General features: G+C 70.2%; 49 protein-coding genes and 3 pseudogenes (1 of these 52 only partly in view). 22 read left to right on the forward strand and 30 right to left on the reverse strand.

All coding sequences use genetic code 11. The annotated features are described in order from the left end of the window. Positions 1-1,099 (forward strand): transposase (locus ADL01_RS16305; protein ID WP_053742722.1); only part of this gene is annotated, 1,099 nt, incomplete at its 5' end. Between the two features lie 403 nt (positions 1,100-1,502). On the opposite strand, the gene ADL01_RS16310 is transcribed toward ADL01_RS16305, so the two are convergent. The 4 genes from ADL01_RS16310 to ADL01_RS16325 all read right to left on the reverse strand — a co-directional run bounded on the left by ADL01_RS16310 (position 1,503) and on the right by ADL01_RS16325 (position 4,926). Continuing rightward, complete coding sequence (locus ADL01_RS16310; RefSeq protein WP_234354660.1) at positions 1,503-2,045, reverse strand: TetR/AcrR family transcriptional regulator; 543 nt, start codon at positions 2,043-2,045, stop codon at positions 1,503-1,505. A gap of 455 nt (positions 2,046-2,500) precedes the next feature. Beyond that, complete coding sequence (locus tag ADL01_RS16315; protein WP_053742723.1) at positions 2,501-3,268, reverse strand: SDR family NAD(P)-dependent oxidoreductase; 768 nt, start codon at positions 3,266-3,268, stop codon at positions 2,501-2,503. 168 nt (positions 3,269-3,436) lie between these two features. Continuing rightward, positions 3,437-4,306: an NAD(P)H-binding protein gene (locus tag ADL01_RS16320; RefSeq protein ID WP_053742724.1), complete on the reverse strand. Its 870-nt coding sequence runs from the start codon at positions 4,304-4,306 to the stop codon at positions 3,437-3,439. Beyond that, positions 4,303-4,926: a ScbR family autoregulator-binding transcription factor gene (locus ADL01_RS16325; RefSeq protein WP_053742725.1), complete on the reverse strand. Its 624-nt coding sequence runs from the start codon at positions 4,924-4,926 to the stop codon at positions 4,303-4,305. The genes ADL01_RS16320 and ADL01_RS16325 overlap by 4 nt, the downstream gene beginning before the upstream one ends. A 91-nt stretch (positions 4,927-5,017) precedes the next feature. On the opposite strand from ADL01_RS16325, the gene ADL01_RS16330 reads away from it, so the two are divergent. Next, the gene (locus ADL01_RS16330; RefSeq protein ID WP_053742726.1) at positions 5,018-6,028 is read left to right on the forward strand and encodes a ScbA/BarX family gamma-butyrolactone biosynthesis protein; all 1,011 of its coding nucleotides are present in this window, start codon (positions 5,018-5,020) and stop codon (positions 6,026-6,028) included. 144 nt (positions 6,029-6,172) lie between these two features. Here the strand turns inward: ADL01_RS16330 and ADL01_RS16335 are convergent. Beyond that, positions 6,173-6,502: pseudogene (locus ADL01_RS16335) on the reverse strand (transposase); the annotation flags it as partial. A 29-nt stretch (positions 6,503-6,531) separates the two neighbouring features. Between ADL01_RS16335 and ADL01_RS16340 the strand changes: the two are divergent. Further along, positions 6,532-6,807 carry a DUF2290 domain-containing protein gene (locus ADL01_RS16340; protein WP_053742728.1) on the forward strand — a complete coding sequence of 92 codons (276 nt, stop codon included), beginning with the start codon at positions 6,532-6,534 and terminating at the stop codon, positions 6,805-6,807. 474 nt (positions 6,808-7,281) lie between these two features. Here ADL01_RS16340 and ADL01_RS16345 read toward each other — a convergent pair whose 3' ends face one another. Together ADL01_RS16345 and ADL01_RS16350 are read right to left on the reverse strand one after the other, a co-directional pair. Further along, positions 7,282-7,704: a hypothetical protein gene (locus ADL01_RS16345; protein WP_053742729.1), complete on the reverse strand. Its 423-nt coding sequence runs from the start codon at positions 7,702-7,704 to the stop codon at positions 7,282-7,284. Beyond that, a pseudogene (locus ADL01_RS16350) lies at positions 7,701-8,530 on the reverse strand (IS5 family transposase). Before ADL01_RS16350 ends, ADL01_RS16345 begins: the two are co-directional and overlap by 4 nt. Here ADL01_RS16350 and ADL01_RS16355 point away from each other — a divergent pair. Then, a pseudogene (locus ADL01_RS16355) lies at positions 8,482-11,367 on the forward strand (beta-N-acetylglucosaminidase domain-containing protein); the annotation flags it as partial. The pseudogenes ADL01_RS16350 and ADL01_RS16355 sit on opposite strands and share 49 nt — an antisense overlap. A 220-nt stretch (positions 11,368-11,587) precedes the next feature. On the opposite strand, the gene ADL01_RS16360 reads toward ADL01_RS16355, so the two are convergent. The 4 genes from ADL01_RS16360 to ADL01_RS16375 form a co-directional block, all read right to left on the reverse strand. Next, positions 11,588-11,875, reverse strand: coding sequence for an SCO5918 family protein (locus tag ADL01_RS16360; protein ID WP_053742730.1), 288 nt, complete (start codon positions 11,873-11,875; stop codon positions 11,588-11,590). Between the two features lie 99 nt (positions 11,876-11,974). Beyond that, positions 11,975-13,570 carry a DEAD/DEAH box helicase gene (locus tag ADL01_RS16365; RefSeq protein WP_078960562.1) on the reverse strand — a complete coding sequence of 532 codons (1,596 nt, stop codon included), beginning with the start codon at positions 13,568-13,570 and terminating at the stop codon, positions 11,975-11,977. Between the two features lie 273 nt (positions 13,571-13,843). Beyond that, positions 13,844-14,047 (reverse strand): cold-shock protein, encoded by a 204-nt coding sequence (locus ADL01_RS16370; RefSeq protein WP_006373337.1) that lies wholly within the window; start codon positions 14,045-14,047, stop codon positions 13,844-13,846. A 433-nt stretch (positions 14,048-14,480) separates the two neighbouring features. Then, positions 14,481-14,678 carry a hypothetical protein gene (locus tag ADL01_RS16375; RefSeq protein ID WP_053742731.1) on the reverse strand — a complete coding sequence of 66 codons (198 nt, stop codon included), beginning with the start codon at positions 14,676-14,678 and terminating at the stop codon, positions 14,481-14,483. Positions 14,679-14,868: 190 nt separating this feature from the next. Between ADL01_RS16375 and ADL01_RS16380 the strand changes: the two genes are divergently transcribed. Next, positions 14,869-15,603 carry a DUF4142 domain-containing protein gene (locus tag ADL01_RS16380; RefSeq protein ID WP_234354661.1) on the forward strand — a complete coding sequence of 245 codons (735 nt, stop codon included), beginning with the start codon at positions 14,869-14,871 and terminating at the stop codon, positions 15,601-15,603. Between the two features lie 7 nt (positions 15,604-15,610). Here ADL01_RS16380 and ADL01_RS16385 read toward each other — a convergent pair whose 3' ends face one another. Beyond that, complete coding sequence (locus tag ADL01_RS16385) at positions 15,611-17,299, reverse strand: glycoside hydrolase family 13 protein (RefSeq protein ID WP_053742732.1); 1,689 nt, start codon at positions 17,297-17,299, stop codon at positions 15,611-15,613. 338 nt (positions 17,300-17,637) lie between these two features. Between ADL01_RS16385 and ADL01_RS16390 the strand changes: the two genes are divergently transcribed. Then, positions 17,638-18,588: an LAETG motif-containing sortase-dependent surface protein gene (locus tag ADL01_RS16390; RefSeq protein WP_053742733.1), complete on the forward strand. Its 951-nt coding sequence runs from the start codon at positions 17,638-17,640 to the stop codon at positions 18,586-18,588. 120 nt (positions 18,589-18,708) lie between these two features. Here the strand turns inward: ADL01_RS16390 and ADL01_RS16395 are convergent, their stop codons facing one another. Next, positions 18,709-19,728, reverse strand: a complete 1,020-nt coding sequence (locus ADL01_RS16395; protein WP_420719721.1) for a nucleoside hydrolase — start codon at positions 19,726-19,728, stop codon at positions 18,709-18,711. Between the two features lie 166 nt (positions 19,729-19,894). Between ADL01_RS16395 and ADL01_RS16400 the strand changes: the two genes are divergently transcribed. Both ADL01_RS16400 and ADL01_RS16405 read left to right on the forward strand, forming a co-directional pair. Next, the gene (locus ADL01_RS16400; RefSeq protein ID WP_063783530.1) at positions 19,895-20,896 is read left to right on the forward strand and encodes a hypothetical protein; all 1,002 of its coding nucleotides are present in this window, start codon (positions 19,895-19,897) and stop codon (positions 20,894-20,896) included. Positions 20,897-21,080: 184 nt separating this feature from the next. Further along, positions 21,081-21,719 (forward strand): hypothetical protein, encoded by a 639-nt coding sequence (locus ADL01_RS16405; protein WP_053742780.1) that lies wholly within the window; start codon positions 21,081-21,083, stop codon positions 21,717-21,719. 72 nt (positions 21,720-21,791) lie between these two features. Here ADL01_RS16405 and ADL01_RS16410 read toward each other — a convergent pair whose 3' ends face one another. The 5 genes from ADL01_RS16410 to ADL01_RS16430 form a co-directional block, all read right to left on the reverse strand. Further along, on the reverse strand, positions 21,792-23,843 hold the full coding sequence (locus ADL01_RS16410) for a TerD family protein (protein ID WP_053742734.1): 2,052 nt from the start codon (positions 23,841-23,843) through the stop codon (positions 21,792-21,794). Between the two features lie 226 nt (positions 23,844-24,069). Continuing rightward, entirely contained in the window at positions 24,070-25,527 is a 1,458-nt protein-coding gene (locus tag ADL01_RS16415; RefSeq protein WP_053742735.1) for a glycosyltransferase family 39 protein, read from the reverse strand. 78 nt (positions 25,528-25,605) lie between these two features. Continuing rightward, positions 25,606-26,265 (reverse strand): hypothetical protein, encoded by a 660-nt coding sequence (locus ADL01_RS16420; RefSeq protein WP_053742736.1) that lies wholly within the window; start codon positions 26,263-26,265, stop codon positions 25,606-25,608. After that, positions 26,262-26,867: an RNA polymerase sigma factor gene (locus ADL01_RS16425; protein WP_234354662.1), complete on the reverse strand. Its 606-nt coding sequence runs from the start codon at positions 26,865-26,867 to the stop codon at positions 26,262-26,264. Before ADL01_RS16425 ends, ADL01_RS16420 begins: the two co-directional genes overlap by 4 nt. A gap of 55 nt (positions 26,868-26,922) precedes the next feature. Further along, entirely contained in the window at positions 26,923-28,266 is a 1,344-nt protein-coding gene (locus tag ADL01_RS16430; RefSeq protein ID WP_053742738.1) for a helix-turn-helix domain-containing protein, read from the reverse strand. Between the two features lie 108 nt (positions 28,267-28,374). On the opposite strand from ADL01_RS16430, the gene ADL01_RS45355 reads away from it, so the two are divergent. Then, positions 28,375-28,527: a hypothetical protein gene (locus tag ADL01_RS45355; RefSeq protein ID WP_199834840.1), complete on the forward strand. Its 153-nt coding sequence runs from the start codon at positions 28,375-28,377 to the stop codon at positions 28,525-28,527. A 43-nt stretch (positions 28,528-28,570) separates the two neighbouring features. Here the strand turns inward: ADL01_RS45355 and ADL01_RS16435 are convergent, their stop codons facing one another. Both ADL01_RS16435 and ADL01_RS16440 read right to left on the reverse strand, forming a co-directional pair. Further along, positions 28,571-29,131, reverse strand: coding sequence for a Uma2 family endonuclease (locus tag ADL01_RS16435; protein WP_053742781.1), 561 nt, complete (start codon positions 29,129-29,131; stop codon positions 28,571-28,573). Positions 29,132-29,355: 224 nt separating this feature from the next. Continuing rightward, a complete protein-coding gene (locus tag ADL01_RS16440) occupies positions 29,356-30,855 on the reverse strand; it encodes an NCS1 family nucleobase:cation symporter-1 (RefSeq protein ID WP_053742739.1) in 1,500 nt (499 codons plus the stop codon). A 382-nt stretch (positions 30,856-31,237) separates the two neighbouring features. Here ADL01_RS16440 and ADL01_RS16445 point away from each other — a divergent pair, with 382 nt between their 5' ends. Beyond that, positions 31,238-32,515 (forward strand): glycosyltransferase, encoded by a 1,278-nt coding sequence (locus ADL01_RS16445; RefSeq protein ID WP_078960564.1) that lies wholly within the window; start codon positions 31,238-31,240, stop codon positions 32,513-32,515. Positions 32,516-32,519: 4 nt separating this feature from the next. Beyond that, a complete protein-coding gene (helR, locus tag ADL01_RS16450) occupies positions 32,520-34,751 on the forward strand; it encodes an RNA polymerase recycling motor ATPase HelR (RefSeq protein WP_053742741.1) in 2,232 nt (743 codons plus the stop codon). Here helR and ADL01_RS16455 read toward each other — a convergent pair. Together ADL01_RS16455 and ADL01_RS16460 are read right to left on the reverse strand one after the other, a co-directional pair. Further along, on the reverse strand, positions 34,748-35,014 hold the full coding sequence (locus ADL01_RS16455) for a DUF397 domain-containing protein (protein ID WP_053742742.1): 267 nt from the start codon (positions 35,012-35,014) through the stop codon (positions 34,748-34,750). The genes helR and ADL01_RS16455 overlap by 4 nt on opposite strands. Then, complete coding sequence (locus ADL01_RS16460) at positions 34,974-35,822, reverse strand: helix-turn-helix domain-containing protein (RefSeq protein ID WP_053742743.1); 849 nt, start codon at positions 35,820-35,822, stop codon at positions 34,974-34,976. The genes ADL01_RS16455 and ADL01_RS16460 overlap by 41 nt, the downstream gene beginning before the upstream one ends. A 143-nt stretch (positions 35,823-35,965) precedes the next feature. Between ADL01_RS16460 and ADL01_RS16465 the strand changes: the two genes are divergently transcribed. Beyond that, complete coding sequence (locus ADL01_RS16465; RefSeq protein ID WP_063783531.1) at positions 35,966-36,424, forward strand: ATP-binding protein; 459 nt, start codon at positions 35,966-35,968, stop codon at positions 36,422-36,424. On the opposite strand, the gene ADL01_RS16470 is transcribed toward ADL01_RS16465, so the two are convergent. Together ADL01_RS16470 and ADL01_RS16475 are read right to left on the reverse strand one after the other, a co-directional pair. Continuing rightward, a complete protein-coding gene (locus ADL01_RS16470) occupies positions 36,421-36,741 on the reverse strand; it encodes a transcriptional regulator (RefSeq protein ID WP_053742744.1) in 321 nt (106 codons plus the stop codon). The genes ADL01_RS16465 and ADL01_RS16470 overlap by 4 nt on opposite strands. Further along, positions 36,738-37,229 (reverse strand): hypothetical protein, encoded by a 492-nt coding sequence (locus tag ADL01_RS16475; protein ID WP_053742745.1) that lies wholly within the window; start codon positions 37,227-37,229, stop codon positions 36,738-36,740. Before ADL01_RS16475 ends, ADL01_RS16470 begins: the two co-directional genes overlap by 4 nt. 243 nt (positions 37,230-37,472) lie before the next feature. Here ADL01_RS16475 and ADL01_RS16480 point away from each other — a divergent pair, with 243 nt between their 5' ends. Both ADL01_RS16480 and ADL01_RS16485 read left to right on the forward strand, forming a co-directional pair. After that, positions 37,473-38,321, forward strand: a complete 849-nt coding sequence (locus ADL01_RS16480) for an NPP1 family protein (protein ID WP_234354663.1) — start codon at positions 37,473-37,475, stop codon at positions 38,319-38,321. 297 nt (positions 38,322-38,618) lie between these two features. Beyond that, a complete protein-coding gene (locus tag ADL01_RS16485) occupies positions 38,619-39,881 on the forward strand; it encodes an amidohydrolase (protein ID WP_053742746.1) in 1,263 nt (420 codons plus the stop codon). Here the strand turns inward: ADL01_RS16485 and ADL01_RS16490 are convergent. Then, positions 39,878-41,503, reverse strand: a complete 1,626-nt coding sequence (locus ADL01_RS16490; RefSeq protein ID WP_053742747.1) for a hypothetical protein — start codon at positions 41,501-41,503, stop codon at positions 39,878-39,880. The genes ADL01_RS16485 and ADL01_RS16490 overlap by 4 nt on opposite strands. A gap of 97 nt (positions 41,504-41,600) precedes the next feature. Beyond that, a complete protein-coding gene (locus ADL01_RS16495; protein ID WP_053742783.1) occupies positions 41,601-42,767 on the reverse strand; it encodes a PP2C family protein-serine/threonine phosphatase in 1,167 nt (388 codons plus the stop codon). Between the two features lie 156 nt (positions 42,768-42,923). Between ADL01_RS16495 and ADL01_RS16500 the strand changes: the two genes are divergently transcribed. After that, entirely contained in the window at positions 42,924-43,355 is a 432-nt protein-coding gene (locus ADL01_RS16500) for a hypothetical protein (protein ID WP_053742748.1), read from the forward strand. A 32-nt stretch (positions 43,356-43,387) separates the two neighbouring features. Here ADL01_RS16500 and ADL01_RS16505 read toward each other — a convergent pair whose 3' ends face one another. Then, entirely contained in the window at positions 43,388-43,834 is a 447-nt protein-coding gene (locus ADL01_RS16505) for an SH3 domain-containing protein (RefSeq protein ID WP_053742749.1), read from the reverse strand. 164 nt (positions 43,835-43,998) lie between these two features. On the opposite strand from ADL01_RS16505, the gene ADL01_RS16510 reads away from it, so the two are divergent. Then, the gene (locus ADL01_RS16510) at positions 43,999-44,946 is read left to right on the forward strand and encodes a hypothetical protein (protein WP_053742750.1); all 948 of its coding nucleotides are present in this window, start codon (positions 43,999-44,001) and stop codon (positions 44,944-44,946) included. On the opposite strand, the gene ADL01_RS16515 is transcribed toward ADL01_RS16510, so the two are convergent. Then, a complete protein-coding gene (locus tag ADL01_RS16515) occupies positions 44,852-46,255 on the reverse strand; it encodes a PLP-dependent aminotransferase family protein (RefSeq protein WP_053742751.1) in 1,404 nt (467 codons plus the stop codon). The genes ADL01_RS16510 and ADL01_RS16515 overlap by 95 nt on opposite strands. A gap of 87 nt (positions 46,256-46,342) precedes the next feature. On the opposite strand from ADL01_RS16515, the gene ADL01_RS16520 reads away from it, so the two are divergent. Next, the gene (locus ADL01_RS16520; protein WP_053742752.1) at positions 46,343-47,116 is read left to right on the forward strand and encodes an alpha/beta fold hydrolase; all 774 of its coding nucleotides are present in this window, start codon (positions 46,343-46,345) and stop codon (positions 47,114-47,116) included. A gap of 24 nt (positions 47,117-47,140) precedes the next feature. Then, a complete protein-coding gene (locus ADL01_RS16525; RefSeq protein ID WP_053742753.1) occupies positions 47,141-49,093 on the forward strand; it encodes an FUSC family protein in 1,953 nt (650 codons plus the stop codon). A 72-nt stretch (positions 49,094-49,165) separates the two neighbouring features. On the opposite strand, the gene snpA is transcribed toward ADL01_RS16525, so the two are convergent. Then, entirely contained in the window at positions 49,166-49,837 is a 672-nt protein-coding gene (gene snpA / locus ADL01_RS16530) for a snapalysin (RefSeq protein ID WP_053742754.1), read from the reverse strand. 199 nt (positions 49,838-50,036) lie between these two features. On the opposite strand from snpA, the gene ADL01_RS16535 reads away from it, so the two are divergent. Next, positions 50,037-50,978 (forward strand): LysR family transcriptional regulator, encoded by a 942-nt coding sequence (locus ADL01_RS16535; protein WP_053742755.1) that lies wholly within the window; start codon positions 50,037-50,039, stop codon positions 50,976-50,978. A 51-nt stretch (positions 50,979-51,029) separates the two neighbouring features. On the opposite strand, the gene ADL01_RS16540 is transcribed toward ADL01_RS16535, so the two are convergent. Beyond that, positions 51,030-53,111 carry a PhoX family protein gene (locus tag ADL01_RS16540; protein WP_053742756.1) on the reverse strand — a complete coding sequence of 694 codons (2,082 nt, stop codon included), beginning with the start codon at positions 53,109-53,111 and terminating at the stop codon, positions 51,030-51,032. A 333-nt stretch (positions 53,112-53,444) separates the two neighbouring features. Here ADL01_RS16540 and ADL01_RS16545 point away from each other — a divergent pair, with 333 nt between their 5' ends. From ADL01_RS16545 to ADL01_RS16555, 3 genes are all read left to right on the forward strand, one after another. Beyond that, a complete protein-coding gene (locus ADL01_RS16545) occupies positions 53,445-55,169 on the forward strand; it encodes a VWA domain-containing protein (RefSeq protein WP_053742757.1) in 1,725 nt (574 codons plus the stop codon). Positions 55,170-55,344: 175 nt separating this feature from the next. Next, positions 55,345-57,060, forward strand: coding sequence for a methionine--tRNA ligase (gene metG / locus ADL01_RS16550; protein ID WP_053742758.1), 1,716 nt, complete (start codon positions 55,345-55,347; stop codon positions 57,058-57,060). Between the two features lie 122 nt (positions 57,061-57,182). Continuing rightward, positions 57,183-57,351, forward strand: the start of a protein-coding gene (locus tag ADL01_RS16555) for a PH domain-containing protein (protein ID WP_053742759.1). The gene runs 197 nt beyond the window's last position; 169 of the gene's 366 nt are visible here — the first part of the coding sequence; it begins with the start codon at positions 57,183-57,185; the stop codon falls past the right edge of the window.

The raw sequence follows: 57,351 nt of genomic DNA on the forward strand, positions 1-57,351 counted from the left end.
GCTCCAACCGTTCGTCGAGACCGTCTTCGACAGTCTGGCCCGAGCGGACCAGCGCACATGGGCGGAGCTGTACATCAAGGCACTGCTGCAGACACCGGGCAAGAAGTCGTTACGCAGGCTGGCGGAATCCGTCAGCGACTCCCCAACGGCCTCGCAGGCTATGCACCAGTTCGTGAACGCCAGTCCTTGGGACTGGCTGGCGGTACGTCAGGGTCTGCTTCGCTGGGTGGCACAGACCAGCCCGGCAGTGACGGCCTGGACGCTGGCACCGGCCTTCATTCCCAAGCGCGGTGAGCACTCCGCCGGAGTTCACCGCAGGTTCGACCCTGTCCTGGGCCGGCTGTCGAACTGTCAGCTCGGCCTGGTTGTGCTGGCCACCGGCGAGCACGGGCCGCTGCCAGCCGACTGGAACTTGTACATCCCTCAGGGGTGGGCGACGGGCTCCTTGCTGCGGTCCAAAGTGCGCGTGCCGGACGAGGTCTGCGGGCCCTTGTGGTCACAGGCCACCGACCTTCTGCGGCGAGCTTGCTCGTGGTCTCCTGGCAGGCATGCCCCTGTCACGGCTGACCTGTCCTGGCTGCCGGACCGCGAGGCTTTCCTCGCCCAACTAGCGCACAGTGAGCAGCCCTTCATGGTGCAAGTCCCTGACACCATGCGCGTCAAGCATGCGGCCTCCCAGTCGGCCAACTCGCCGGCGCTCACCGTTCGGCAGATACTCACGGGCCGTGGGACCGTGGCCGCAGAGGAACGGCAGCGCGTCTTCACACTCCCGGTGACCCTTCCCAGTTCCTCGATGGGAGTCGTCCGGCTGCGTTTGCTCGCTCAGCGTCGGCCGAACGGCTCAGCACGGACCTGGCTGACGAATCTGGTCGACCGGCCGCTGCCCGACCTGCTTCCGCTGATGCGGCAGCCGCGCCTGGCTGAGACCGTGGTCAACACCCTGAGCGGCGACTTCGGGCTGCAGGACTTCGAGGGGCGATCGTTCCCCGGCTGGCATCACCACGCAACACTGGTCTCCGCCGCGTTCACCTACTCCCGGGTCCGCAGCTGCTCATCCGCAGGCGAAGCCAGCGACTGGCTGGGCAGGCGAGTTCCGTGAACGCCTGTTGCCCAGCGACGCGGCCGTCCAGTTCCACGTGTGGGTGCTGTCGCTGAGTCTTTCTGCTGCTTTAGACCTTGGTTGTGCCCTGCACGAGGGGTCCAGGCGCTTCCGGAGTCCGAGGATGATCTGTACCCGGCGAGTCGCCGTGATCCAGGAGCGGCACGTCGGCGCGGGCGCTGATGCGGACGTTCGGCGTCGACTACGGGCCGAGTAAGGGGCCTTGGCCTCGGCCCTGCCGGAGCCATGTAAGGAGACGGGGCCACGGCCCGCGGGGGCGTGGGTACGCCGTGTTCCTGCCGTCCCATCCGAGGGCTTTCGCATTACGCATTCAGCGGCGCCCGGGCGAGATCTGCGCCAGCCGACAGCTTTACTCTCAGCGGCGCATATCCACGATGCGTGCTCAGCGCGTGTCCGCGGCGAGACCGCCGAGCACTGCGTGCCAGACCTCAGCGAAGTCGGAAGCCATTGAAACGCCCTCGGCTTCGGCGCTTCGGGCCTCGGTCGCGGCTCCCTCCACCAAGTACATGATGAGACGCGCAGCGGTGGCCGGCCGTACGTCTGCGACCAGGTCACCGGTGGCAGAGGCTCTCTCCAGCAGGTGCAGGACGTCCCCGCGGAAGGCTCCGAACCAGCCGCAGTCGACGTACCCCTCCTCGACCAGGCGCGCAGCAGCCCGGGTGAGTACGTTGTTCTGCAGTGCCGTCGCCACCTGAAGCACGAGGACGGAAAGGCCGTAAAGGGGCCGGCCAGTGCCGGAGTATGCCGTGCTGACGCGTTGCAGTTCGCCGACACCCTCGTCCACCACGGCGGATGCCAGTGCCGCCTTGCAGCCGAAATGGAAGGTGAGGGCCCCGAGCGTGACGCCTGCTTCGGCACAGACGGGGTTGAGCGTCGTACCGTCGTACCCGTGCCGGTCGAAGTGGCGTGCTGCTGCCAGGACCAAGTTCGCGCGGGTCCTTGCAGCTCGTTCGCTGTTCTTCATGCGGGGGCCTCGGTCATCGCAGCGACAGCTGAGGGCACGGGCCACCCCGCGCCTGGACTTCGACGGCGCTCCCCCCAGGCTTGTCGACCTGTCATGCCAGACGGTGCAACCATGGCACGGGCTGGCGGTACGCCGCGTCGGAGAAACCACTGCGGCAGCGAGAAGACCATCGCACCAGAGCGGAACTGGGCAGGACCTTCCCAGCCTCGTGACCGGATTCGGTTGCCGCTTGCCATGACGAGACCCGTCATGTCCCTCACGTACCGTCCTCAGCTTTGGCTGCCCGTGGCCACGGGCGACGCGGTCCCGCGGCGGCAGCTCGACGGGCGGTCTGACCCTATGGTGAGCACCGGCCAACGAGCACGAGAACAGGGAGAGTCCGCAACGTTCTCGGCAAGTCTGCTGGTGCAGCGCGGCTACCGGGCGGTCCATCCTCCGTCGGCCGGGATGACGGCACCTGTGGTGAACGACGAGCGATCCGAGCAGAGCCAGGCAGCCGTCTGCGCGATCTCAACGGGGTCCGCCAGGCGCTGTTGGATGGCACGCTCGGTGAAAGGCTTGAAGAGTGAGGGCGTGTCGGAGAGCACCTGGTCCATCAGCTCGGTCCGGGTGCTGCCGACGGCAAGTGCGTTGACGCGGATGTGCTGCTTCGCATACTCGTCGGCTGCGGCCCGGCTCAAGCCGATGACAGCGTGTTTGGCGGCTATGTACGGGGCCGAGCTACCTGTCGCGCGGACTCCGGCGACGCTCGAGGTGTTCACGATGGAGCCGCCGCCATGTTCGAGCATCACGGCGATCTGTGCCCGCATCGCGTTCCACACGCCTCGGGCGTTGACGTCCATGATGCGGTCGTATTCTTCATCCTCCATGAGGTGCATCGGGGTTCCGGTTGAGGTCCACCCCGCGTTGTTGAAGGCGGCATCGACGCTGCCGAATGTCTCCAGTGCCGTCCGTACGGCCGCGTGCATGTCCTCGGCGCGGGTCACGTCGGCCACCACGGCAGCGGCTTGCCCACCTGCTGCGCCGATCTTGGCTACCAAGTCGAGCAACCGGTCCTTACGGCGGGCGGTCAGGATCACGCGAGCCTCCTCTTGAGCGAAGAGCTCTGCCGCCGCAGCACCGATGCCGCTGCTGGCTCCGGTGATGATGACCGTTTTGCCGTGCAACAGGCCCCGTGCAGACATGGGTCTCCTTAACGTCGACATCGCACCGTGCCTTCGGTGCAGCTGACCGAAGATCGTCGCCCCGAGGAGATGCAGCATGCAAGCCGGGCCATGGCTGGTTTTCGACCTGCTGACCTTTGGCCTACGAGTTGTTGTGCTCGGCTTACGTGCCTGCGACACCGATCGGTCTCACTCGAAGGAGTCCCTATGGCTGGCTGCCCACTGGGCGAAGGTGGTCGCGGGTCTTCCGGTGAGTCGCTCGACCATGTCCGTGGTCTGCGCCTTGGCCCCGGCAAGCTGCCGCTCGGCGCTTGCGATGAGAGCGTCAGCCATCGCCGGCGAGTACCGGCGCGAGTAGCTCGCGTGCGCTTCCTCAGCAGACAGCTCTTGGCACACGACGGGGCGCCTGAGCAGTTCGGCCAAGGCTGCTGACTGTTCGTGGGCCGAGAGTGCCTGGGGGCCCGTGAGTTGAAAGGACTGGAAGTAGTGCTGGGTATCGCCCAGGACGTGGGCAGATGCCTCCGCGACGTCCTCAGGAGCGATGCATGCGTTGCGGCTATGAGGGTGCAGCGCGTACGCGTTACCGTCGCTGCGGATGCTCGGCGCCCAGGCCAGGGCATGTGACATGAACGAGCGTGGCTGGATCATGGTCCACGGAATACCGCTTGTCTTGATGCGGTCCTCGTTGCTGCGCTGCCACTCGGTGATGAGGTCGTGCGCTGCGGTGTCGTGCACCGCCGCCGCAGAGAGTTTGACGATGTGCCCCACCGAGGCCTCGACTGCTGCCCGCACAATATTGCGGTCGTGTTCGGGGCGTTCGGGGTCGTTCGTCACGACGAAAAGGGCGTCAGCGCCGCGAAATGAGTCGATGAGGCTCTCGACTGTGTCGTAGTCGCAGGCGACGTGCCTGACGCCGGGGCGCTGCACGGCGGGGTAAGGCGTGCGGCTGATTAGGGTGATGCGGTGGTGAGCCGCAAGATGCCGGGCCACCAGCGGGGCGATCTGCCCAGTGGCGCCAGTGAGGACGATGTGCCGGCATGCAGATGCGGTCACGGTCATGAAACAGGGACACGCGTGGGGCCGACCTGGATGTCGCCCACCACCGACGCGGAAGCAACGCGGGGCAACAGCAGGTCCCACATGTCGCAGACGCGTTCCATGAGGTCGGCACGCTTGGTGGCGAGATTCGAGTAGACCTGCATGCCGGTACAGGCGCCGACGACGAAGCGGGCCAACCGGTCGGGGTCGACCTCCTCACGGAGTTCACCGTCGGACCGGGCCACGTCGAGGTGACTGCGCATGAGCGCCCGCCATTCCTCGAAGGAGGAGGCGTCGTTCATGCCGTGGCTGCCCTGTTCGACGGCGAGACGGACTCCTGCGCGCAGGATGGGGTCGCGTTTCATGCGGTCCGCCCACACCAAAGTGATGTCCACCAGGCGCTGCAATCCGGTCGATTCAAGGTGGGGTTCTATCGTCGCCGGCTGCGCGTTCATCAAAGCTTCGGCAAGGCCTTGCTTCGAGCCGAAGTGGAAGTAGAGCGCGCCGAGGGTGAGCCCTGCCCGTTCCACGATCTGGGACACTGCCGCGTTCTCGTAACCGGCCTCGTCGAAGATCTCGGCCGCGGCCAGCAGGACCCTCTGTCGCGTACGGATGGCCCGCTCTGCCTTGACAGTTGGCACTCGCAATCACTCCTCGACAGACATAGATAGCGTACTTTATGTTAGCTGCACCGCTGGCAAGCGGGCGTCCATTCAGGGGGAAAGCGCTGACATGCCCAACTCGCACGGTTACGGACACGACGGACCGCAGCTCGCCGGAAAGGTTCCTCAGGAGCTCGTCCACAAGCATGCACTCAATGAGGTGCTCCTCACCGGCTGGAGCACCCGCGGCAGCAATCGGCACACCGTTTACGCCCGGTGGCCCCGCTTCCACACCTTCTACCGGGCCAACAACCGACGCTTCGACTCCTTACTCTTCGTCGAAACGGTGCGCCAGACGTTTCCGTTACTGTCTCACGTCGCCTACGGCGTACCCTTCGGCAGCCATCTGGTCTGGGATGACTTCAGCTTTGAGGTCGAGCCGCAGGCCATGCTGATTCCGCAAGCCCAGGCCGACGTCGTCCTGGAGACCATGTGCTCCGACGTCCGAACCAGAAAGGGCTGCCTGGTCTCGATGACCATGCACGCGGCCGTCCGCCTGGGCGGACGCCACATCGGGAACGCCCGCACCCGGTTCACCAACCACTCCCCCGCCGTCTACCGGCGGTTACGTGGCGAGCACGACCTCACCGAAAAGCACCGCAGGGCCACGCAGCTCCTGCCTGCCCTGCCGCCCGCCACAGTCGGACACTGCCTGGCCGAGAACGTGGTCCTTGCCGGTACCGAACGCGCGGGCCGGTGGCGGTTGCGCGTCGACTTGGACCATCCCGTCCTGTTCGACCACCCTGTCGATCACGTTCCCGGCATGCTTCTCCTGGAAGCCATCCGCCAAGCGGCCCACGCCACTTACCCGGCCACTAACAGCATGGTGACGGGGATGTCCGTGTCGTTCGAAAAATGGGTGGAACTGGACACCACTGCCTGGATTGCGGTCGAACCCCTGCGCCGCAACGCGCTGAAAGCTGTCATAGAACAAGAACACAGGACCTGTCTGAACGGTGAAGTCACCATCAAGACCCTGCCGGTCCAGACGGCAGGATTGTCACGAGAGCTCCAACCGCCCGAGCCTTCAGACGGGCACAATACGCTCCGTCCACCGCCGGTTTCGCCACTTCACAGATGATGTCCGCTACCTCGCGGCGGCCCTGGCCTGGCAGGTCGGGGAAGGGACTGATCGTTCCGAAGGTGGTGGTCACCACGGTCCCGGGCGCCAGCTAACGAGTCACGCGGGTCTGTGTAGTGAACGGTGGAACTCGGTCGGTTTTCTTCAGCGTCGTCCGGCGGTGAGCCGGCCGTCGAAGGTGATGTCGAAGGCTTGGAGTGCGGCCTTCCAGCGCATGGTCCAGCGTTTGCGTCCGGTGCCGGTCGGGTCCAGGCTCATGACGGCCAGGTAGACGCACTTGAGGGCGGCCTGGTCGGTGGGGAAGTGCCCTCGGGTCCGGACGGCCTTGCGGATCCGCGCGTTGATGCTCTCGATCGCGTTGGTGGTGCAGACGATCCTCCGGATCTCCACGTCGAACCGGAGGAATGGCACGAACTCCGCCCAGGCCGCCTCCCAGCGCCGGACGATCGCCGGATACCTCCCGCCCCAGGCGTCAGTGGGCTCCCCTCACCGTACAGACCCGCATGGTGCTGCACTCGGCCGTACGCTTCGACTACGATCCCGCGGCCGCCGCCCCGGGGCACCCCGCCTCGCATCTGACCATCAACTCGGCGCACTGCCGGATCGCCTGCGCTGCTCCCCTCCACGTGGGACGATTCGCCGACTTCGTCTTCAGACACTTCTACGCAGACCTATGGGCAGCCCACCACGGTTACTTCACCGGAGGGGCCACCCGCCACGTAGGCGAGCGCACACTCACAGACGACGACCGCGCAAGCCTCCACCTGATGTGGATCTAAACTCTGAGCAGCCCTGAGATGCAGCCATCCCCGGCGTGAACACCGGAGCACCCTGCAAGAGTCCCCGGCAAACAAATCCATCCATGCGTGGACGCGTCGACTGCCAGAAGGGACAGAGCAGAGGTGCGCGGTGCCGGGATGCACGTGCAGGCAGACCAGCTCCAGCTGTCGAGCCGCAAGCGGTGTGCCGGGCCACCAGGTCCGCTGGGACGGTGCGTCGTGACTGCACTGACCGGCTCGCGGCATCGCACCCTGCGCAGCGTTTCATTCCAGGGCTTCGGCCTCGATAACGTCGTAGAGATGACTTCCGTGGGCCCAGCGTTTCAGTTCCGGACGGCCCAGCAGGACGATTCCGTGCCGGGCGGCGAAGTCGGCTGCGGGCTGGGTGAATCCGCTCAGAGGGCGGTTCGTGACGTGATGCCCGTTTTGGCTTTCGGGTGGGGCTGTCGGGCTGGTCGTGGCCTGACCAGGCGGCTACGACTGCGGCTTGGTGAACAAGCCCTGCTCGGGCTCGATCAGGATTCCGCGTTCGGCCAGCCGCTTGAGCTTGAGCCGGACGTTGTTGACGTTGTTGGGTGCGATCTCCAGGTCCATTGCCTCGCAGACCGCCCGCGCCCGCAGCGGGGCGTCGGCTGCGGCGAACACCGCCATGATCTGCTGGTAGGCCGGATGGTCCGGCAGCTTCACGGGCGGCGGTGTCGGCGAGGCCGGCTCGGGCAGCGCCAGCAGCGTCTTGCGGGTGATGCGCACCTCTTCGGCGACTCGGCCGAACTCCTCCAGTTGCGCGGTGAGTTCCGTGATGCGCGCTCGCGTCGCTTCGGCCTGCGTGGCGATCTCACGCTCTTGCTCCTCCAGGCGGGCGAGGACCGCCCCCAGGGTGAGCTCGTCGTTGTTCATGCACCGCGCCAGGTGGGGGTTGAGGTCGCGGTCAGCATCCTGGCCATCCGGTCGCTTATGGCCCAGTACACCCTCGACTCGGCCGAGGCGGGCCGGTGCTCGTAGTCCCGTACCAGTCTGCGGTGCAGCATTATGATCCCGTTCACCTGCTCCACCGCCCACCTCTTGGGTTGCGGCACGAACCCGCTGGTCGTCGGGTTGCGCTCGACGACTTCGACATCGATGCCGACCTTCTTGCCGTGGTCCACGACGGCGGTCTTGAACCCCTGGTCCACCAGGGCCTTCTCGACCGTGTCGGTGTCGGCGGCGACCTTGTCCAGCAGGGCGATACCGGCAGAGTTGTCGTGCGCGGACGCGGCCAGCACCACCACCGCGATCACCAGACCGAGAACATCAACTGCCAGGCCGCGCTTGCGGCCCGGGACTTTTTTTGCCGCGTCCCTTCCGGTGGTGTCGGCGGGCACCCCGGCGGCCACGTGCAGGCTCTGGGTGTCGAGCACCACCAGGCTCGGGTCGGCCTTGCGCCCCCGGCTCTCGCGGACCTGCCAGCGCAGCAGGTCGTGGATGGTCTGGTCGGTGCCGTCGTCACGCCACTTGTAGAAGTAGTACTTCACCGCGCCGGCCGGGGGCAGATCGTGGGGGAGGTAGTCCCACTGGCAGCCGGTCCGGGACTGGTAGAGCAGCGCGTGACGATCTCCCGCATCTCGTAGGCGCCCTGATGGCCGCTGACCGAGGGATGCCGGGCCTTCCAGGAGGCGATGACGGGCTCGATCAGGGCCCACCGCTCGTCGGACAAGTCGCTCTTGTAGGGCTGGCGGTCGCTCACGAAGAACACTCCAGCACGCCAGGACTCCCCCATCAGCTCAGATGGGGCCGTGCCACACGTTCCGGGGACAACAAAAGCGACATCACGTCACGTACCGCCCTCTCAGACGCCTGCACGCCGCACCCCCCACCCAACTCCCCTCCGGCGGTTACACGTTGGCCACCGGCAAGGGCACGATCGCCCTGTCCGGCGTCGACCCCACGGGCACCTTCTACGCGGCCCAGACCCTCCGCCAGCTCATCGCCCCCCACCACTCGATCCCCGCCGCAACCGTCCGGGACTGGCCCACGACCCCCCTGCGCGGAGTGATCGAGGGCTTCTACGGCGCCCCCTGGACCCAGCAGAACCGCCTCTCACAACTCGACTTCTACGGCCGCACCAAACAGAACGTGTACGTCTACTCCCCCAAGGACGACCCCTATCTGCGCGCGAACTGGCGCGACGAGTACCCGCCCGCCCAGCTGGCGAAGCTGAGGGAACTGGTCGACCGGGCCGCCGCGAACCACGTCCGCTTCACCTACGCCCTCTCCCCTGGACTGTCGGTCTGCTACTCCTCACCCGCCGACGTCCACGCCCTGGTCACCAAGTTCGAGTCGCTGTACGCGATCGGCGTCCGCTCGTTCGCCGTACCGCTGGACGACATCAGCTACACCGCGTGGAACTGCCCCGCCGACAAGGAGAAGTTCGGCACCGGAGGCGGCGCGGCCGGCGCGGCGCAGTCGACGCTCCTCAACGCCGTGGTCAAGGACTTCGTCGACACCCACGCGGACGTGACCCCGCTGGAGATGGTCCCGACCGAGTACTCCGACCTCGCCGACTCCCCGTACAAGACAGCGCTGCGGGAGCAACTGAACTCCTCGGTCGTCGTCGAATGGACGGGCGTCGGCGTCATCGCGCCCACGATCAGCACCGAACAGGCCCGCCAGGCAAAGGAGTTGTTCGGGCACCCGATCCTCATCTGGGACAACTACCCGGTGAACGACTACACCACCAGCCGCCTTCTACTCGGCCCGTACACCGGCCGCGAGGCAGGCGTGGCCACCCAGGTCACGGGCATCACGGCGAACCCGGTGATCCAGGCGGAGGCCAGCAAACTCGCCCTCTTCACCTCGGCGTCCTACGCCTGGAACCCAAGGGCGTACGCCCCCCGAGCAGCCTTCCTGGCCTCGATAAAGGACTTCGCACCCGCAGCCACCACCGCACTGCGCGTCTTCGCGGAGAACAACTACTCCTCCCTCCTCAACGCCACCGAGTCCCCGACCCTCACCCCCCTCCTCAAGGCGTTCACGACGGCGTACGAGAGCGGCGAAGGCCTGGCCAAGGCGGCCCACGCCCTCACCGCCTACTTCGCCGCGATGGCGGCAGCCCCGGCGGACCTCCGCGCGAACCTCACCAACTCCGGTTTCCTGAGCGAGACTTCGGCCTGGCTCGACAAGCTGGGCGCGTACGGAGAAGCGGGCAGAACCGCCGTACAGCTGATGCTCGCGCAGAAGAACGGCGACACGGAAGCCGTCTCCACCCTCTACACCCGCCTCCAGTCGCAGCGCAGGCAACTCGACGCGGTCCCGCAGCAGATCGCCCCCGGCGTCATGGACCGCTTCCTGTTCGACGCGACCCTGCGCGCCGCCCCCGACCCCGGCCCGGACGCCTCCTTCACCCCGACGTCCCTGTCCCTGCGCCCCGGCGCAAGCGCCACAGCAACTCTCACGATCGCAGACACCCGCTCCACGACCACCAGAACAACGACCTGGAGTATCAAGGCGGTTGAAGGCCTGACCGTCACCCCGTCCTCAGGCACGGCCACCGTCCCGGCGGGCGGCACGGCCACCGCGACGGTCAAGTTCACAGCGTCACCCGGAGCAGGGACGGGCGTAAGGTCGATAACCGTCACCGGGGACGACCTGATCAGCCGCTCAATCCCCGTTCAAATAGCGGGAGTTGGTGGCAGCACACGCTCCCTCACGGCCAACTTCAGTGGCGCGTCGGTGAGTTCGGTGGACGTGGCCTCCGGGACGTCGACGGAGATCCCTGTCGGCGACAACCCCGGGGAGGTCGTGGTCAGCGCGGACGGCCGTACCGCGTACGCGGCGAACCAGGGTTCGGACACCGTGAGCGTCATCGACGTGGTCTCGGCGAAGGTGACGGCGACCGTGCGGGTCGGCGACGTACCGGCGGGCCTCGCGCTCACCCCCGACGGCCGGACCCTCTGGGTCGCGGACTACTCGGACGACGCGGTCCAGCCCATCGACCTCGCGACCGGCACGGCGGGCGCGAAAATCGCGGTGGGCGACGGCCCGGAGAACATGGCGATCACCCCGGACGGCACCACCTTGTACGTGGCGAACATCCACGACAGCACGGTGAGCCCGGTGGACGTGGCGACAGGCAGGGCGGGTAAGCCGATCGCGGTCGGGCCGAACCCGTTCAACGTGGTCGCGGCGCCCGACGGCAAGACGGTGTACGTGTCCAACTCCGGCGGCTCGACGGTCACTCCCATCGAAACGGCCACGAACGAGACCCGCCCGACCTTCCTGGTCACCGGCCAGGCGTACGGCCTCGCCGTCTCCCCCGACGGCCGCACCCTCTGGGTCAGCGCGAGCAACGGCGACAAGATCACCCCGCTCGACACGGTGACCGGCGCCCCCGGCCCCCCGGTAACCGTAGGCCGCTCAGCCTTCGACGTAACCCTCAACTGGAACGGCACCACGGCCTACGCCACAACAGCAGACGCGGCCACCCTGGTCCCGGTGACAACATCAACAGGAAAGACAGGCACACCCCTCAAAACAGGCGCATACCCACTGGCCGCGACGGTGACAGGAGTACCGGTCACCTAGACACAGGCGGTTCACCCGCGCCCTATCAGGGGCGCGGGGAACTGCGCGACAAGCCCCCACACACCCGCAGACGGCATCGGGCCCTCGAAGGGGCGCGGGGAACTGCGCGAACACCCCGACGAGCCCGCAGACGACAACGGACCCTTCAAGGGGCGCGGGGAACTGCGCAAAACCCCCCACGCACCCGCACCCAAGAACACACCGCCCCCGAAACGGAGTGCTACTGCATCTCGGCCCAGGGGTCGATAACCGCCGGCCGAGCCGGCGCAGGCGCCGCAGCCGGCCGACACGTGAACCCCAACCGAGTCAGCGCAGCGATCATCTCCTTCTCGGTGAAGTCCCGCCGGTCAAGGCGGGTAATAACCGCCCCCACCTGCTTGACGGGGTAGTCCACGCCACCGATACCGACGGCCGCACTGGTGATGGGCTCGGGAGCGACCCCGTCCATCTTGTGCGTGACCTCGCTCATGATCAGGTCGAACGGGAATCGGGCGATCACACAACGCATGGTGCCTCCGCAGGTCAGAGAAGGGTCGGGTGCCGACCGGCCTGAAACCAACCGGCTCGGGTGGAACGGGGATGAGTGACGCTGGGGCCGAAGCCGGGCTCAGCCGGCTTGCCGCGCGTCGGAACCCGGGCGCCTGTTCCGGGGCGCCCGGCGCCGACGGCCGCGTGGCTCGCCGGTGGAGTCCTGTTCCGTACGGGGGGCCGGGTTCCCGCCCGACACCCGCGGCGGCTTGGCACCGCCACCGGTCGGACGCGACGCCTTCTTGGCGGTGCCCTTGCCGGCGCCGCCGCCCGCTCCCGCCGCACGGGCCTTGCTCGCGGCGCCGCCACCCGACGTACGGGCCGTGGCCGCACCGCCCTCCGCGGACCCGCGACGGGAGCGCGAACCGGAAGCGGGAGTGGAAGCGGAACCGGAAGCGGAACCTGATCCCGAGCCGGACCGGGACCGCGAGGACCTGGACCGGCCACGGGAGCCGTCGGCCTTCGGGGCGGCCGGCGGAGTCGGGGCCGGCACCGGGATGACCACCGGTATGCCCGAAGGGGTACGGGCACCGGTGATGCGGGTCAGTTCGGCGGCGCCGGGGGCGACCTTGGCCGTGTTCGGGTCGATGCCCGCCGCACGGGTCAGGCTGCGCATCTCCCGGCGCTGCTCGGGCAGAACCAGGGTGACCACGCTGCCGGAGGCCCCGGCCCGCGCCGTACGGCCGCCGCGGTGGAGGTAGTCCTTGGCGCCGCCGGGCGGGTCCACGTTGACGACCAGGTCGAGGTCGTCGATGTGGATGCCACGGGCGGCGACGTCGGACGCGACCAGCACGGTGACCTCGCCGGTCTTGAACTGGGCGAGTGTGCGCGTGCGTTGGGGCTGGGAACGGCCGCCGTGCAGGGCTGCCGCGCGGACGCCACTCTTCAGCAGGTGCTTGGTGAGACGGTCGACGCTGCGCCGGGTGTCCATGAACATGAGCACGCGCCCGTCACGGGCGGCGATCTCGGTGGCGACCGTCTTCTTGTCGACGTCGTCGACGTAGAGCACGTGGTGCTCCATCGTCGTGACGGCGCCGGCGTGCGGGTCGGTCTGGTGCACCACGGGCTCGTGCAGGTAGCGGCGGGCGAGCCGGCCGACGTCCGCGTCGAGCGTGGCGGAGAACAGCATGCGCTGGCCCCTGCGCGGCACCTGGTCGAGCAGGTAGGTGACCTGCGGCAGGAAGCCCATGTCGACCATCTGGTCGGCCTCGTCGAGGACGGTGACGGTGACACGGTCGAGGCGGCAGTCGCGGCGGTCGACGAGGTCGCGGAGCCGGCCGGGCGTCGCGATGACGACCTCGGTGCCTGCGCTCAGCGCACGGGCCTGACGCGAGATGGGCAGACCGCCGACGATCGTGGTCATGCGCAGGTTCATGGCGCCGGCGTGCGGGGTGAGCGCGTCCACGACCTGCTGGGCGAGCTCACGGGTCGGTACGAGGACGAGGGCCAGCGGGCGTCCCGCTTCGGCGCGCTGTCCGGCAAGGCGGGCGAGCATGGCCAGCCCGAAGGCCAGGGTCTTGCCCGAGCCGGTCTGGCCGCGGCCCATGACGTCGTGGCCCGCGAGGGTGTCCGGCAGCGTGGCCGCCTGGATCGGGAAGGGGACGGTGATGCCCTCGGCGGTGAGGGAGGCCAGCAGCGAGGGCGGCAGGCCCAGGTCGGCGAACGACCGGTTCATGCAGAACCTTCCTCAATGCGGCACGTCGACACACTTCACGGCCGGCGCTCAGCGTCCGCCGCGACAGCGGCAGCACACAGGGGCCGTGGGGACGAGCCGAAAGGAAACGAGCAGTGGAGGGGGATGACCCCAAGAATCAGGGACGGCGACCGGCGTCCGGTACTGAACCGTCCCGAAAAAAACTGTGAGCCGGAGCCCACACCCCTAGGTGCGGGCCCCGGCCACAATCACGTGTTGTGTCGACCCACTAGTGGATCGCCAGATTCACGCGGATCAGGCGGGGAGGATGTTCTCCGCCTGCGGGCCCTTCTGACCCTGCGTGACGTCGAACGTCACCTTCTGGCCCTCGTGGAGCTCACGGAAGCCCTGGGTGGCGATGTTCGAGTAGTGGGCGAAGACGTCGGCGCCGCCGCCGTCCTGCTCGATGAAGCCGAAGCCCTTTTCCGCGTTGAACCACTTCACGGTACCGGTGGCCATGTCAAATCTCCTTGGGGCATGCTCGGGGGCCCGCACCGTGCGGACCCCGCGTCGCCGCAATGATTGCCCCGCCGGAACTAACACCGGAAATCTTTGGGAACCACAACTGCAACTGAAAACCACGCTAGCACAGAACCCGCCGCTGGGGACGTGCGGCAATGTCACACGTCCCGTGGGAATAGTCTCCGCAGCTCACCGGGGTCGCCCGGCACCGGGACGCCGTCGCGGGCGACCGACGTGGCGACGGCCGCCAGGCCCCCGACCGCAGCCCTCATCCTCACCCTTATGCCGTAGGTGCACATGGCCGTCCCCGAGGAATTCGGGCGGCACGGCGGGCAAGGACGCGGCCGAGTTCGCACCCGCTCCCGTGCGCCACTCACCGCGAGGCAAGTTGCCGTCCTGGCACAGGAGTTCGAGCCTCCGGCGACGGTCGTCACTCACCGTCGTCCGAGGAGTTCCGCCCGCCCGAGTTCCGGCTCGAACGGGACGAACTGCGCACCGCCTCGCCCGCCGCCAGCGTCAGCCGGGCCACCCCGCGCACCCAGCGGGGTCCGCCCCGCGATGCCCACACGACACAGACGCAGCCTCCGACGACCAGCACGAGAATGCCGACCAGGGCGAGTATCCCCACGCGCTTCCCCCTCTTCCCCTTGCTTCTTCCTCTTCGGCCGCCGCAGCCGGGACCAGCCCTCGTGCTGACGGACCGCCGACGTCGTGTTCATGGCACACCCTTTGCAGACGCCTTACGGAGACGAAAGGTTCCGGACACCCCCCGTGTCCGTATCCCTCCTCGACGACTTCCCGTCGCATCAGGAGGCAACGTGCGTTTCTCCCGGAGATCGACCGGCACCCTCTTCGTGGGTGGCGCGCTGAGCCTGACGGTGGCCGCGCTCGCCTACCCCGCCATGCTCGGTGTCCAGAACGTGTCCAGTTCGCCCACCCGGATCGTCGCGCAGACCTCCACCGGACCGTTGACGGAGGCCGACCGCGACTTCGTGGTGAAGGTGCGGGCGGCCGGGCTCTGGGAGTACCCGGTCGGGCAGATGGCGCTCGCGAAGGGGACCTCGCAGGCCGTCATCACCGCCGGGCAGCATCTGGTCGCCGGGCACGCGGCGCTGGACGCGACGGTGCGGCGGATCGCTCCGCAGCTCGGGGTCACCATTCCCAACCTGCCCAGTCCGCAACAGCAGGGGTTCATCTCCACGCTGACCGCCGACAGCAGGGGGACGCAGTTCGACAGCGACTTCGCGAACATCCTGCGCATCACGCACGGGTCGATCTTCAACACCGTCGCCAAGATCCGGTCGACCACCAAGAACACGCTGGTCCGCGCCCTCGCCGACCAGGCCAACGTCACCGTCCTGGACCACATCACGGTCATGGAGAAGACCGGGCTCGTCAATTTCGACACCGCGCTCTTCCAGCAGACCTCCCCGCCGAAGCTGCCCGCCTCCGACGTCACCCCGCCTGTCCCCGTGCCGGGCGCCCCGACCGTCGTCCTCACCCCGCCGCCGGACACCGGCGACACTCCGTCGCCCAGTCCCACGGCGGGGTGAGTGGCTCCTACGGCCTGTCGTGGTTTCCGAGCCAGGCCGTGGTGTCGGGACCCAGGCGTCCGTCCGGCTCCAGCGGTGCGCTGGTCAACAGGACGTCCCCGGGCGGCAGTTCGACGGGGGTGGCCGACAGGTTCGTCACGCAGCGCCAGCCGTCGGCGCGCGTGAGGTCGAGGACGCCGGGGGCGGATTCCGGCGCCCAGGTCAGCTCCTCGCCGTCCAGCAGGCGGCGGCGCAGGGCCAGGGCCGTGCGGTAGAGCTCCAGGGTCGAGCCCTCGGCCCCGTCCTGTGCCTCGACGGCGTACGACGCGAAGCTCGTCGGCTGCGGCAGCCAGGCCCCGCCCGCGCCGAAACCGTACGACGGGCCGGTCGTCGTCCACGGCAGCGGCACCCGGCAGCCGTCGCGGCCCTTGCTGGTGTGGGCCGTCTGTTCCCAGATCGGGTCCTGAAGGGCCGAGACGGGCAGGTCGGCCACCTCGGGGAGGCCCAGTTCCTCGCCCTGGTAGACGTACGACGAACCCGGCAGCGCCAGCATCAGGAGCGTCGCCGCCCGGGCCCGGCGCAGGCCCGCCGCCTCGTCGAGCGGTGGGGCGGTGCCGTCCGACAGGAGCCAGGCGTTCAGGTCGGTGCCCGGGGGAAGCGCCAGGCGGGAGGCGTGGCGTACGACGTCGTGGTTGGACAGGACCCAGGTCGCCGAGGCGCCCGCCGAGCGGGCCGTCGCGAGGGAGTCCGTGATGACCTGGCGCAGCCCCTCCGCGTCCCAGCCGGCTTGCAGGTACTCGAAGTTGAAGGCCTGGCCGAGTTCGTCGGGACGGGCGTACAGCGCGCGGCGGGCGCCCGGGACCCAGGCCTCGGCGACCGCCATGCGGGGCGGGGTGTAGGCGTCGAGGATCTTGCGCCAGTCGCGGTAGATCTCGTGGACCTCGTCGCGGTCGAAGAAGGGGTGGGTGCCCGGCGGGAGGGCGGTGAGGCCCTGCTCACCGCTGAGTTCCGGGGCGCCGAGGTCGCGCAGCGGCACGTCGAGGTCCTTCGCCAGGGCGTGGGCGACGTCGATGCGGAAGCCGTCGACTCCCCGGTCGGACCAGAAGCGGAGCGTGGTGCGGAAGTCGGCGCGGACCTCCTCGTTGGCCCAGTTGAGGTCCGGCTGTTCGGCGGTGAAGAGGTGCAGGTACCACTGGCCGTCGGACGCCTGGTCCGCCGCCACCCGTCGCCACGCGCTGCCGCCGAACACCGACTGCCAGTCCGTGGGCGGCAGTTCACCGTGCGCGCCCCGGCCGTCGCGGAAGACGTAACGGTCGCGGGCCGGGGAGCCGGGCGCCGAGCGCAGGGCCTCCTCGAACCACACGTGCCGGCGCGAGGTGTGGTTGGGGACGATGTCGACCATGACCTTGAGGGCGAGGCGGTGGGCCTCGGCGACCATGGCGTCGAAGTCGTCGAGGGTGCCCAGGCGGGGGTCGACGTCACGGTAGTCGGCGACGTCGTAGCCGCCGTCGGCGAGTTCGGAGGGATAGAAGGGGGAGAGCCAGAGGGCGTCCACGCCCAGGGTGCTCAGATGTGTCAGGCGCTGGGTGATGCCCTTCAGGTCGCCCAGTCCGTCGCCGTCGGCGTCGGCGAAACTGCGCGGGTACACCTGGTAGAAGACCGCCTGACGCCACCAGTCGGGGTCCTGGGAGGAAAGGTCGAGAGTCGGTTCGGGCACTCGCTGTCTCCTGGCTGTCGTGGTTGCACGGGTCGCTGCTGTTTCACAGTTCGCTGTTGTTCCACGGAGTGCTCTGTCCACTTCGCCGGGAAAGCGAACGTAAGCGCCCCCGGAACACACCCTTCCCTGTGTGGGGGAAATGCGACGATGCGCGAATGCCCTTTGCGTTTCCCCAGGTTGACACCCCGGGCCGCACGATTCACGATGTCCCCACGCCGTGGCGCATATGACTGAATGGGCCCAGCGTTCCTTAGACAACACTCCCCCGGCCGGCCTGGCAGCAACGCGCTGCCCTCCCGCCGTGCCCGGGTTCTCGCACACGCGAAGATGGGATCCGCATGTCCATAGCGAGACGTGTCACCGCGCTGCACCTCCTGGGGACGGGCGCCGCCGCGCTCGCGCTCTGCGCGGCCTCCGCCTCGGGGGCCTGGGCCACCGGGCCCGGCGGTGACGGCTGGGGCTCCGCGACCGGCGGCTACAAGCCCGGCGCCGGCGCGGGCACGAAGACCGAGACCGACCGCTGCCAGTTCTCCCTCGACGGACAGAACTTCTTCGACTCGGTCCGCGTCGACGACCAGAACCTCAAGCCCACCGACGGCGGCAAGGTCCACGTCAAGGTCCGCACCGCCGGTGACGCCAGCACCTGCACCGCCTCCCTGGCCTCCTACCTCGCCCACGGCGCCACCTTCGCCACCTCGGGCGTCCAGGTCTTCGTCGACTTCGACACCGTCACGGTCATGCAGGGTCAGACCGACTCGCTCGACATCGCGGTGCCGGACGCGGGCTGCTACGCGCAGGTCGACCTGTACCGCGGCAAGGTCAAGTTCGACGGTGACATGGACGCCAAGGACGGCTTCGAGCACGGTGACGTGCCCAAGGGCCCGGACCGTCCGGTCATCAAGGACAAGCTGATCGCCGCCTGGAACGGCGGTACGAAGGACTGCGCGACCACGCCTCCGCCCGTCGAGGAGACCCCGGGCACCCCGACCCCGACGCCGCCTCCGCCGGCCGAGGAGACCCCGGGTACGCCGACTCCGTCCGTGCCCGTGTCGGAGACGACCCCGCCCGTCACGGAGACGCCGGGCACCCCGACGCCCAGCGAGTCGACCCCGGAGTCCACGCCGCCGGCCACGCCGACCACCCCGGACAGCACCCAGCCCCCGCTGGCCGAGACCGGCGGCGGCAGCTCCACCGGCCCGATCGCGGGCGGTGCCGCTGCGCTGCTGATCGGCGGCGCGGCGATCGTGGTGGCGACGAAGCGACGCAAGACCGCTCGCGCCGGCTCGTGATCACCCGTACCCGTACCTGCACCTGCCCGTAGACAGGCAGACACACCAGGTAGGCATACGTCCGCCCCGGTACCGCTCCTCGTGAGCGATACCGGGGCGGATGTCATTTCCGCCGGTGCCTTATCGCGTCTCGACCGTCCCGAGGTACAGCTTCACGTACCGCTCCACGTCGACGTCGAGCGCCACGTCCACCAGCGGCTTCGCCCGCGCGCCGTGGTGGATCTCGGACTCGCCGGGGCGCGGTCGGCGGTCGACGACCGTCTGGCCCCGGGCCGGGCCGGGGGCGAGGGAGACCTCGACGGGCAGCGCGCTGGTGGTCAGCCCCGCCGGGTCGGCGACCACGCAGACGGCGCCCGCGTCGCCGAGGCCGCCCGTGGGGGTGGGGTCCCCGGTGACGGCCGGGTCGCGGTGGGCGAGGAGCTGACCGGCGAGACGCGCACCGGGTTCCGCGCTCTCCCGCAGCCTTTGTACGTCCGCCGCCGGCATGACGACGCGCCGGAAGACGTCCAGGCCGTACATCGTGATCGGCACCCCGGCGGTGAGCAGGACCGCGGCGGCCTCCGGGTCGTGCCACACGTTGAACTCGGCGACGGGCGTGGCGTTGCCGACGTCCACCGCGCCGCCCATGAAGACGATCCGCTCGATGTTGCGGGTCACCTCGGGGTACGTACGTAGGAGCAGGGCGATGTTGGTGAGCGGTGCCATCGGTATGAGGGTGACCGGGCGGGGCGAGCCGAGTATCTCGCGGCGCAGCAGGGTCACGGCGTCCACGTCGACGGGCGTCCGGGTGGTGGGCGCGGGCAGGCCGAGGTCGCCCATGCCGTCTCGTCCGTGCACATGGGTGGCGGGCCGCGCGGGCTCGAGCAGCGGCCGCTCGGCACCGCGCGCGACGGGCAGATCGGGGGCGCCGGCCTGGTCGAGGACGGTGAGGGTGTTGCGTACGACCTGGTCGACGTCCGTGTTCCCGGCGACACAGGTGACCGCACGGAGGTCGAGTCCCGGGTGGCGTACGGCGAACAGCAGGGCCAGGGCGTCGTCGACACCGGTGTCGCAGTCGATGATCACGGGGATGGGGTCAGATGAACTCCCTTGAACGTCAAGGGAGTTGGGCTGGGCGTGGGCGGGTTCCGCGGTCGTCACGGTGAGGTCTCCTTTCCCAGGCCGCACAGACTCCCACGCCCCCCGCATCACCCTCACCACCGGCCCCGCTCACCCGGACGGGCCCCGCCCGCTGGTGGGTTCGCGCGGGCGATGGTGCGGTCGGAGGAGAGATCTGACGTACCGGCACCTCTGGAGGATCCCCTTGATGACCCGTCGGCCCTCTCCCCGCGCGGTACGGCTGCTCGCCTCGGCCCTCGGGGCGGTCACCCTGCTGACCACGGCCGCGTGCGTGCGCGACGGGGACGGCGGCAGCGGGAACAGCTCGCAGCGCCGGCCGGCCGAATCCGCCGCCTCCCCCACCTCACCGGCCTCGACCGCCGCCCAGCAGACCTCCACCGCCCCGACCGCCCTCACGGACACCCAGGCCAGGGACGCCCTCCTCACCCCCACCGACCTCGGGGCGCCGTGGGCCCCCACCAAGGGCTCGGCGCTCTGGCGGGACGCGCTGCTCAAGGGGACGGCGGACAAGGCGGACTGCGGACGCCTCCTCGACTCCGTGTACACGGAGGAGCTGCTGGGCGAGCCGTCCGGCGCCCATGCCGTCGTCGGCTTCGACGACTCCGCCGAGGGTGACCAGCTCCACTACCAGGTCAACGCCGCCCATCGCGCCGACGTGGACAAGAGGCTCGGCTGGCTGAGGACGATGCCGCAGAAATGCGGCCGGTTCACGGCGGTGGGGACGGGCGGCGCCCGGCAGGAGGTGCGGGTCACGGAGGTCCGGCTGCCGGAGGCGGGGGACGCCAGACAGGGGCTGCGGCTGTCGACGCGGGGCAAGCTGGAAGGGGCCCGCGCGACGCTCACCCTGGACCTCGCCGCCGTACGGGTCGGCGACGACGCGATCGTCCTCACCAACGGCGGCCTGAGAGAGCCCCACACGGAGTACACGGTCCAGGCGGTCCAGGTGGGCGCCGAACGCCTGAAGCAGACCCGGAACGCTCTCCCGGCGCCGCCACAGACCCCCGTGAGCGGCGAGAGCCAGAGCCAGAGCCCCACGGAGAGTCCGAATCCGAGTACGAGTCCGACACCGGGCCAGAGCCCGAGCCCGACGCGGGGACCGGTCCGGCCTCAGCCGCCGCAGCCGCCGCAGCAGGAAGCGGAAGGGGATGACTGGGAGCAGGACTCGGGCCAGGACGAGGACCTGTACTGACCTGGAACACATGGGGGGGTGTACCTGACACCACCCCCACATCGGCCACTCAGGCCCAGGGACGAAAAGCGCGGCGCCCGGCACGATCCCTTACATGAACAACATGAGCAAGACGCCGAAGACCACGCACACCACCGCCCCGGACAACACCACCGACTCCGCCGAGTCCCCCCGCCCGACCGGCCTGAGCGAGGCGACCGCCCGTCGGCTGACCGGCGTCGCGGGTATCGCCACCGCCCTCGCCCTGATCGTCGAAGTGCCCCTGTACTTCGTCTACTCGGGCCCACCCCCGGACGCGAACGTCCTGGCCCGCCTCCTGATCGGGATCCTCGCGCTCGCCTCCCTGATCGTCTTCGTGACGAGTTTCCGCGAGCTGGTGAAGCGGGTGAACCCGGCCTACGAGTGGGCGGCCTCCCTGGCCTACTCGACGGGCCTCGTCTACGCGACGATCATCCTGGTCTCCATGGGCCTGGAGGCCGGCGCGGTGATCGCCACCGACCACTCGATCGACCCGACGATCGACGTGAACGGCACGTACATCCTCTACGGCTCGATCAGCCGCCTCCTGCTCGCCCTCTTCCTGACGGCGACCGCCTACACGATCGCCCGCACGAACCTCCTCCCCCGCTGGACGACCCGCTCGGCATACGTCCTGGCGGGCATCAACCTGGCCTTCGTACCGTCCCTGTTCTTCGGCAACACCCCGGCCGACTTCTACGCGGCGAACGGCTGGGGCACGACAGCCTCGATGGGCGCGATCCTCAGCTACTGGCTCCTGGCCCTGGGCATCTCGACGTACCGCAGCGGCACGACGAAGCGCTGAGCGACCTCAAGTGCCCCACCCCGTACGAACATTGCGGCGCCCGCCGGTGGAGGTGGGGCGCCGCGGTGCGTGTCAGCCCGTGGCGGCCGTCTCCCTCGTACGGGACGGCGACGTACGGCGGTCCAGGTGGGCAACCACATGGGCGTGGAAGCGGTCAACGGACTCGTCGACGCTGCGGATGAAGCCGGACTCAGCGTTGCCGCGGGTGTTGCCCATGCCGCGGAAGAGGGACAGGCGGAAGCCGGTGATGGGCGTGCCGTCCTTGGGCAGCAGGTCGGCCGGCTCCGGGCGGAGTCGTTCCAGGGTGCCGCGCGGACCTGGCGCCTGGCCGACGAGCAGTGCCTCGACGTGCAAGTCGGCTGGGGCGTCGGCGAGTTGGCGGACCAGCCGCTTGGCCCAGGTGAGCGGGTAGCCCTGTTCGGGAGCGGGGATCTCGATGGACGTACGCAGCTTGCCGGTGCGCAGGTCGGCGCAGAGGGCGAGGATGCCGGGCGTGCCGTCGATGCGGAGTTCGGCCTCCAGCCGGCCGTCCGCGCACAGTTGATCGGCCAGGGCGGCGCGACGAGTGCGCGGATCGCTGCCGCGTTTCGCGCGCTGCACGGGCAGCACCTTCTGGCCGAGTTCGCCACCCAGCCGCAGGCACACCTGCCGGACCAGACGCTCCCAGCTCTCGACGACGTCGACCGCACGCGAGTCGCCCTGGCACAGGGTCTCGTCGTCGATGCCGTTGCGTACGGGGACCCACGCGGGGCCCATGTTCTGGAAGCCGTGGCAGCCGGAGTTCTCGTGCTGGAGGTAGTGCAGGAGTTCCTGGAGCAGCCAGGCGTGGGCCGCGTTGCCGACGCCCTCGTGGCGGATCAGCATCTGGGCTTGGTGGGCGACCTCCGCCCACGAGAGATGCCAGAGGGCGACCTTGTGCTTGCGTCGGCCGTCCGCCTTGACCTCGACCAGCGGGCTGCCGTCGAGTTCGACGTCGTTGGACAGGGTGATGACGGCCTCGTAACCGCGCCGGGCGGCGATGTCCGCATACGCCTGTACCTGGTCCTGCTTGAGGGAGTTGCCGTTCGTCTTGGTCTCGACGAGTGCCGTCCACAACTTGCCGGCCCGTTCGACGCGGATCACTCCGTCGGGGCGGCGCGGGGAGTCGCCATTGGGCAGCGTGACCTCCGTGAACGTTTCCATCCGGCCGGACGGAGCGCCGAACCCCGCCGTCAACCTCCTTCCGAACTCCGGAACTTGGGTCATCACGGACAGCAGCACAGAGGTAGCCCGGGTCTCGCGCTCACGGTCGCTCTTGAGGGCGGACGCGGGGAAGAGCCGCGCCACTCGCCAGGCATCGTTCTCGGCGAGGGACTTTTTGGCCACCTTGGGCAGCGTGACCTTCTTCTTCGCGGTACGGGGCCGGGGCGGCACAGTCTTCGCCTCCGGCTGATCCGGCGGCACGGAGGGCACGAGTGGCGTGCACGGCACGGGCGCTAGAAGGCGCTCGCTCGTCGCCTGTGCCGGGATGGCGGGCAGGGACTCGGACCACGTCTCCGGCGCCGGTACAGCATGCCCTTCCGGCTTCTCCACCGCCTCCCTCTCCGCGTCGTCGTCGATGTCGACGCCGAAGTCCGTTGCGAGGCCCGCGAGTCCGGACTCGTACCCCTGGCCGATCGCCCGGAACTTCCAGTCCCCGCCCCGCCGGTAGAGCTCGCCGAAGAGCAGCGCTCCCACCTCGCCGGGGTTCTCGACGGAGAAACGCAGCAGGCTCTCGCCGGCGCCGTCGGCGAGGGTCAGGCACAGGTCGTGCAGGTCGGAGAAGCGGGCGCCCTCGTAGCGGCTCGCCGCCACGACGATCCGCTCGGCGTCGGCCGGGATGGCCGTCAGGTCGAAGGTGATGCGGTCCTCGTTGCCGTCGGCTGTCGGCGCCTTGCCCAGTAGCTGCACGCTGCCGTCGGCAGCGACCGGGTTGTTGTAGAAGTAGAAGTCACCGTCGCTGCGCACCTTGCCGTCGGCGGTCAGCAGCAGGACGGACACATCGGCGTCGCCCTCCCCCGTCGGACTGCTCCAGCTCAGTCTCACCATCACCGAGCCCACGTCTTCACTCAGCGCCGCCAGGCTGACATTGGCGCCCTTGACCATCTCGTGCACGAGCCCCCCCCAGACGCACGTTAGTGACATGTGATGCGCACCACACACCCTGCGCATCAAGGGAACCCTAGCGTCGAACAGCAATCGATGGTCCCAAATCGTGCACAGTCCACCGACATCGCGACTTGAGGACAAAGGTGCAGGAGGGCTGACGGTCAGGCGAGCGGACAGGCAGACGGGCAGACGGCCGAGAGGGCGGCCTGTCAGCGAGCTGACATCAGTGAACTGACACCAGCCGCTCGTACACCGTCACCCGCCGGCCGCGGGTCTGTTCGTCGGCCACCGGGGTGAAGTACTTCTTCAGGACGGACATCTTCGTTCTGTCCCGGGCGGTCGTCGGTGGTTTCGCCACCTGGGGTGTGTCCGTCACCAGGAGGATTCGTTGCCGGGTGAGCATCGCGGCGCGTATCCGGCTCGGGGGCGCCTCCACGCCCTTCAGGGTTCCGGACTCCTGCGGGCTGCGGGTCAGGGCGATGTCGCGCAGGCCGGCGAAGGCGCTGGGGGAGAGGGATTCGGTGTCCCGGCGGTCCGCCGGGACGAAGAGCACCGCGCTGCCGGTCTTCTTCAGCCGCCGTACTTCCGACGTGATCGCCACGACGTCGTCCACCCTGCTTTCCGGGGACCGCTTGGCCAGTGACTGGGGCAGCAGTGCCGCCGTCGCCACGGCGATCACCGTGGGGAGGATCCACATCGGCGCTCGCGGCAATCGGGGCGCGGCGGCCCGTGTCGCCGCGCCGACCACCGTACCGATGAGCAGCGCCAGGCCGAGCAGGCTGTAGAGGATGTACCGGTCCAGGAACAGCGGCCGGACCAGGGAGACGCCCAGGAGGCCGAGCTGCGGCACCGCGAGCAGCGGGAACGCGACGGCCGCCACCGACAGTCGGCCCGGCCGGGGGCGGTCCAGCAGGGCGCCGACGCCGCCGATCAGCAGCAGGATCGCCGGGCCGATCACCATGTGCCAGGTCAACGGCGGTATCCATGCCACCTGTTGGGCCTGCTCTCGGCTGAAGAGGGCGAGGGGTAGCACCCCCGCTGTGGCGGCCGTGGAGGACGCGGCCCAGCGGATCCACACCCGGCGCCCGGCACGCGTCCGGACGAGGGTCGCCAGGTGCGCCAGAAGAACCATCAGCGAGAGCCAGTTGAGCAGTCCGCACATCAGGACGGTGCCGCCGTAGGCGACCCAGTACGCCCTCCGGTCCCGTCCGTGGAGGAGGTGTACGAGCAGCCAGGTGGAGATCCCGGCGCCGGCCGCGACCAGAGCGTACGGGCGCCCTTCCTGAAGGTGGAACTGCACGGCCGGGAGCAGCCCGAACGCCATCCCGGCCGCCAGGCCGACCCACTTGTCGGCCAGCCGGTGGCCGATGGCCGTCACGCAGGCCGCCGCCACCGCCATGGCCATCACCGAGGGCAGCCGGAGGGTGGTGGTGCCCGCCCCGAAACACTCGAACAGGGCGTGCATCAGCAGGTAGTAGCCGCCGTGCACGACGTCCACGTTCCCCAGCAGATGCCAGATCTCGGCCGGGGAACGTTCGGCGGCCTGCCAGGTCGCGGCCTCGTCCCGCCACACGCTGTCCTGCCGCGACAGCCCCCACAGGCCGAGGCCGAGCGTCCACATCACCGGGATCAGCCAGATGGGACAACGACGGCTGTGCGGCAGGCCGGTTGAGGATGTCATGATCATGAAAATACGCAGACGCGGCTCGCACGCGCGAACGAATAACTCGGCGCAACCGCATCACCGCGACCGACCAGCTCAGAACGCCTCGCGGAACAGGGCCCTCGCCTCGTCCGTGGCCTCCGTGGTGCCCCCGCACATCGGGACGGCGCCGTTGTCGGCGGTCACCAGGTAGTGGGCGCCGATCTCGAAGTCCGGCGCCTCCGAGTAGGCCTCGTCGCTGGTGAGGCTGACCTCGGCGGGGCGGTCGGCGGGGTCGGTGGTGGCGCGGTACCAGTGGTCGACCTTGAGATCCACCCGGTCGGCCTGCTTGGCGGTCACCGTGGCCTCGAAGGCGAGTTGGTGGCGGCGCAGGAGGTCGGGGGTGGGTGCCACGCACTTCGCCGCCGCCGCACCGCTGTCCGGGAGAGCCAGGGTCAGGGGTCCCGTGTGGGGGTGGGGGTGAGGAGCGGCCGTGGCTGCGGGAGGGGCGGCCTTCTCCGCCGTACCGTCTCCGCCCCGCGTGACGCCCCAGGTGATGGCGCCGCCCGCTGCCAGCAGCAGCAATGCGGTGAACGCCAGTGCCGGTACGAAGCGGGGGCGCGGCGCCGTGTCCTTGGCGGCGGTCGTCGGTGCTGTGGCTGTCGTCGGTGTGTTCATCGTGGCCTCCATGAGACGGGGGACGTCAGGTCGCGGAGCCTGAGAGGTCAGTGCCGGGTCCGTGGCCTTGAGACGGGCCAGCAACTCGTCGTCGTTCACCGACTGCTCCCTCCGTTTCCGATACCGGTTCCTTGTCCTTCGTCCGTCTCATGTCCGGGGCGCGCCCCGGTCTTTCGCTCCAGTCGCGCCGCCAGCTTCTTCTTCGCCCGGTGCAGCCGGATGCTCACGGCGTTCGCGCTCAGGCCGGTCACCTCGGCGATCCGGCTCGGGGTGAGTTCCTCGTACGCCCACAGCTGGACGATCTCCCGGTCCAGCGCGCGGAGTTGGGCGAGCGCCGCGTGCAGGGCGGTGTGATCGGCGTCCCCCGTCTCCGGCGCCGCGCCCGCCGCCGTCCACGTCAGGCGTTCCAGCAGGGAGCGTCTGCGCCGGTCCGCGCGGCGGGCGTTGGCGAGGCAGCCCCGGGCCACGCCGTAGCACCAGGGCAGCACGGCGTCGGGGTCGGGCTCGGGGATGCGCTCCGGGTCCAGCCCGGGTACGTCCCCGATGCGGCGCCACAGCACCAGCAGCGTCTCCGAGAGGATGTCGTCGACCTGGTCGGGGTCCGCGCGCCGCAGCAGATAGCGGTGCAGGGGCACCGTCACGACGCGCGCCAGCGCCTCGAAGCGGGCCCGCTGATCCCGGGCGGCCCTCTTTTCCGTCATGGATTCCACGACCTGCCTTGTCCGGCACCGGGGGAATCCTTTCACCGACGCCCAGTCAGAGAGGCGGCTGTGCGGGCGCCGGGCCGAGCGTCGTGGTTCCGGGGGCCGTACGATGCCCCAGCCCCGTCCGGTAGGCGTCGAGCGCGGCCTCCACCCGGCCCGTCCGGCGCAGCAGATCGCCGAGCAGCCGGCACAGGTCGGCGAGGTCACCGGCGGCGCCCGCGCGCTCCAGGACGCTGAGGGCGCGTACGTAGTGCTCCTCGGCCTTGTCCGTGTCGCGGGCGTCCTCCGCGATGATGCCGAGCAGTCGGTGGGCGGCGGCCGAGTGCACCGCGCCGCGTTCCGACGACAGGTCCCCGAGTACGTCGTGCAGCAGCGCCGCCGCCTCGTCGGACTTGCCGCGTCGGTGCAGTACGTCGGCCAGCTCGACCGTGACCTGACTGCTGTAGAGCGCGGCGCGCTTGGCGGACAGCATGGCCTGCGCCTGACGCAACTCGGCTTCCGCGAGGGCGAGTTCGTTCTGCTGGGCGTGGAGGTACCCGCGCATCCAGTGGCAGTTGGCCAGCTCGGTACGGATCTGCAGCTGCCGGTACAGCTCGGCGGCCTTCGCCAGCGAGGCGTCGGCCTCCGCGTACCGTCCCTCGGCGAGCATCGTCCGGGCCACCTGGCGGTGCATCCGGGCGACCAGCGCGGGATCCCGTACCTGCGGGGCGAGCGCGAGGGCGAGTTCGGCCGCCTGGGCCGCCCGCGCGTGGGCGCCCATGTCCATGTAGGGGGCGATGGAACTGGCGTAGAGGGGGAGGAGAGCGTCGGGATCGTGCAGCCCGCTGCGGTTGAGCTCGTCGATCGTGGACTCGAGAAGGTATACGGAGTAACGGAGTTCACCGGCGAGATAGTGCGCGACGGCCCGTCCGCGCAGGGCGGGCACCCGACCGGTCAGCGGCTCGTCGGCGAGACACCGTTCGGCGAGTTCGAAGTACTCCTGGGCGGCCGCGAGATCCCCGGTCTCCACCCCGCACTCCCCGAGCCCGAGCAGCGCGGTCGCCTCTTCCGCGACCAGCCCGAGCCGCGCGGCCTCCTCCCTCAACTCGCCGTACTGCTTGGCCGCCGCCTCGGTCTCGCCGGTGGCGAGGGTGCGCTGGGCGTCGGTGAGACGCAGCCGGAGGCCGGTGGCGAGGTGGGCGGGCCGCCCGGTCACCAACTCCTCGTATGCCACCCCGAGTTGATCGGCGATGTGCCGCAGCGCCTCGTCGGAGGCGCGCACGCGCCCCGCCTCCAGGGTGGAGACGTACGCGGGGGTGTAGGCGGGCTCCGCCAACTGCCGCTGGGTCAGCCCCTGCTCGATTCGCAGCCGTTGCACCCTGCGCCCGATGACTTCCGGGTCGTCGCGCTCCACCATCGCCCAACTCCCCTGCGCCTACTTGCCGTTGAGGCCCGTCTACCCCTACGTTAAGCCACGAGTTAAGCGTGCTTAATACGTCGCTGTCGCTGTTGTTGCGAGGTTGCCGTGCTCTCACACTTCAGAGCGGTCTGCGCGGCGGTCATCGCCGCCGCCACCCTCATCATCGCGGCGAACACGGGCCCGGCGCGGGCGGCGGAGCCGCACCGGGCCGGGCCCGTGCACGAAGCGGGGTGGGCGACCCTGGGCCGACCGGGGTAGGGAAGCGTCCGTTCCATCCAGCTCATCAGGACGGCTCCGGCACTCAGAACTCAGCCGTGTCCAGCTCGAATCCCAGGGGCGCGGGCAACGGCACGCTCAGGCCCAGTTTGTGCTTCAGGCTCTTGGCGTAGTCGTCGCCCGACGGCTCGGAGTACACCAGCACCTCGCCCTCCTCCCGGTCGATCAGCAGGTAGACGGGGATGTCAGCGCGGGCGTAGCCGAGGATCTTCTTGTCACGGTCGCGCGCGGCGGTCGAGGTCGAGGTGACCTCGGCGACCAGAAGCACGGAGGCCGTGTCGTGCCACTCCTCCTCGTCGTCGAAGCTGCCCTTGGGGGCGACGACCAGGTCGGGGATGACATGGCCGGTGTCGGATGCCCCGGGAACGTTCAGGCCGATACCCGTGTAATTGCGCAAGGTACGGTCGGTACGGCGCACGGTCACTTGATCCGCGACTTCGGACACGATTTCCTCGTGCTCCCCATTCGCCGGTGGCACCACGTAGATCTCCCCTTCGACCAGCTCTACACGCCAGCCCTCAGGGGCAGCCGCACTGAACAGCTCGAAGGCCTGCTCGACGCTTGCGCCGCCCAGGTACTCCCGCATACGCCTCCCGTAGCGCTCGCCATCGGGATCGTCAGGATCGTCGTACGGACCGTGAATGGCCTCGCCCTGGTAACCCGGCATGATGATCGGCTCCGCCGTCGCCATGTCAGACCTCCTTCGCTCAGCGCGACAGTCCCAGGGTAGACCGGCGGCCCGAATACGGAATCCCGAACCATTCACTCGAACGAGCGTGCTGTTACGTTTCCGCGCCGGGCCACCCGCCGTCAGACCGCAGGCTCCCCGGACCCCACCAGCCGGCTCTTCCCGCCGCTCACGCCGAAGTAGATCGCCCCGGCGACCAGCACCCCGATGAACCAGGAGTACGGGCCGAGGGCCGCCCCGTAGCCCGCCGGGCCGTACGTCGGCAGGATGCTCGAGAAGATCGCGCCCACTGCCGCCGCCGCGAAGGCGCGTATGTTCCAGCCGCCCTGGAAGCGGAACTCGCCGTCCTCCTTGTAGAGGTCGGGGACGTTCAGCTGGGCCTTGCGCAGGAGGTAGTAGTCGACGACGACCACGCCGAAGATCGGGCCCATCGTCGAGCCGATGGCGTTGACGAAGCTCGGGGCGTTGTCCCAGGGGTGCAGGGGGTAGAGGAGGAGGGCGATCACGGCGGCGATCAGGCCGCCGCGCTTGAACGTGATGTGCTTCGGGGCCACGTTGGCGAAGTCGAAGGCCGGGCTGACGAAGTTGGCGACGACGTTGATGCCCAGGGTCGCGACCGCGAACGTCAGGGCTGCCAGCAGGACGAGGAACGCGCTGTCGAACTTCGCTGAGATCGCCGCCGGTTCGAGGATGACCTCGCCGTACACCTTGCTCGCGGAGGCCGTGGTCATCGCCGCGACCAGCGAGAACAGGATCAGGTTGACCGGCAGGCCCCAGACGTTGCCCTTCTTCAGGGTCTTCTCGTCCGGGGCGAAGCGGGCGAAGTCACCGAAGTTCAGGAACAGCGCGGCGAAGTACGTCACCCAGGTGGCCGCGATGGCCGCTATCGCGGCGAACGAACCCGGCGTCACGTCCAGGCCGGTCGCGTTCTTCGCCAGCGCCGCCAGGTCCTTGGCCGGCATGTCCACGGAGAAGGACAGCGTGCCCGCCTTCACCGACAGGGCCACCGCCAGCACCAGCATCATCAGCCAGACCGCCGGTCCGGCGAAGTCCTGGAACCGGCGGACCGTCTCCATTCCCTTGCTGATGATCAGCAGTTGGGCCGCCCAGACGGCGAGGTAGCAGATGACTTCCAGGCCGCTGTGGTCGAAGAGGTGGGTCGTCTCGTGCAGCTTCTTCGGGCCGTCGTAGCGGATCAGGAAGGCCACGATCGCGCCCGCCGCCGCGCTGGTCTGCGCGCCGTACCAGAACGTGGCGACCACGGCCCTGACCAGCGCCGGTACGTTCGCGCCGAAGGTACCGAAGGAGGCACGGGCGAGGACCGGGTAGGGGACGCCCGTGCGCACGCCGGCCTTGCCGATCAGCGTCATCAGGTAGTAGATGATCAGCGATCCGACGCCGATACCGATCAGGAACTTGAAGGTGTTCCCGGCGACCAGGAACAGGCTGGCGGCGAGGAAGTAGCCGTACAGGCTGTGTACGTCCGAGGTCCACACGTTGAAGATGCTGAACGCGCCCCACTTGCGCTCGGTGGCCGGGGCGAGGTCCTCGTTGTAGAGGCGGGGGGAGTAGCCCTCCGTGCCCGCGGCCTCCGTGACTCTGTCCGTGTCCGTGTCCGTCATCGCGTTCTCTTCCTGCGCGGGTCGCCATGGTGGCGCCGGATGGCCTAAAGAGAACGGCCAGGATGTTTCCCCCAAATGCCGCGCACGTAACCGGCTTGTCAATGGAACTTTTCTTCCACTGAGCGAAACGGGACCGTACCGTTCACCCGCCTAAGTACAGCCGAAAGGGGTTATGTCAGCAGAGGGGCGCGCAGGGCTGAGGTTCGCCGTCCGGGCGCGCGACAAAAACAGAGGCAAGAGCCGGGGAAAGAACAAAGGCAAGGAGTCGCGACTCCTTGCCTTCTTCAAGGTATAGCGCACCGGGGGGCTTGCGGCAAGGCCCCCGTTGTGCCGCAGAATCTCCGGCCTGAGCCGGAATCTGCGGAAACGGGGAGCCTTCGAAGTGCGTGTTCTGCTGTCGACCTATGGGTCGCGCGGGGATGTCCAGCCCATGGCCGCTCTCGCGGTCGCGTTGCGGGAGTTGGGTGCCCAGGTGCGGGTGTGCGCGCCGTCGGACGAGGAGTTCGCGAAGCTGCTGGCCGAGGTCGGCGTGGAGTTCGCGCCGGCCGCCGAGCCGGTGCGCACGCTGGTCACCGGGACGGCTCCGCTGACGCCGGAGGGCCTGCCCCGGCGTGCCGCCGCGTTGACCGTCGCGCAGTACGAGGCGGTCGTGGCGGCGGCCGAGGGATGCGACGCGGTGGTGGCGACCGGACTCGTCCCGGCGGTGGCCGCGGCCCGGTCGGCGGCCGAGAAGCTGGGCGTCCCGTTCCTCTACGTGGCCTGTTTCCCGACCATGCTGCCGTCGCCCCACCACAGGCCGCACGCGCTGCCGGGCCGCCCGTTCCCGCCGGACGAGACCGACAACCGCGTGCTGTGGGACCTGACCCGCGAGAGCTTCGACATCCTGTACGGGCCGGGGATCAACGCCCACCGGACGTCGATCGGCCAGCCGGTCGTGGACGACGCCCTCCGCCACGTCTTCACCGACCGGCCGTTGCTGGCGGCCGACCCGGTTCTGGGACCGTGGCCGACGTCCCCTTCCGATCCTTCCGACGCGGCGGACCTGACCGTCGTACAGACCGGGGCGTGGCTCCTGCCCGACGAACGGCCGCTGCCCGCCGACCTGTTGGCGTTCCTGGACGCCGGTGAACCGCCGGTGTACGTGGGCTTCGGCAGCATGCCCATGCGGGAGTCGGCGGACATCGCCCGGGTGGCCGTCGAGGCGGTGCGCGCGCAGGGCCGGCGCGTCCTCGTCGGACGGGGCTGGGCCGACCTCTCCCTGATCGACGACCAGGAGGACTGCCTCGCCGTCGGAGACGTCAACCACCAGGCACTGTTCCCCCGGGTCGCCGCCGTCGTGCATCACGGCGGCGCGGGTACGACGACGACCGCCGCGCGGGCCGGGGCGCCCCAGGTGGTCGTACCGCAGATCGTGGACCAGCCCTACTGGGCCGCCCGGGTGGCCGAGTCGGGCATCGGCGCGGCGCACGACGGCCCGACGCCGACGTTCGCGTCCCTGTCCGCCGCGCTCGGGATCGCCCTGGCCCCCGGGACCCGCGAACGAGCCGCCTCCGTCGCCGCCACGATCCGCACCGACGGCGCGACGGTCGCCGCGAAGCTGCTGCTCGACACGGCCGGCCGAAAGACCGCTACCGACAGCCCCATCTCAGTTCGGAGCTGATGCAGTGCACTCCCAGACCTCCACCACGACCTCGTCCGTCACCACCAGCGCGTTCGCCCTTCCCGAGCGTCTCTCCGCCAAGGCCGACCCGCGGCTGATCGCCCGCGACGAGCGGCACTTCGCCGCCATCGCGGAGTGTCTGGAACAGTCGATCGCCGAACTGTCCGCCCGTCTCGACACCGTACGCAGGGCCCCCGGCGGCATCGGCCGCGAGGCGATGGACCGGGACACCGAGATCCACCAACTCACCGCCCGGCTGCGTGCCCTGCGCCGCTTCGGCCTGGACCTGTGTCTCGGCCACATGGTCAGCGCGGACGACCCCGAACAGTCCGTGTACGTCGGACGGCTCGGCCTCACCGACAGCACGGGCCGGCGGCTGCTGCTCGACTGGCGTTCCCCGGCCGCCGAGCCGTTCTTCGGCGCCACCCACGGCAACCCGATGGGCCTGACGAGCAGGCGGCGGTACCGCTGGACCGACGGCCGGATCAGCGACTACTGGGACGAGGTGTTCGCCTCGGACGGCTTCGACGGGCACGCCGCGGCCCTCGACGACCAGTCCGCCTTCATCGCCAGCCTGGGCAGCGACCGCTCCCCCCGGATGCGCGACGTCCTCGGCACCATCCAGGCCGACCAGGACGCCATCATCCGCGCCGGATCACGCGGCGCGCTCGTCGTCGACGGCGGACCGGGCACCGGCAAGACGGTCGTCGCCCTGCACCGCTCCGCCTATCTCCTCTACGCCGACCCTCTCCTCAGTCACCGTCGTGGCGGCATCCTGTTCGTCGGCCCGCACCGGCCCTACCTGGCGTACGTCGCCGATGTCCTGCCCAGTCTCGGCGAGGAGGGCGTGCAGACCTGCACCCTGCGGGACCTCGTCGACGAGGGGGCGTCGGCGGCGGTCGAGTCCGACCCGGAGGTGGCCCGGCTGAAGTCGTCGGCGGAGCTGGTGCGATCGATCGAGAAGGCCGTCCGCTTCTACGAGGAGCCGCCCACCCAGCGGCTGACGGTCTCGACGCCCTGGTCCGACGTCCGACTGACCGCCGCCGACTGGGCCGTGGCCTTCGAGGCGGCGCCCGGTGTGCCGCACAACGAGGCCCGCGACCAGGTCTGGGAGGAACTCCTCACGATCCTCGCCGAGAAGCACGAGGACGCCGACCCTGACGACGCGTACGGCGTCTCGCCCGCCCTCCTGCGCAAGTCCCTCGCCCAGGACCGGGAGTTGGTCGCGGCCTTCAACCGCGCGTGGCCGCTCCTCGAAGCGACCGACCTCGTCGGAGACCTGTGGTCCGTCCCCGCCTATCTGCGGATGTGCGCGCCCTGGCTCACCCCTGATGAGGTACGGAAACTGCGGCGCGCGGACGCCCACGCCTGGACGGTGTCCGACCTGCCGTACCTGGACGCGGCCCGCCAACGGCTCGGCGACCCGGAGGCGGCCCGGCGCAAACGCCGGCATGACAGCGCCCTCGCCGCCCAGCGCGAGCGGATGACCCAGGTCGTCGACAACCTGATCGACGCCGCCTCCGACTCCGGCGCCGACGGTGACGACGGCGAAGGCCTGGTACGGATGCTGCGCGGCCAGGACGCCAAGGTCAGCCTGGTCGACGAGTCCGAACTGACCACCGCCGCCCCGGACCTGCTCGCCGGGCCGTTCGCCCACATCGTCGTGGACGAGGCGCAGGAACTCACCGACGCGGAATGGCAGATGCTGCTGCTGCGCTGCCCGTCCCGGAGCTTCACCATCGTCGGGGACCGCGCGCAGGCCCGGCACGGGTTCACGGAATCGTGGGAGGAACGGCTGGAGCGGATCGGGCTCGACCGGGTCACCCTGGCCTCCCTCAGCATCAACTACCGGACGCCGGAGGAGATCATGGCGGAGGCCGAGCCGGTCATCCGGGCCGCCCTCCCCGACGCCAACGTCCCGACCTCGATCCGCAGCGGCGGTGTCCCGGTCGGGCACGGTTCGGTGTCGGACCTCGCGTCGGTCCTCGACACCTGGCTCGCCTCACACCCTGACGGCATCGCCTGCGTCATCGGCGATCCCGGGTTCCGGCCGACGACGTCACGCGTCCGGTCGCTGACCCCGTCACTGTCGAAGGGGCTCGAATTCGACCTGGTCGTCGTCATCGACCCGGAGCGGTTTGGCGAGGGCATCGAGGGGGCGGTGGACCGCTACGTCGCGATGACGCGGGCGACCCAGCAACTCGTCATCCTGACCAGTACCGGTACCAGTTCCTAGGCGGACACCGAGGCGACGAACGCGGCGAAGGCCTCCGGCGTGAGCGTGAGAGCGCCCAGGCCGGGGGCCTTTGAGTCGCGGACGGCGATGTGGGGGGTGAGGGGGGCTATTTCGACGCAGTCGCCGCCGGTGTCACCGCTGTACGAGGACTTGCGCCAGGCGGCGGCGCCGAGGGGGGCACACTCGACGCAGTCGCCGCCGCTAGTGCCGCTATAGCTGGACTTACGCCACGTCGCGGCCGTCAACTGCTGGCTGGTCTCCATAGCGTTCCTCCATCACGCGGGCGATCAGGTCAGCCGAGTCCTCAAGCGAGAGGGCCTTGGCCTGCAATCGAGCGTAACCGACCGAACGCTCCCTGATCACGTCCGGGTTGGCGGTCATGTGCCCCTGGTCGTAGCTCTCGCAGTAGTGAATATCCGGGTCGTCGTCGAAGCGCAGAAGGTTGAACGTGCCCATCATGGCGGTGTGCGCGCCCACGGAGAACGGCAGCACCTGGACATGCACCCACGGGTGGTTCCGGAAGCCCAACAAGTGGGCGAGTTGGTTCCGCATGACCTCGCGGCCACCCACCGCCTGGAGCAGCACGGACTCGTCCAGGACCACCCACAGCACCGGCGGCTCGTCCCGCTTGAGAACGCGCTGCCGTTCCATTCGGGCCGCAACCATCTCCTCGACCCTGTCCGGATGGTCGACGCTCAGCAACGCCGCCGCATACTCAGGCGTCTGCAACAGGCCGTACACCAACTGGCACTGGTACGTGGAGATGTACGTGGCCCGCGCCTCCATCTCCGCGTACGCCTGGAACCAGTGCGGGAGTTGGCTGCGCAGCACCAGCCCCACCAGCCGCGAGAACGTACCGTCCGTTCCCAGCGCCGCGTCCACGCGCTCGGCGAACTCCCTCGTCGGGACCTTCCTCGCCGTCTCGACCTGGCCGACCAATGACGCCGTACAGAAGATGCAGCCGCCCAACTGCCCCTGGGTCAGGCCCGCTTCCTCTCTCCGGCGCCGTAGCTCGAAGCCGAAGTAGTCCAGCGGTGAGGCGCTGGGGTCGAGTTCGCGGATGTTGGCCATGGTGGGCCACCCCCAAGCTGACGCTTCGCGTCGTTGGAATCGTTCTGTGGCACAGCGTAATCAGGCCACTGCATTCTGGTGACGTGAATCACGCAACTGACGCAACCGAACTGGACGAAAGCCCACTTGGGCCGAGGTACGGCATGAACTTCACCCTCGGTGAGCATTCGGCGCGGCACCTCCGCTACATCCTGCGGACGTATCTCCACTCCTGGGAGATGCCCGAGCTCGCCGACTCCGCGACCCTCGCCCTGACCGAGCTGGTCGCCAACGTCGTACGACATGTCCCGGGCCGGCGGGCCACCGTACTGCTGCTGCGGCGGTCCGGCGGCGTCCGCGTCGAGGTGGCCGACACGGAACCGCTGGCCCCGGTGTTTCCCAGGTTCCCCACAGCCGTGGACGAAGAAGGCGGGCGCGGACTGCTGATCGTCGAGGCCGTCACCGACCGCTGGGGCTGGTACCGGATGCCCTCGCATCCCGCCCGCCCCGGGAAGACCGTCTGGTTCGAGTGCGACGCCAAGAACGACGACCATGACGACCACGACGACCACGACGACCACGACGCCGAAGGCTCAGAGAACCCGGGGAACGCCAATGGCTAGAGCGCCGGATCCGACGGCCCCACGATCGCCCGCAGCGCCGCCAGGTGCCCCTGGTAGGCAGCCCGGCCCCGCCCGGTCAGGCGGAGCCACACGCGCTGGCGGGTGTCGCGGACGGCTTTGCGCTGCTCGACGTAGCCGGCGTCCATCAGCACGGTGACATGTTTGCTCAGCACGGAGGCCGAGAGGTCGAGCTGCTTCTGGACCAGGCCGAACTCCGCCTCGCCCGCGGTGTCCAGCAGGGCGCAGACACGCAGCCGGTTCGGGGCGTGGATGGTGGTGTCGAATCCCGCCGGCCCGTCGTGGTCCTCGGCGCTCACGTGGTCTTCCGGTGCAGGCGGACGAAGGCGAGGTGGAAGCCGACGGAGGCGGCGGCACCGATCAGCGAGGCCGAGATCGGCCACACCGGCCATCCGGTGAAGCGGAACGCGAACGCCGACCCCAGCAGCAGCACGGGCAGGCCGACCGCGAGCGGGACGGTCGCCCGCTTCGGCAGCACGTCCAATCGCAGCGCCACCCCGGTCTTGTTACGCCACGCCTTGGACGCGACGGAGAAGAGCGCCCCGTACACCGCGGTGATCGCCAGCATGATCCCCAGCCAGGCGGGGCGCGGCAGCAGCCAGTCCGAGTCGGCCGCGATGCCTGCGTAGGTGATCGGAAGCGCGGCGACGTAGAGCGTGAGCGCGATGAAGAACCAGGTCGGCCATGGCGTGGCCGACAGCGCTGCGGCGGAGGCCCGGACGTGCTCGGTATCGGCAAGGGCGGAACGGGCCTGTTCCTGCGTCGGGCGTACCCCGTTTGTTTCCATGACGGAAAGAGTAGCCGATAGTTTCCAGCACGGAAAGAGGCTAGTTTCCGAAACGGAAAGTGACCAGGACTCGATCCGAACCTCCCGGCCGGGCCAACGGAAGGTGTGGTGTCGGTGTCCGGTCCATGACGCGCCGACGGACAACCGCGCCAGAGCGCCCCGGACATTGTTCGGCCTGATGAAACGGGGTGCCGAACAACTCTCCCGCTGCCAGATTCGTTCTCGCCACGCCGGATCGACGGCATGACCGAGCCGCATGAGCGGCCCGACCCACCGGAGAGCACCCCCATGTTCCGTATGCCCCAGGCATTGAAGTCCCTGAAGATGTCCCGTCTCACGAAGACCGCGCTCGTCGCGGCCAGTGCCACCGCCCTGACCGTGGGCCTGACGGGCAGCGCCAACGCCGCCGTCCTCAACCCGCTGCCGTGGAACGCCGACACCTTCCAGGCCAAGTACATGCCGCTCTTCGACTACGACACGGACGGCTGCTTCCCCGCCGCGGCGGTCGACTCGAACGGAAACCTCAACGGCGGTCTCAACAACAGCGGGTCGATCACCGGCCAGTGCCGCGACGGCCACCTCGGCAGGGCCAACACCTACGCGCAGAGCTGGTGCAAGAACGGCTGGTGCGCGTACGTCTACGGGCTCTACTTCGAGAAGGACCAGACGCTGAACGGCGCCGACGCCTTCGGTCACCGCCACGACTGGGAGTCCGTCGTGGTCTTCCAGCGGCAGGGCGACGAGCGGCCCAGCTTCCTCGCCGCCTCCCGGCACGGGGGCTACAGCACCCACCCGATCAACGAGGTGCCGATGAGCGGCAACCGCGTCGAGATCGTCTACCACAAGGACGGCGCGAGCACCCACGCCTTCCGCTTCGCCAAGTGGGGCGAGGTACCGCACGCCTGGGGCAACGGGACCTGGGACACGCCGGCCCTGGTCACCATGCAGAGGATGGCCGACGCGCCGCGCAACGCACTGTGGAACTCCCAGTGGGGCCACGCCAACTTCCCGCTGACCGGCAACCTCCAGAGCAACATCAACAAGGCCCGGGACGCCGACGGCCGTGCCCAGGCCGCCATCCCCGCGTTCTGATACCCGGGTCCGTGACACCCGGGTAGTGGCACCGGGTCGGTGACACCCGGCCCGGCATGAGCAGCCGCCGGTGGGACAACTCCCCCCTCCGCCCCACCGGCGGCACATCATCACCGCGACGCGGACCACATGTCGGTCGTAGGCGGCAGACCCGTCCGTTCCGGACCGGCTGGCCGACGAGAGCGTCCGCGCGTCCCGCTCTCCCTCGTGGATGTCAGCGGCGACGGCCGACGGCCGCGAGTGTGCCGCCGAACGAGTGACCCGGCGCCGCTCAGGCCGGAGGCATACGCTGCCCACGTGACCTCACCCATCGCCCGCACCGCGCTCGAACTCACCGCGGACCTCCCCCTCCCGGCCCTCGAAGACCTCTACCGCGACCTGCACCGCCACCCGGAACTTTCCCTGGCGGAACACCGCACGGCGGGCCTGCTGGCGGAATCGCTCCGGAAGTCGGGGTACGAGACGACGGAGGGCGTGGGCGGCACGGGCGTCGTGGGCGTCCTGCGCAACGGCGAAGGCCCGACGGTCCTGCTCCGCGCCGACATGGACGCGCTCCCGGTCACCGAGGAAACCGCCCTCCCGTACGCCTCCACCGTCCCCGGCGTGATGCACGCCTGCGGCCATGACCTGCACGTGACCTGGCTGGCGGGTGCCGCCCAGGCACTCGCGGCGGGCCGGGACACGTGGAACGGCACGCTGGTGCTGGTCGGCCAGCCCGCCGAGGAGACCGGCGAGGGCGCGCGGGCGATGCTGGCGGACGGCCTGTACGACCGTTTCCCGCGCCCGGACGCGCTGCTGGGGCAGCACGCGGCGCCGGGCCCGGCCGGCCTGTACCCGCACGTCCCCGGCCTGATCATGTCGGCGTCGACGGACGTCGACGTGATCGTGCACGGCGTCGGCGGCCACGGCTCCCGTCCCGAAACGACGGTCGACCCGGTGGTGACGGCGGCCTACATCGTCACGCGCCTCCAGACGGTCGTCTCGCGCGAGATCGCGGCCCGCGACTCCGCCGTCCTGACGGTCGGCGTGATCGAGGCGGGCACCCGGCACAACATCATCCCGGCGACGGCCCGTATCGCCCTGAACCTGCGCACCCAGTCCGACGACGTACGGGGCCGCATGCTGGCCGCGATCAGGCGTATCGCCCAGGGCGAGTGCGTGGCGGCGGGCTGCCCGCGCGAACCGGACATCCAGGTCGGCGCGACCTTCCCGGTCACGGTCAACGACGCGACACTCGACGAGCGGGTGGCCGCGGCCCACCGCGAGGTCTTCGGCGCGGCCACGGTCTTCGACCCCGGCCCGGCCATGGGCAGCGAGGACTTCGCCCACCTGGCGCCGGACCAACTCCCGTACGCCTACTGGTTCGTGACGACCACACCGGCCGAGGTGTGGAACGCGGCGGAGGGCGACGACGACCTGATGGCGAGGCTCGCGGCGGTACCGAGCAACCACAGCCCGCTGTTCGCCCCGGACCTGTCGACGGTGGGCCCGGGGGTGCGGACACTGGTGTCCGGCGCCCTGGCCGTCCTGTCGCCGCCGCCGCCTCCGTCGTCGGCCTAACCGGGCACGTGCTGGACGGACTCCAGCTTCTGCAACTGCCGTTCCGCATGCAGCACGGCGCCTTCGCGTCGGCCTGGTACCCGACGCCTCAACTCGACGACCACAGGCCCGAGTTCACGGGCGTCGGCGCTCTCGCCGAGGCTCGTCCACTGGTGGTGGGCCCGGTCGACGGCGGCCTCGACAGCGGGCGCGTCCGACGCCTGACCGGCGCTGAGCCGCGTACCGGCGACGGTCAGCCAGGCCCGACAGCTCCGGGCCGGGTCCCCGGCGAACATCGCGAGGTCGGCCCGGACCTCGGTCCAGTGCAGCGCCTCTTCGGAGGCGGCACCGTGCTCACGAAAGGCAGCCTGCTCCCACCGGGCGGCGACAGCGTCGGCGTCGGCGTGCCGACCGGCCTGAACGGCGGAGGTGATGAAGGAGTGCGGATCGCTGCCGTCGGCGGCTTCATCGCGCCGCGACACCCGTTCGCCCGGACGCGGCACGCTCTCAGCACGACGCGGGTCATCCCCGTCCGCGCCGGGACGCGGCACGCCTCCGGCCCGCAGCGGCACCTCCTCGCCTCCGCGCGATGCCTCTCCGCCTCGGAGCGACACCTCCGCGGCGGGACGCGGCACCCCTCCTGCCACCCGCAGCGGCGCCTCCTCGTCCCGGCGCGATGCCTCTGCGTCTCGCAGCGACATCTCTGTGCCCGCGCGTGGCACCACTGCGAGGCGGCGCGGCGCCGACTCCACGGCGTCTCCGGCCCGCAGCGGCACCTCTTCCGGGCGGCCCGGCGGCGTTGCGGCTGGGTTCAGCGGGCCCTCTGGTGGGCGCTGCGCCCGGGGAGACTCCGGGGGTCTGGGGGCGAAGCCCCCCGGGGACGGGACGGGTAGGGGCGGCGGGGGCGAGGCAGACCCGGCGTTCACACCCGGTGATCCCGCCTTCACACCCGCCCCGGACACCGCGTCCCAGGCCAGCACCACATCCCCGTAAGCCACCCCCTCCGACGACAACCGCCCGAGCGCCTGCTGATGCAACCGCCCCGCGTCCGGTCGGTACCCGCTGCGCAGAATCGTCGCGACCGTCTTCATGTACGCCGGCACACCCACCGCCCGCCGAGGCGGCGGCGGAGCGACCCGCCCGTACACGCTCACCCCCCGCCCCGCGTCGAACACCCGCCCGGTGACGTGCTGCCACGCGGCGGCGTCGGCGTGCAGGTCGAGGAAGAGCGTCGTGGTCCCCGGGGCCCGCAACCGCAGTTCCTCCGCGATCCAGTGCCAGGGAAACCCCGTGTAGCGGACCGTCGCGGGGGTCGTCCGGGCCAGCGCGAGATGCGGAAGGTGCTGTTTGCGGTCGAGTTGGAGCTGCCCGGTGAGGAAGACGGTGAGCGGTCCAGGGGTCACCGCGGCGGCGCGCAGCCGGGTGAGTACGGCCTGCGGCTCCAGCGGGTCGGCGAGTTCGACGACGTTCGCGGTGTCGGTACCGGACAGCACGGCCGGGGACACCGCCGCGAGAACGGGCAGCACGGACGCCGCGTCCACCAGACAGCCCTTGCCCATGGGTGAGGCGGCGAGCAGCAGCACGGTTCCGGTCGTCGTAGGCGTTACCGGGGTTGCGGCGGTCGAACCCGTTGATCCAGCCATGGCCCCGCCCCTCACGTCCGTCACGTCCGTCACTTCCCTAGGCAGCACCGTAACCGGTGCGACTGCGAAGGGGGATTGGCGGTAGGTCTAACGCCCCCTATGGACGACTTGTACCGCGCCGCACCGCGAACACCGTCGTGTCGTCGCCGAGACGCCCACCGCAGTGCCGCAGCGTGCCGTCCCGGACGAACGCGACGAGGCGCCGCGGATCGGCGACGCCCGGATCGTCGGCGACGGCCTTGGCGACGCGTTCGCGCAGCGGAAAGAAGGTGCCGTCGGTGTCCCGGGCCTCGGTGACGCCGTCGGTGACGAGGAGCAGGGTCTCCCCGTCGGCGACGGACACCCGGAAAACGGACGGCAGCCGGCCCGCGCCCCGCGCCAACTCACTGAGCCCGAGGGGGAGTCCGTCCGCCGGCGGCAGGCTCCGTACCCCGTTGGCAGACACGATCAGGGAAGGCTCGTGACCGAAGTTGACGACCTCGACGACGCACCCCGCGGCCTCCTCTCCCCGACCCTCCGCGAAGCCGGTCCCGGGGAAGCCGATGAGGACAGCCGTGGCGAACCGGTCCCCCTCGTCCCGCCCCACGGCCGCCCGGTAACGGACGTGCCGCAGCATCCGTACCTCCAGGCGTTCCGCGACGGCCGCGAGCGCCGGTTCGTGATAGCCGGCCTCTCGGAACGTGCCGAGCATGGCGGCGGCGGCCTCGACCGCGCCGAGCCCCTTGCCCTGGACGTCACCGATGAGCACCCGGGTGCCGTGCGGGCCGGGCTGGATGTCGTAGAAGTCGCCGCCGACCCGGGCGACGGCGTCGGCGGCGAGATAGACCGCCGCGTGGTCGAGGCCGCCCCAGCCCGGTGGCAGCGGACGCAGCACCGTACGACGGGTGGTCTCGACGACGTCCCGCATGTGCAGCATGCGCCGCTCGCCGCGCACCCGGACCGCGCAGGCGAGGACGGCCAGGACCCCGCCGAGGGCGACGAGGATGAAGTCGGGCAGCCCGGTCTGGTACTGGTGCGGCCAGGCACCGTCGACGAACACGTACGTGCACAGGGCCAGGACCGCGAAGGCGACGGTGCCCGCGACCGGGCACAGCGCGGCGGCGATCCCGGGCACCAGCACGATCCACGAGATGATCCGGAACTCGCCGCTCGTGTTCCAGTCGAGGACCGCGATCCCGACGAGCAAGACCAGCGGCGGCACCCAGCCGACGCCGCGTCCGCCGAAGAGGGGCGGCGAGAAGGCGGGGCCGTCGTCCGAGCCCATAGGGCCGTCGTCGGAGCCCACGGGGCCCACCGGGCCCATCTGGCGCACCGGCTTCATGGAACTCAGCGAAACACGGCCGGTCCCCCCTGTCGACTTGCCAGCGGCCGTCTCCAGGTGTGCTCTGGAGGGCGGGGGCGAGGAGAGAGGAACACTCTCATGGCACAGACAACGACCCGCATCCCCGGCACTGCCGGGTATCCCGACGTCTTCAGCGCCCGGACCCACGTGGTCGCGAACCGGGTGCTGACCGTCGTACTCGGCCTGGTCTACGGCTACTGGGCCGCGGCCATCCGGCGCGACGCAGGTCCCATCACCGGCTGGAACATCTTCTTCGGCGTCGTGAGCGCGCTGGCGTTCATGGTGGTGCAGACCGGCGTACGGGCGGTGGCGCCCCGCCTGAGGCGCGAGCTGCACGCGCTGGCGTGGGGCGCCTTCGCCGGGGTCGCGTTCGGGTTCCTGTACAGCCAGACCGGGGAGAGTGTGCTGCGGTCGTCCGGGAACTCACTGATCGTCACCGGGTCGGTGACGGCGGCGATGTTCTACCGCTACTACACGCACGAGGACGCGGCCGGTCACCGGGTGAGCTGATCGCGGCCCCAGGCGGCAGCCCTGGGGCGGCCTCAGCCGAAGGTGACGTCCAGGTTGAAGCTCCACGTCCCCGAGACGCTCCAGTGGGTGTCGCCGCCGTCCTTCCACTGCGGGCACGGGTCGCTGCACCTGGGCACCGACCGGCCGCCGGTGTCGATGAAGGCGGCGCTCGCCCACGCGTCGACGCCCTTCAGCCAGTACCAGTGCGGGTTTCCGCGCACGGTCTGACCGAGCACCGAGCACAGGACGCGGCCACGGCTGCCCGGGGCCAGCTGCCCGACGACGGGCGAGTCGGTGGTCGGCTGCTGCCGCAGGTTCAGCACGCCGGCGGAGACGACGGTGCCCCGGACTCCGGAGCCGTGGGAACCGCCGGCGTGGTCCGGCGTGGCCGCCGTCGCCGTCACCGCCGTACCGACCGGCAGGAGCGATATCGACGCGGCCAGGATTCCGCCGGTGAACAGGACCGAAGTGATGCGCATAATCCGCCTCCTGAGTCCCCGAACGCATTGGTGTCCCCTCAAAACCAGGAAACACCCGTCCGGGTGAACGCTCCACCGGAGGCTCCACCGCGGAGGCTTGTCCCGCACGCCCATATGCAGTCAACCGGCTCGCGCTTCGCGCCCCCGGGCCCTTGCCTGGAGGGGTGCCCCACCGTCTCCGGAACGCCCTGTCGGCCGTGCTCACCGTCCTCGCCTGTCTGCTGCTGCCCTTCGGCGCGCTCTCGGCCTGGGCGGCGTACGAGCTCGCCGACACCGGCCGGTACGTCACCGCGATGGCGCCGCTCGCCGAGAACCCGGACGTCCAGGACGCGATCGCCGACAACGTCGGCGCCGGCATCGTGCACGCGGTCGACGTCGGCCCGTTCGAGGAGACCGTGAACCACTTCGTGCAGGACGCGGTCCACTCGTTCACCCGCACCGAGGCCTTCCGCACGGCCTGGGACACGGCGAACCGCGCCACCCACGAGGCCGTGCTGCACGCCCTGCGCGAGGGCCCGAGGAAGCAGCACCCCGAAGCCCCCTACGGCAGTTACGGCGGCGAGGGCGCCGTCACCATCGACCTCGCCCCCGTCACCGAGCAGATCAAGCGTCAACTCACCGCCGACCAAGTGCCGTTGGCGAACCGTATCCCCATCGCGCACACCGAGGTCGCGGTCCTGCCCGCGCAGGATCTGGTACCGCTCCGGAAGGGTTTTCGCGTGCTCGAAGTCGCAGGTTTCTGGCTTCCGGTGACGGCCGGTGTCCTCGCCGTCACCGGAATCGCACTCGCCGTCCAGCGCCGCCGGGCGATCACGGCGACCGCGCTGGGTACGGCCCTCGGCGGGGCGGTGCTCGGCGGCGCGCTCGCGATCGTCCGCCGTCTCACCCTGGCCGACCTGCCGCCGGGCGTCTCCGCACCCGCCGCCGGCGCCGTCTACGACGCCCTGACGGCCACCCTCCGTACGGTCTCCTGGCTGCTCCTCGCCCTGGGCGTCGTCGTGGCCGTCGGCATGTGGGTCACGGGCCGGTACGGCCGCGCCGGGCGACTGCGGCGAGCGTCCGCAACGCCCGCACCAGTTCCGGTTCCGGAGCCGACGCGAGCCCGAGCCTGACGGCGTCCGGTGCCCGCTGCGGGCCCACGGCGAAGGCGTTGCCCGGGGTGACGGCGATGCCGTGCGCCGCGGCGGCGGCCGTGAAGGTGTCCGCCCGCCACGACGCGGGCAGCTCCCACCATGCGTAGTAGGCGTACGGATCGGATCGCACGGTGCCCCCGGCCGACGCCAACTCCCGTGCCACGAGCCGCTGTCGACACGCCGCGTCCACCCGCTTGGCGGCCACGAGCCGCGCCACGGTGCCGTCCTGGACCCACCGCGTCCCGGCCTCCAGCGCGAACCGCCCCGCACTCCACCCGCCCGACCGTACCGCCGCCGCCACGGCCTGCGCCCGGTCCGGCGGTACGACGAGAAAGCCCACGGTGAGGCCGGGCGCGACCCGCTTCGACAACCCGTCGACGACATGGGCGAGTTCGGGGACGTGCGCGGCGAGAGGCTCACCCGAGCCGGTCCTCTCCGGGTCGGCCCTCTCCGAGCCCGGCCTCTCCGAGCCGGCGAGGAACGACCAGATCCGGTCCTCCACCACCGGCAGCGCCAACTGCCGAACCACACCCGCGAGTTCACGCTTCCTCGGGTCGCTCGTCGTCACCGACGTCGGGTTGTGCAGCGTCGGCTGGACGTACAGCGCGGACAGGGGGGCGGAGCGGTGGGCGGCGGCGAGGGCATCGGGGCGCAGGCCCTCCTGGTCCATGGCCAGCGGGACGAGGGTGCAGCCGAGGCGGGCCGCGATCTCCTTGACCAGCGGGTACGTCAGCGCCTCCACGCCGACCCGGCCGCCCGGCCTGACCAGCGAGGCGAGGGCGGCGGCGATGGCCTGCCGGGCGTTGCCCGCGAAGAGGACGCCGTCGGGGTCGGGCCGCCAGCCCGGGGTGGCGAGCAGCCCGGCGACCACCGTCCTGGCCTCTGCGGTACCGGTGGCGGGCGCCGGGCGCAGCGCCTCGGTGAGCACGTCGGGCCGCAGAAGGGGCGCGAGCGCGGGGGCGAGAAGCTCCGACTGGCCTGGCACGGAAGGGTAGTTGAGCTCGAGGTTGACCGTCGCGGCCGTGCCGCCCACCGCCGGTTCGGCGAGCGCGCGCCCGTCCGGATCGGAGGGGGCGGCCCGGACGAACGTGCCGCGTCCGACCTCGCCGACGACCAGCCCACGCCGCACGAGCTCGCCGTACACCCGCCCGGCCGTCGACCCGGCGATCCCCCGCCGCCGCGCGAACGCCCGCTGTGGGGGCAGCCGTTCGCCGGGGCGGAGCCGCCCGGCGGCGATGTCCTCGGCGATGCGGTCGGCGAGGCGCCGGTAGTCGTAGTCGTCGTCCATGTGTCCCCCCGTACCCGTTCTCGCACATTGCACCGAGAGCAAAGATCCTATTGCACCGAGGAGTTGGGCCGCCCTAGGGTCGCCCACATGCCCGCAACCCCATCTCCCGCATCTCTTACGCCTCTTGTCCTCGTGCATGGCCATCCCTTCGACCACACGATGTGGAATCCGCAGATCGAGGCGTTCTCGGCCGGCCGCCGGGTCCTCGCCCCCGATCTGCGCGGCTACGGCGCCTCCCCTGCGGCACCCGCCGCCGTCACCCCACTCTCGCGGTTCGCCCAGGACATCGAGGAGTTGCTCGACGAGGCGAAGGTCGAGGCGTGCGTGCTCGTCGGGCTGTCGATGGGCGGCCAGATCGTCATGGAGTGCTGCGACCGGTTCCCGGAGCGCGTCCGGGGCGCCGTCCTCGCCGACACCTTCCCCACCCCCGAGACACCGGAGGGACACCTCGCCCGCAACGCGACGGCGGACCGGCTGCTCGCCGAGGGCATGCGCGGGTACGCCGACGAGGTGCTGGAGAAGATGGTGTCCCCGTCCGCCGACGCGAGCGTCAAGGCCCACGTCCACCGCATGATGACGGCCACGGACCCCCGGGGCGCGGCAGCGGCGCTCCGGGGCCGCGCCCAGCGCCCCGACTACCGCCCCCTGCTGACCCGCCTCGCCGTCCCGGCCCTGGTCGTCGTGGGCGCCGACGACGAGTTCACCCCGGTCTCCGACGCCGAGGCCATGCACGCGGCCCTCCCCGACTCCGCGCTCCACGTGATCGAGGGCGCGGCGCACATGCCCAACCTGGAACGCCCGGCGGAGTTCAACAAGGCCCTGGCCGACTTCCTGGCGACGCGCATCGACCCGGCCCCCTGAACGAGCCATGGCGATAATGGGACCATGTCCCGCGAGTTCCCCATCGGCCTCACACCTCCCGACTGGCTGGTGCGGAACCTCCGGCCGCAGCCGGCCCCACCCGTCAACCGCCCCGCCGTGGCCCGCGCCGCCATCGCCATGTCGCTGCCCCTGGCGGTCGGCCTCGCCACCGGCCACGCCACCTACGGCGCCCTCGCCTCCATGGGCGCCCTCTCGGGCGTCATCGGGGACACCGCCGACGCGTACCGGATGCGCATCCTCAACATCGCGATCCCCCAGTTCTTCGGCGCGCTCGGCGTCACCCTCGGCGCGCTGGTGTACGGGCACGGCTGGACCGCCGTCGCCACCGTGACCTGTGTGGCCCTCGTCTCCGGGATGATCTCGACGATCGGCGCGGTGGCGTCCGTGTCGGGGCTGCTGCTGCTCCTCAACTCCGTGATCGGCGCCGGGCTGCCGCTGCCCGGGCCCTGGTGGCTGGCGCCGGCGCTGATGTCCGGGGGCGGGCTGCTCGTCCTCGCGCTGGCCCTGCTCGCCTGGCCGCTGCGGTCGGGGGTACCGGAGCGGGCGGCGGTCGCGCAGACCTACCGTACGGTCGCCGAACTCCTCGCCGCCGGCGCCACCGACGGCTACGAGGACGCCCGGCAAGCCGTCACCCAGTCCCTCAACCAGTCCTACGACCTCGTCCTCGCCCGGCGCGCCCGCCACCACGGCCGCAGCCCCGAACTCGTACGTCTGCTCGCCCAGTTGAACGCGATCACCCCGGTCGTCGAGGCCGCTCCCGCCGCCCACCAGACCGGGCGCCCACTGCCGCCCGAGGTCCCGGAGGCGGTCCGGCACCTCGCCGACGCCGTCGAGACCGGCTACAGCGGGCCCATCGGGCTGAACATCCCCGCCCCGGCCGACCACACCTCCCGGGCCGTCGAACAGGCGCTGCGCCACACAGCCGAGGTGGTCGGCAGCCGCTCCCCCGACCTGCGCACCACCGGCCTCGCCACCTCGGACGACCGGCTCGGACGACCGGCCGCCCTGCGCGTACGAGCCGCCGGCGCCGCCCGGGACGTCGTCATGTCCGGCGACTCCTGGCGCTACGGACTGCGCCTCGCCCTGTGCGTCGGCCTCGCGCAGGTGCTGGTCTCGACCGTGCCGGTGCCGCGCTCGTACTGGGTCGCGCTGACCATCACCTTCGTCCTGAAGCCCGACTTCGGCTCCGTCTTCTCCCGCGCCCTGCTGCGCGCCCTCGGCACGGTCGCGGGGCTGGTCGTCGCGGCGGCGGTGCTCGTCCAGGTGCCGCGCGGCTGGTGGGACGTACCGGTGATCCTCCTGCTCGCCACGCTGATCCCGGCGCTCACGCCACGCGGGTACGGCTACCAGACGGCCGCCATCACCCCGGTGATCATCCTCCTCTCCGACCTCCTCAACCACCAGGGCACGGCACTGCTGCTGCCCCGGCTCCTCGACTCCCTCATGGGGTGCGCCATCGCGCTCGTCGCCGGATACCTCCTGTGGCCGGAGAGCTGGCACACCCGCGTCGGCGACCGCCTCGCGAACGCGGTCGCGGACACGGCCCGCTATGTGGAGTCGGCGTTCCGCCCGGACACCGGGGGTGCGGCACGGGCGCGTATGCGACGGCGCCTGTACCGCGATCTGTCGGTCGTCCGTACGGAGTTCCAGCGCGCGCTGACCGAACCGCCGCCCACCGGACGGCGGGCGGCGGCGTGGTGGCCCCTGGTCGTCGCGGTGGAACGCATCGTCGACGCGACGACCGCCGCCCGGGTCCACATCAAGCAGGGCGCCAAGCCGCCGTCGGACGCCGAGATCGACCAAGTCGTCGTACAGCTACGGGAGTTGTCGGACGGGCTGCGCCGGGTCGAGACGCTGTACGCGGTGCGTACGGACCTCAGCGGACCGGCGGACAGTGTGCTGGAGCCGCTACGGCAGGAAGTGGCGGCGGCGCGGGCGGTCACCTCACCCAAGTAAGCCGCTACCCCGCGCGGGCCGCCCCTGTGCAGAGGGACGGCCCGCGCATGTGGGGGGGGAAGCGCTGCGTTGCTAACGCATGGCCGCCGCGAGCCCGTTGGCCCACAGCCGGTTCACACGGGAGCGTTCGGTCGAGTTCGGGATGGCGTTGGTGCAGGACGTGCCGGGGCCGCCGCCCGACATCAACTCGCTGCACGGGCCCGAGTAGTGGTCGGGCAGCCCGAGCACATGGCCGGTCTCGTGGGCGGTGATACGGGTCGGGTCGTACTGGTCGCTCTGCGCGTAGTCGATGAAGATGTACCCGCTGCCGTGGCCGTCCGTGGAGGCGTACGAACCCTGGGAGCTGTTGCCCTCGCGGTAAGTGAAGTCGGCGGTGGACGCGGTGCCCGACTGGAGCCTCACGTTCGTCACCGAGCTGTTCCAGATCGAGGTGGAGCGGGCTATCTCGGCGCTGAAGGAGGGCGCGCGGGACGCGTCGTAGACGACGGTGACGGCGGCGGCCGAGCGCGGGTGGGCGGCGCGCTTCTCGGCGACGGATTTCAGGACGGCCTCGAAGAACGCCTTGTTGCCGGCGGCCTCCTCGGCGGACCCGGCGTACGCGGACACGGATGAGGCTGCGGCTGCGGGTGCGGGTGCGGGTGCGTGTGTGGGTGCGGCGGATGCGGGAACTGCCGTACCGAGGGCGAGAGTTGCCAGGCTGAGGCCTAACGCCGCCGCCAGGACGCCAGAGGTGGGCTTTCTCATCGATGACTCCTTGGGTGGGGGTGAGCCAGTCGGTCGTACGGCGAGTGTCGGCGTCCGTGCGGCGGCTGTGATGATGGCAAAGGGCGATAGCGCGGCCCTATCACCGCCTTGCCCCGTCTGTCGGAACTCGAGGTTCCGGCCTAGGGTGCGATGGCATGGACATGTGCATGCGCATGATTCGCGCCGCGGAGCCGGTCGCATGGAGCTAGAGGTGAGGCACCTTCGGGCGCTGTGCGCCATAGCCGACACCGGCAGCCTGCACCGCGCGGCCCGTCAACTGGGCGTGGCCCAGCCCTCGTTGAGCACCCAGTTACGCCGGATCGAACAGGAACTGGGCGGCGAGCTGTTCATCCGCACCCGGACCGGCTGCCGCCCGACGCCGCTCGGCCGGGTCGTACTGAGCCGGGCCCGTCCCCTGGTCGCGGAGATGCGCTCGCTGGTCACGGAGGCGAGGGCCGCCGCGGTCGACGGACTCCAGCTGCGCATCGGCTCGACAGCCAGCCGCGCCCTCTCCGGCTGGCTGCGCCGCCTCCGCCGGGGACACCAGGAACCCACGCTGCGCATGGACGTCTCCGCGAACGCGCTGCTGCGCATGGTCGCCGACGGACAACTGGACGTGGCGTTCGTCCACGAGGTCGAGGGCTGTCCGCTCAGGATCCCCGATGGCCTGTGTCTGCGCGTACTGGTCGACAGGGAACCCCAGTTCGTGTCCCTGCCCGCCGACCACCCCGCCACCGCGAGACCCGTGGTCCACCTCTCCGAGCTGGCCGGCGACCGCTGGATGGTGGACGAGACGGTCGACGGCGAGTTCGACGCCGTACTGCGCATGCTGCGCGCCGCCGACCTCAACCCCCGTGTCCTGCACGGCGATTACCACACCACGGCCGCGCTGGTGGCGACCGGCGAGGTCGTCACCGTCTGCCAGGCGACCTGCCTGCCGCGCCCCGAGATGGCGGTGCGCCGACTGCACGGCGACCCGCTCGGCGTACGGCTGCTGCTGGCGGCCCGTACCGAGACGGAGCTCGACGGGGTGCATCCGGCGCTGGCGGAGGCGTACGACGAGGTGGCCCGGCAGGCACCGGCGTACCGGGAGTGGCTGGCACAGAGGGATGCGAGAACCCCCGTGCCGGCCCTCCCGTGAGCCGCCGACCGAACCGACCGAACCGACCGACCCAACCGATACCCGACCGGCTCAGACGCCGATGTCGCAGCCGTCCTCACGCCACACGGCGACGACCGCCGGGCGGACGATCTTCCCCGGTCCGTCGGGCCAGGTGCTGGCGGGCTTCTCCACCGACGCACCGTCGATCTCGCCCGGGTGCTGCACGGCGACGAGCACCTGCCGCTCCCCGATGACCGGACCGCAGGTCTCGGCGCCGGTCGGCACCGTCAGGAACTGCTTGAGCTCACCGCGCCGGTCGCCCTTGGTCGCGACGCCGAACAGGCCGTCGTGGGAGCCGAGCTGGTTGCCGTCGGTGGAGATCCACAGGTTGCCGTGGCGGTCGAAGGCGACGTTGTCCGGGCACGAGATCGGGCTGACCTTGTCCTTCGGGAAGCCCGCGAAGTAGGTGGCGGGGTCGTTCGGGTCACCGGCGACGAGGAACAGCGACCAGGCGAACGAGGTGCTCTCCGCGCGGTTGCAGTGCTCGGTCAGCTCCAGCACCTGGCCGTGCTTGTTGGAGTTGCGCGGGTTGGCCTCGTCGGCGGCGGCGAAGCCGGACTTCCCCCGGTTGCTGTTGTTGGTGAGGGCGACATAGACCTTGCCGGTGACCGGGTTGGGCTCGATGTCCTCGGGCCGGTCCATCTTGGTGGCGCCCACCTTGTCACCGGCGAGCCGCGTGAAGACGAACACCTCCTCGGCGGTCATGCCGTCGACGTGCGAGACGGCGCCCTTGGCGGTGGCAGTCGCCAGCGGAATCCACGTACCGCTGCCGTCGAACTCGCCGTCGGCGGGCAGCTTGCCGCTCCCGTCGATCTCGATGGCGGGGGAGTCACCGGTGAGCTTGGCGACGTACAGCGTGCCTTCGTCGAGGAGCGAGAGGTTGTGCTCCCGGACGGACCGCGAGTCCCCGTGCCGCATCCGCTTGCTGCCGACGAACTTGTAGAAGTAGTCGAAGCGCTCGTCGTCGCCGGTGTAGACGACGGGACGCCCGTCGTCGGTCATCCGGATGGTGGCGGCCTCGTGCTTGAAGCGGCCGAGGGCGGTGTGCTTGCGGGGCGTGGAGGAGGGGTCGTACGGGTCGAACTCGACGACATACCCGAACCTGTGGACCTCGTTGGGCTCCTGCGCGATGTCGAACCGCTTGTCGAACCGCTCCCACTTGCGCTCGGTGGCGCCGGTGCCGATGCCGTACCGCTTGTCCGTTGCGCGGGAGGCGTTCGCGAAGTACTGGTTGAAGTTCTCCTCGCCGTGCAGGGTCGTCCCCCACGGCGTGGTGCCCCCGGAGCAGTTGTTGAGCGTGCCGAGCGCCTTCCGGCCGGTCGGGTCGGTGGAGGTCTTGAGGAGATCGGACCCGGCGGCCGGTCCCGCGATCCGGAACTCGGTGGTCGCCGTGACGCGCCGGTTCAGCGGGTGGCGGGGTACGGGGGTGAGCCGGCCGGTACGCCGGTCGCCCTCGACCACGACGGCGGACAGCCCGTGCGCCGCCCAGGCGACCTCGACCTGCTCGCGGGTGGGGTTGGCCGGGTCGTAGCCGCGGAACATCAGGATCTCGTCGGTGTACTCGTGGTTGGCGACCAGGAGCCTCTGGTTCCCGTGCAGGGGGAGCAGGGCGAGGAAGTCGTTGTTGTACCCGAACTGGCCGGCCTGCGCGGCGGCCGTCTGGTTCTCCGGGTCGAAGGCGGGGGCGCCACGGAGAATCGGCTCACCCCAGCGGATGACGACGTTCTGGCCATACCCGCCGGGCACGGTCACGGCGTCGGCGGTGTTGGGCGCGACGGGGCTGAAGCGCAGGCCACGGGGCACGGAGGAGTGGTGGGGGTGGCGGGCGGCCCGGGAGGGGTACGAGGCCGCGGTGGCCGCCTCCGCACCCTGGGCGCCGACGACGTTCGCGGCGGTACCGGTGGCGGTAGCCACGGTGACGACGGCGGCGGCGCGCATCACGGAACGGCGGCTGAGGGCGCCGGCGATCACATCGCCGACGTATTCGTTGGCGCTGGTGTTGGGAACCTCGTGGAAGCAGGCGTCACCACACCGGAAGCGGCAGGTCATCGCGGACCGCCCACCAGGATGCGATCCGGACGACGATCCGATCAACGGCAGCAGCTTGCGCACTTTACTCTCCCCTGAAGATCCCTATACGTGCCTTTGGTGTCAGCGTGACGCTAGGCGGACGGAGGTGCAACAGCGGGGACGCCGGATGAACGAAGGGTGAACCCGTGGGAGCGGTAAGGGGGTTGGGGCTGCGGGGAAGATGTGGACGACTCCCGTCGGCAGCCCGGCCGAGGCGCCCTGAGGGGTGGGCCGCGAGGTTGGCGGTGTGGCGCCCTTGACGGCGGGCGCGTTCCGTGAAAGACCCAGCCCAAGATCGCCAGGTCGGCCCGCTAACCTTACGTGTCTGTCCTGGCCAGGGATTGACGGCTACAACTCACGTGAAGGGTTGCGCACATGGGCATTCTCACTCTCCTGCGGAACGCGTTCGGCAAATCACGCAAGGGGCGTGACGCCGAGGCGGCGCCCGCGCGGGAGGCGGAGTCGGCTCCTCAGCAGGAAGCCACCGAGCCGAAGATTCCGGCACCGTCCCCGGAACCGACCCTGACCCAGTCACCCACCCCAACGCCCGCCGAGACCCCGTCGGTAGTAGCCGACCTGGTCTCAGCAGCCTTCGACAACGTCACGGTCCCCAAGCCGTCACGGCCGGTGGACGAGCCGACGAAGGCGGCTACGCCGGCGGCTGAGACTGCGGCGCCGGTCACCGAGCCGACGGAGCCGGAGGCTGAGGCCGCGACGCCGGTCACCGAGCCGACGGCTGAAGCCGAGGCGAAGACCGAGGCCGCGGAGGAGGCCAAGCCGGAGCCGGTGGCCGAGGTTGAGGTTGAGACCGAGGCGAAGCCGGAGCCGGTGGCCGAGGTAGAGCCGGAGACCGAGGCGAAGCCGGAGCCGGTGGCCGAGGTAGAGCCGGAGACCGAAGCTGAGGCAGAAGCAGAGGCCGAGCCGGAGCCGGTCGTTGAGGCGACCCCGGAGCCCGAGCCCGCCACCGAGGAGCCGGAACCGGTCGCCGAGGTAACCCCGGACCCCGAGCCCGAACCGGAATCCGCCGCCGAGGTAACCCCGGACCCCGAGCCCGTCACGGAGGAGCCGGAGCCGGTCGCCGAGACCACGCCGGAGGCCGAACCGGTCGCCGAGCCCGTCACCGAGGAAGCGGAGCCGGTCGCCGAGACCGCGCCGGAGGCCGAACCGGCCACCGAGGTAACCCCGGACCCCGAGCCCGAACCGGAACCCGCCGTCGAGGAGACCCCGGAGCCGGAAGCGGTCGCCGAAGTGACCGAGCCCGTCGCGGAAGAGCCCGCTGCCGAACCCGAGCCGGCGGCCGAGGCGACCCCTGAACCGGAGCCCACGCCTGAGGCCGAGGCCGAGGACCTGGAACCGGCGGCAGCCGCCGACGCACAGGAAGCCCCACAGGGGCCACCCGCACCCGAAGACGATGGCGTCACGGGTGGTGCAGGCGGGAACAAAGATACGGCCGAAGGCGAAGCCGAGGCCGTACCCGCAACCCTCCTCACCGCCTACAACTCCGCCGCCACCACCCTCACCACCCTCAACCTCACCACCACCCAGGCCAAGATCTACCTCGTCCTGGACCGCTCCGCGTCCATGCGCCCGTACTACAAGGACGGCTCCGCCCAGGCCCTCGGCGAGCAAACCCTCGCCCTCGCCGCCCACCTCGACCCGGAGGCGACCGTCCACGTCGTCTTCTTCTCCACCGAGCTGGACGGCACCGGCGAGCTCACCCTCACCGACCACGAGAACAAGATCGACGAACTCCACGCCTCCCTCGGCCGCATGGGCCGTACGAGCTACCACGCAGCCGTGGAGGAGATCGTCACGCACTACGAGAAGTCCGGCACCAAGCACCCCGCCCTCATCGTCTTCCAGACGGACGGCGCCCCGGACGCGAAGACACCCGCGACCCAGTCCCTCACGGACGCGGCGACGAACCACCCGTCCCTCTTCTTCTCGTTCGTCGCGTTCGGCGAGCCGGAGAACAAGGCCTTCGACTACCTCCGGAAGCTCAAAACAGCCAACACATCCTTCTTCCACGCGGGCCCGACCCCCCGCGAGCTGACGGACACGGAGCTGTACGAGGGCGTACTGGCGAGCTGGCGCCCGTAAACAAAAAAGAACACCCCGCAACCACCCCACCTCACGACACCACCCCGCCCGCCTCCCCCAGCAAAAACGGGAGGCGGGCGCCCCATATCAGTCGGCTACGATTTCAAGGTTCGTAGACGGTCCAAACACACCAACCACACCGTCACTCCATGTAGCGACTTGGGAGCAGCCCGCAATGGCTCGACACCTCATCACCAGCGCCCTTCCGTACATCAACGGGATCAAGCACCTGGGCAACATGGTGGGGTCCATGCTCCCGGCGGACGTCTACTCCCGCTACCTCCGCCAGCAGGGCCACGACGTCCTCTACATCTGCGCGACGGACGAACACGGCACCCCGGCCGAGCTGGCCGCGAAGGAGCAGGGCATCCCCGTAGCGGACTTCTGCGCGCAGGCCCACGACGCGCAGAAGGCGGTGTACGACGGCTTCGCGCTGGCCTTCGACTACTTCGGGCGGAGTTCCTCCCCTCAGAACCACGAGATCACGCAGGAGATCGCGCGCGAGCTCAAGGCGAACGGGTTCATCGAGGAACGGGCCATCCGCCAGGTGTACTCCAACGCCGACGGCCGCTTCCTCCCCGACCGCTACATCATCGGCACGTGCCCGCACTGCGGCTACGACAAGGCCCGCGGCGACCAGTGCGAGAACTGCACCCGCGTCCTGGACCCGACCGATCTGATCGAGGCGCGCTCGGCGATCAGCGGCAGCAGTGACCTGGAGGTCCGCGAGACCAAGCACCTCTTCCTCCTCCAGTCGGTACTGGCCGGAGAGGTCGAGTCCTGGGTCGACGAGCGCGCCGACAGCTGGCCGGTGCTGGCCTCCTCGATCGCCCGCAAGTGGCTCACCGAGGGCCTGCACGACCGTGCGATCACCCGCGACCTCGACTGGGGCGTCCCGGTCCCGGCCGACACCTGGCCGGAACTGGCCGCCGAGGGCAAGGTCTTCTACGTCTGGTTCGACGCCCCCATCGAGTACATCGGCGCGACGAAGGAGTGGGCGGACGAGGACCCCGAGAGCCGTGACTGGCGCTCCTGGTGGTGGAAGTCGGACACGGACGTCCGGTACACGCAGTTCATGGGCAAGGACAACGTCCCCTTCCACAGCGTGATGTTCCCGGCGACCCTGCTGGGCACCCGCGCGCCGTGGAAGAAGGTCGACGTCATCAAGGCCTTCAACTGGCTGAACTACTACGGCGGCAAGTTCTCCACCTCCCAGCAGCGTGGTGTCTTCACCCACGACGCGCTGGAGATCCTGCCCGCTGACTACTGGCGCTACTTCATGATCGCCAACGCGCCGGAGTCCGACGACTCCTCCTTCACGTGGGAGCACTTCACGGCCACGGTGAACAAGGACCTCGCGGACACCCTCGGCAACTTCGTCAACCGCGTCCTGTCCTTCTCGAAGAAGCGCTTCGGCGACGAGGTCCCGGCGGGCTCGGCGGCCGGCGAGGCGGAGGTGAAGCTGGGCGAGCAGATCGCCGAGCTGCTCGCGGAGTACGAGAGCCAGATGGAGGCGCTCCAGTTCCGCAAGGCGGCGGCTGCCCTGCGCGCCCTGTGGTCGGCGGGCAACTCCTACCTGGAGGAGAAGGCGCCCTGGCTGGAGATCAAGACCGACCAGGACGGCGCGGCCCTGACCCTCCGTACGGCGATGAACCTCATCCACCTCTACTCGGTGGTCTCGGAGCCCTTCATCCCGACGACGGCGGCGACGATGCGCGCGGCGTTCGCGCTGGCGGACGACACGCGGACGTGGGTCACGGCCGACGAGGCGAAGTCCCTGTCCACCGTCCCCGCAGGCACCCCGTTCACGGTGCCGCCGGTCCTGTTCGCGAAGCTGACGGACGACGACCTGGAGACGTACAAGGAGCGCTTCGGCGGCGCCTCCGCGTAACCAGGCAGCGCACAGCAACTCACCTTCAGCAACACCGAACCACCGAACCGCCCGTGAACTCCCCGGAGCCCACTGGCGGTTCTCCTTCCGCTCCAAGCAGTCCACCTGACGGGGGTTCAACCATGGCACTCTTCGGCAACGCGCACACCGTCGATCCGTCCGCCGCACAGCAGGACTACGCCCGGCTGCTCGGCCAGAACGAGCAGGTCCACGCCGCGTACCAGCTGATCCGCGACACCATCCTGTTCACCGACCGCCGGCTCCTTCTGGTCGACAAGCAGGGCATCACCG

The sequence above is a fragment of the Streptomyces sp. NRRL WC-3618 genome (genome assembly GCF_001280005.1).
Taxonomy (GTDB): Bacteria; Actinomycetota; Actinomycetes; order Streptomycetales; family Streptomycetaceae; genus Streptomyces.

Bases quoted from the DNA above. Each gene is read 5' to 3' on its own strand.
- ADL01_RS16315 (WP_053742723.1), bottom strand. From the start codon at position 3,268: ATGTCTGCACGGGGCCTGTTGCACGGCAAAACGGTCATCATCACCGGA.
- ADL01_RS16320 (WP_053742724.1), bottom strand. From the start codon at position 4,306: ATGACCGTGACCGCATCTGCATGCCGGCACATCGTCCTCACTGGCGCC.
- ADL01_RS16330 (WP_053742726.1), top strand. From the start codon at position 5,018: ATGCCCAACTCGCACGGTTACGGACACGACGGACCGCAGCTCGCCGGA.
- ADL01_RS16340 (WP_053742728.1), top strand. From the start codon at position 6,532: ATGGTGCTGCACTCGGCCGTACGCTTCGACTACGATCCCGCGGCCGCC.
- ADL01_RS16345 (WP_053742729.1), bottom strand. From the start codon at position 7,704: ATGAACAACGACGAGCTCACCCTGGGGGCGGTCCTCGCCCGCCTGGAG.
- ADL01_RS16360 (WP_053742730.1), bottom strand. From the start codon at position 11,875: ATGCGTTGTGTGATCGCCCGATTCCCGTTCGACCTGATCATGAGCGAG.
- ADL01_RS16365 (WP_078960562.1), bottom strand. From the start codon at position 13,570: ATGAACCGGTCGTTCGCCGACCTGGGCCTGCCGCCCTCGCTGCTGGCC.
- ADL01_RS16370 (WP_006373337.1), bottom strand. From the start codon at position 14,047: ATGGCCACCGGTACCGTGAAGTGGTTCAACGCGGAAAAGGGCTTCGGC.
- ADL01_RS16390 (WP_053742733.1), top strand. From the start codon at position 17,638: ATGTCCATAGCGAGACGTGTCACCGCGCTGCACCTCCTGGGGACGGGC.
- ADL01_RS16400 (WP_063783530.1), top strand. From the start codon at position 19,895: ATGACCCGTCGGCCCTCTCCCCGCGCGGTACGGCTGCTCGCCTCGGCC.
- ADL01_RS16410 (WP_053742734.1), bottom strand. From the start codon at position 23,843: ATGGTCAAGGGCGCCAATGTCAGCCTGGCGGCGCTGAGTGAAGACGTG.
- ADL01_RS16415 (WP_053742735.1), bottom strand. From the start codon at position 25,527: ATGACATCCTCAACCGGCCTGCCGCACAGCCGTCGTTGTCCCATCTGG.
- ADL01_RS16425 (WP_234354662.1), bottom strand. From the start codon at position 26,867: ATGACGGAAAAGAGGGCCGCCCGGGATCAGCGGGCCCGCTTCGAGGCG.
- ADL01_RS16430 (WP_053742738.1), bottom strand. From the start codon at position 28,266: ATGGTGGAGCGCGACGACCCGGAAGTCATCGGGCGCAGGGTGCAACGG.
- ADL01_RS16435 (WP_053742781.1), bottom strand. From the start codon at position 29,131: ATGCGGGAGTACCTGGGCGGCGCAAGCGTCGAGCAGGCCTTCGAGCTG.
- ADL01_RS16440 (WP_053742739.1), bottom strand. From the start codon at position 30,855: ATGACGGACACGGACACGGACAGAGTCACGGAGGCCGCGGGCACGGAG.
- ADL01_RS16455 (WP_053742742.1), bottom strand. From the start codon at position 35,014: ATGGAGACCAGCCAGCAGTTGACGGCCGCGACGTGGCGTAAGTCCAGC.
- ADL01_RS16460 (WP_053742743.1), bottom strand. From the start codon at position 35,822: ATGGCCAACATCCGCGAACTCGACCCCAGCGCCTCACCGCTGGACTAC.
- ADL01_RS16465 (WP_063783531.1), top strand. From the start codon at position 35,966: ATGAACTTCACCCTCGGTGAGCATTCGGCGCGGCACCTCCGCTACATC.
- ADL01_RS16475 (WP_053742745.1), bottom strand. From the start codon at position 37,229: ATGGAAACAAACGGGGTACGCCCGACGCAGGAACAGGCCCGTTCCGCC.
- ADL01_RS16480 (WP_234354663.1), top strand. From the start codon at position 37,473: ATGACCGAGCCGCATGAGCGGCCCGACCCACCGGAGAGCACCCCCATG.
- ADL01_RS16490 (WP_053742747.1), bottom strand. From the start codon at position 41,503: ATGGCTGGATCAACGGGTTCGACCGCCGCAACCCCGGTAACGCCTACG.
- ADL01_RS16495 (WP_053742783.1), bottom strand. From the start codon at position 42,767: ATGGGCTCGGACGACGGCCCCGCCTTCTCGCCGCCCCTCTTCGGCGGA.
- ADL01_RS16500 (WP_053742748.1), top strand. From the start codon at position 42,924: ATGGCACAGACAACGACCCGCATCCCCGGCACTGCCGGGTATCCCGAC.
- ADL01_RS16505 (WP_053742749.1), bottom strand. From the start codon at position 43,834: ATGCGCATCACTTCGGTCCTGTTCACCGGCGGAATCCTGGCCGCGTCG.
- ADL01_RS16515 (WP_053742751.1), bottom strand. From the start codon at position 46,255: ATGGACGACGACTACGACTACCGGCGCCTCGCCGACCGCATCGCCGAG.
- ADL01_RS16520 (WP_053742752.1), top strand. From the start codon at position 46,343: ATGCCCGCAACCCCATCTCCCGCATCTCTTACGCCTCTTGTCCTCGTG.
- ADL01_RS16525 (WP_053742753.1), top strand. From the start codon at position 47,141: ATGTCCCGCGAGTTCCCCATCGGCCTCACACCTCCCGACTGGCTGGTG.
- snpA (WP_053742754.1), bottom strand. From the start codon at position 49,837: ATGAGAAAGCCCACCTCTGGCGTCCTGGCGGCGGCGTTAGGCCTCAGC.
- ADL01_RS16535 (WP_053742755.1), top strand. From the start codon at position 50,037: ATGGAGCTAGAGGTGAGGCACCTTCGGGCGCTGTGCGCCATAGCCGAC.
- ADL01_RS16545 (WP_053742757.1), top strand. From the start codon at position 53,445: ATGGGCATTCTCACTCTCCTGCGGAACGCGTTCGGCAAATCACGCAAG.
- metG (WP_053742758.1), top strand. From the start codon at position 55,345: ATGGCTCGACACCTCATCACCAGCGCCCTTCCGTACATCAACGGGATC.